The sequence below is a fragment of the Mariniphaga sediminis genome (genome assembly GCF_003573545.1).
GTDB lineage: Bacteria > Bacteroidota > Bacteroidia > Bacteroidales > Prolixibacteraceae > Mariniphaga > Mariniphaga sediminis.
On the sequence record NZ_QWET01000007.1, the window covers coordinates 57,672 to 115,342 of the forward strand.

Annotated in this window: 53 protein-coding genes and 1 riboswitch (2 of these 54 cut by a window edge); of the genes, 20 read left to right on the top strand and 33 right to left on the bottom strand. The window is 43.5% G+C overall.

Annotated features, from left to right (window positions below; genetic code table 11):
- The 14 genes from D1164_RS10605 to D1164_RS10670 all read right to left on the bottom strand — a co-directional run.
- On the bottom strand, positions 1-591 hold the 5' portion of the coding sequence (locus D1164_RS10605; RefSeq protein ID WP_119349957.1) for a glycosyltransferase family 4 protein. It extends 711 nt beyond the left edge of the window; 591 of the gene's 1,302 nt are visible here — the first part of the coding sequence; it begins with the start codon at positions 589-591; its stop codon lies off the left edge, out of view.
- Positions 592-648: 57 nt separating this feature from the next.
- Positions 649-1,812 (bottom strand): outer membrane protein assembly factor BamB family protein, encoded by a 1,164-nt coding sequence (locus D1164_RS10610; RefSeq protein WP_119349958.1) that lies wholly within the window; start codon positions 1,810-1,812, stop codon positions 649-651.
- A gap of 102 nt (positions 1,813-1,914) precedes the next feature.
- Positions 1,915-3,465 (bottom strand): FAD-dependent oxidoreductase, encoded by a 1,551-nt coding sequence (locus tag D1164_RS10615; RefSeq protein WP_119349959.1) that lies wholly within the window; start codon positions 3,463-3,465, stop codon positions 1,915-1,917.
- A gap of 87 nt (positions 3,466-3,552) precedes the next feature.
- Positions 3,553-4,629 carry an SGNH/GDSL hydrolase family protein gene (locus D1164_RS10620; RefSeq protein WP_119349960.1) on the bottom strand — a complete coding sequence of 359 codons (1,077 nt, stop codon included), beginning with the start codon at positions 4,627-4,629 and terminating at the stop codon, positions 3,553-3,555.
- 46 nt (positions 4,630-4,675) lie between these two features.
- Complete coding sequence (locus tag D1164_RS10625) at positions 4,676-7,018, bottom strand: NAD(P)H-dependent oxidoreductase subunit E (protein WP_119349961.1); 2,343 nt, start codon at positions 7,016-7,018, stop codon at positions 4,676-4,678.
- Positions 7,019-7,054: 36 nt separating this feature from the next.
- A complete protein-coding gene (locus D1164_RS10630) occupies positions 7,055-8,923 on the bottom strand; it encodes an outer membrane protein assembly factor BamB family protein (RefSeq protein ID WP_119349962.1) in 1,869 nt (622 codons plus the stop codon).
- 68 nt (positions 8,924-8,991) lie between these two features.
- Positions 8,992-10,254 (bottom strand): 4Fe-4S binding protein, encoded by a 1,263-nt coding sequence (locus D1164_RS10635; RefSeq protein ID WP_119349963.1) that lies wholly within the window; start codon positions 10,252-10,254, stop codon positions 8,992-8,994.
- Between the two features lie 6 nt (positions 10,255-10,260).
- Entirely contained in the window at positions 10,261-10,839 is a 579-nt protein-coding gene (locus D1164_RS10640; RefSeq protein ID WP_119349964.1) for a 4Fe-4S dicluster domain-containing protein, read from the bottom strand.
- A gap of 135 nt (positions 10,840-10,974) precedes the next feature.
- A complete protein-coding gene (locus D1164_RS10645) occupies positions 10,975-11,187 on the bottom strand; it encodes a hypothetical protein (RefSeq protein WP_119349965.1) in 213 nt (70 codons plus the stop codon).
- 97 nt (positions 11,188-11,284) lie between these two features.
- Entirely contained in the window at positions 11,285-12,259 is a 975-nt protein-coding gene (locus D1164_RS10650) for an NHL repeat-containing protein (RefSeq protein WP_119349966.1), read from the bottom strand.
- Positions 12,260-12,349: 90 nt separating this feature from the next.
- Positions 12,350-13,027: a hypothetical protein gene (locus D1164_RS10655; RefSeq protein ID WP_119349967.1), complete on the bottom strand. Its 678-nt coding sequence runs from the start codon at positions 13,025-13,027 to the stop codon at positions 12,350-12,352.
- A 13-nt stretch (positions 13,028-13,040) separates the two neighbouring features.
- On the bottom strand, positions 13,041-14,465 hold the full coding sequence (locus D1164_RS10660) for an outer membrane protein assembly factor BamB family protein (RefSeq protein WP_119349968.1): 1,425 nt from the start codon (positions 14,463-14,465) through the stop codon (positions 13,041-13,043).
- Between the two features lie 57 nt (positions 14,466-14,522).
- Positions 14,523-15,767 (bottom strand): PQQ-binding-like beta-propeller repeat protein, encoded by a 1,245-nt coding sequence (locus D1164_RS10665; protein ID WP_119349969.1) that lies wholly within the window; start codon positions 15,765-15,767, stop codon positions 14,523-14,525.
- Between the two features lie 62 nt (positions 15,768-15,829).
- On the bottom strand, positions 15,830-17,044 hold the full coding sequence (locus D1164_RS10670) for a PQQ-binding-like beta-propeller repeat protein (RefSeq protein WP_119349970.1): 1,215 nt from the start codon (positions 17,042-17,044) through the stop codon (positions 15,830-15,832).
- A 354-nt stretch (positions 17,045-17,398) separates the two neighbouring features.
- On the opposite strand from D1164_RS10670, the gene D1164_RS10675 reads away from it, so the two are divergent.
- The 6 genes from D1164_RS10675 to D1164_RS10700 all read left to right on the top strand — a co-directional run bounded on the left by D1164_RS10675 (position 17,399) and on the right by D1164_RS10700 (position 21,335).
- Positions 17,399-18,049: an STING domain-containing protein gene (locus tag D1164_RS10675; RefSeq protein WP_119349971.1), complete on the top strand. Its 651-nt coding sequence runs from the start codon at positions 17,399-17,401 to the stop codon at positions 18,047-18,049.
- 113 nt (positions 18,050-18,162) lie between these two features.
- Entirely contained in the window at positions 18,163-18,750 is a 588-nt protein-coding gene (locus D1164_RS10680) for a GNAT family N-acetyltransferase (protein WP_119349972.1), read from the top strand.
- A gap of 85 nt (positions 18,751-18,835) precedes the next feature.
- Positions 18,836-19,579, top strand: a complete 744-nt coding sequence (locus D1164_RS10685; protein WP_119349973.1) for a helix-turn-helix domain-containing protein — start codon at positions 18,836-18,838, stop codon at positions 19,577-19,579.
- 30 nt (positions 19,580-19,609) lie between these two features.
- The gene (locus tag D1164_RS10690; RefSeq protein ID WP_119349974.1) at positions 19,610-20,044 is read left to right on the top strand and encodes a VOC family protein; all 435 of its coding nucleotides are present in this window, start codon (positions 19,610-19,612) and stop codon (positions 20,042-20,044) included.
- A complete protein-coding gene (locus D1164_RS10695) occupies positions 20,034-20,387 on the top strand; it encodes an MmcQ/YjbR family DNA-binding protein (RefSeq protein WP_119349975.1) in 354 nt (117 codons plus the stop codon). The genes D1164_RS10690 and D1164_RS10695 overlap by 11 nt, the downstream gene beginning before the upstream one ends.
- Before the next feature lie 195 nt (positions 20,388-20,582).
- Positions 20,583-21,335, top strand: a complete 753-nt coding sequence (locus D1164_RS10700; protein WP_119349976.1) for a class I SAM-dependent methyltransferase — start codon at positions 20,583-20,585, stop codon at positions 21,333-21,335.
- A gap of 103 nt (positions 21,336-21,438) precedes the next feature.
- Here the strand turns inward: D1164_RS10700 and D1164_RS10705 are convergent, their stop codons facing one another.
- The 3 genes from D1164_RS10705 to D1164_RS10715 are packed head-to-tail and all read right to left on the bottom strand — an operon-like array spanning position 21,439 to position 23,942.
- Positions 21,439-21,570, bottom strand: coding sequence for a FeoB-associated Cys-rich membrane protein (locus tag D1164_RS10705; protein ID WP_119349977.1), 132 nt, complete (start codon positions 21,568-21,570; stop codon positions 21,439-21,441).
- A 20-nt stretch (positions 21,571-21,590) separates the two neighbouring features.
- Complete coding sequence (feoB, locus tag D1164_RS10710) at positions 21,591-23,693, bottom strand: ferrous iron transport protein B (RefSeq protein WP_119349978.1); 2,103 nt, start codon at positions 23,691-23,693, stop codon at positions 21,591-21,593.
- A gap of 3 nt (positions 23,694-23,696) precedes the next feature.
- Positions 23,697-23,942, bottom strand: a complete 246-nt coding sequence (locus tag D1164_RS10715) for a FeoA family protein (protein WP_206610984.1) — start codon at positions 23,940-23,942, stop codon at positions 23,697-23,699.
- A 188-nt stretch (positions 23,943-24,130) separates the two neighbouring features.
- On the opposite strand from D1164_RS10715, the gene D1164_RS10720 reads away from it, so the two are divergent.
- From D1164_RS10720 to D1164_RS10760, 9 genes are all read left to right on the top strand, one after another.
- Complete coding sequence (locus tag D1164_RS10720; protein ID WP_119349979.1) at positions 24,131-24,505, top strand: hypothetical protein; 375 nt, start codon at positions 24,131-24,133, stop codon at positions 24,503-24,505.
- A 364-nt stretch (positions 24,506-24,869) separates the two neighbouring features.
- Positions 24,870-25,679, top strand: a complete 810-nt coding sequence (locus D1164_RS10725) for a FixH family protein (protein ID WP_119349980.1) — start codon at positions 24,870-24,872, stop codon at positions 25,677-25,679.
- 46 nt (positions 25,680-25,725) lie between these two features.
- Positions 25,726-27,792, top strand: a complete 2,067-nt coding sequence (locus tag D1164_RS10730) for a TonB-dependent receptor (RefSeq protein ID WP_119349981.1) — start codon at positions 25,726-25,728, stop codon at positions 27,790-27,792.
- A 159-nt stretch (positions 27,793-27,951) separates the two neighbouring features.
- Positions 27,952-28,157: riboswitch (cobalamin riboswitch) on the top strand.
- Between the two features lie 125 nt (positions 28,158-28,282).
- Positions 28,283-29,269 (top strand): ribonucleotide-diphosphate reductase subunit beta, encoded by a 987-nt coding sequence (locus D1164_RS10735; RefSeq protein WP_119349982.1) that lies wholly within the window; start codon positions 28,283-28,285, stop codon positions 29,267-29,269.
- Between the two features lie 12 nt (positions 29,270-29,281).
- Positions 29,282-31,702 (top strand): ribonucleoside-diphosphate reductase subunit alpha, encoded by a 2,421-nt coding sequence (locus D1164_RS10740; RefSeq protein ID WP_119349983.1) that lies wholly within the window; start codon positions 29,282-29,284, stop codon positions 31,700-31,702.
- Positions 31,703-31,738: 36 nt separating this feature from the next.
- Positions 31,739-33,859 carry an anaerobic ribonucleoside-triphosphate reductase gene (gene nrdD, locus D1164_RS10745; protein ID WP_119349984.1) on the top strand — a complete coding sequence of 707 codons (2,121 nt, stop codon included), beginning with the start codon at positions 31,739-31,741 and terminating at the stop codon, positions 33,857-33,859.
- Positions 33,852-34,313 carry an anaerobic ribonucleoside-triphosphate reductase activating protein gene (nrdG, locus tag D1164_RS10750; RefSeq protein ID WP_119349985.1) on the top strand — a complete coding sequence of 154 codons (462 nt, stop codon included), beginning with the start codon at positions 33,852-33,854 and terminating at the stop codon, positions 34,311-34,313. The genes nrdD and nrdG overlap by 8 nt, the downstream gene beginning before the upstream one ends.
- Positions 34,314-34,356: 43 nt before the next feature.
- Complete coding sequence (locus D1164_RS10755) at positions 34,357-34,449, top strand: cob(I)yrinic acid a,c-diamide adenosyltransferase (RefSeq protein ID WP_119349986.1); 93 nt, start codon at positions 34,357-34,359, stop codon at positions 34,447-34,449.
- A 12-nt stretch (positions 34,450-34,461) separates the two neighbouring features.
- Positions 34,462-35,028, top strand: coding sequence for a PAS domain-containing protein (locus D1164_RS10760; RefSeq protein ID WP_119349987.1), 567 nt, complete (start codon positions 34,462-34,464; stop codon positions 35,026-35,028).
- 92 nt (positions 35,029-35,120) lie between these two features.
- Here D1164_RS10760 and D1164_RS10765 read toward each other — a convergent pair whose 3' ends face one another.
- On the bottom strand, positions 35,121-35,339 hold the full coding sequence (locus D1164_RS10765) for a hypothetical protein (protein ID WP_119349988.1): 219 nt from the start codon (positions 35,337-35,339) through the stop codon (positions 35,121-35,123).
- Here D1164_RS10765 and D1164_RS24210 point away from each other — a divergent pair.
- On the top strand, positions 35,248-35,481 hold the full coding sequence (locus D1164_RS24210; RefSeq protein ID WP_394340397.1) for a DUF5714 domain-containing protein: 234 nt from the start codon (positions 35,248-35,250) through the stop codon (positions 35,479-35,481). The two genes, D1164_RS10765 and D1164_RS24210, sit on opposite strands and share 92 nt — an antisense overlap.
- Positions 35,482-35,602: 121 nt before the next feature.
- On the opposite strand, the gene D1164_RS10770 is transcribed toward D1164_RS24210, so the two are convergent.
- From D1164_RS10770 to D1164_RS10785, 4 genes are all read right to left on the bottom strand, one after another.
- Positions 35,603-36,136, bottom strand: coding sequence for a macro domain-containing protein (locus D1164_RS10770; RefSeq protein ID WP_119349989.1), 534 nt, complete (start codon positions 36,134-36,136; stop codon positions 35,603-35,605).
- Between the two features lie 85 nt (positions 36,137-36,221).
- Positions 36,222-38,513, bottom strand: a complete 2,292-nt coding sequence (locus D1164_RS10775) for a patatin-like phospholipase family protein (RefSeq protein WP_172594427.1) — start codon at positions 38,511-38,513, stop codon at positions 36,222-36,224.
- A gap of 127 nt (positions 38,514-38,640) precedes the next feature.
- A complete protein-coding gene (locus D1164_RS10780; RefSeq protein WP_119349991.1) occupies positions 38,641-39,432 on the bottom strand; it encodes a YitT family protein in 792 nt (263 codons plus the stop codon).
- Between the two features lie 160 nt (positions 39,433-39,592).
- On the bottom strand, positions 39,593-41,884 hold the full coding sequence (locus D1164_RS10785; RefSeq protein WP_119349992.1) for a GH92 family glycosyl hydrolase: 2,292 nt from the start codon (positions 41,882-41,884) through the stop codon (positions 39,593-39,595).
- A gap of 224 nt (positions 41,885-42,108) precedes the next feature.
- Here D1164_RS10785 and D1164_RS10790 point away from each other — a divergent pair, with 224 nt between their 5' ends.
- The 3 genes from D1164_RS10790 to D1164_RS10800 all read left to right on the top strand — a co-directional run bounded on the left by D1164_RS10790 (position 42,109) and on the right by D1164_RS10800 (position 45,757).
- Positions 42,109-43,455 (top strand): MFS transporter, encoded by a 1,347-nt coding sequence (locus D1164_RS10790; protein ID WP_172594428.1) that lies wholly within the window; start codon positions 42,109-42,111, stop codon positions 43,453-43,455.
- Positions 43,456-43,518: 63 nt separating this feature from the next.
- On the top strand, positions 43,519-44,988 hold the full coding sequence (locus tag D1164_RS10795) for a DUF1080 domain-containing protein (protein WP_119349994.1): 1,470 nt from the start codon (positions 43,519-43,521) through the stop codon (positions 44,986-44,988).
- A gap of 4 nt (positions 44,989-44,992) precedes the next feature.
- The gene (locus D1164_RS10800; RefSeq protein ID WP_119349995.1) at positions 44,993-45,757 is read left to right on the top strand and encodes a uracil-DNA glycosylase; all 765 of its coding nucleotides are present in this window, start codon (positions 44,993-44,995) and stop codon (positions 45,755-45,757) included.
- Here the strand turns inward: D1164_RS10800 and D1164_RS10805 are convergent.
- Complete coding sequence (locus D1164_RS10805) at positions 45,754-46,473, bottom strand: cytidylate kinase-like family protein (RefSeq protein WP_119349996.1); 720 nt, start codon at positions 46,471-46,473, stop codon at positions 45,754-45,756. The two genes, D1164_RS10800 and D1164_RS10805, sit on opposite strands and share 4 nt — an antisense overlap.
- Positions 46,474-46,808: 335 nt before the next feature.
- Here D1164_RS10805 and folE point away from each other — a divergent pair, with 335 nt between their 5' ends.
- Positions 46,809-47,537: a GTP cyclohydrolase I FolE gene (gene folE / locus D1164_RS10810; RefSeq protein ID WP_119349997.1), complete on the top strand. Its 729-nt coding sequence runs from the start codon at positions 46,809-46,811 to the stop codon at positions 47,535-47,537.
- A 4-nt stretch (positions 47,538-47,541) separates the two neighbouring features.
- On the opposite strand, the gene D1164_RS10815 is transcribed toward folE, so the two are convergent.
- The 10 genes from D1164_RS10815 to D1164_RS10860 form a co-directional block, all read right to left on the bottom strand.
- Positions 47,542-48,348 (bottom strand): class I SAM-dependent methyltransferase, encoded by an 807-nt coding sequence (locus D1164_RS10815; protein WP_119349998.1) that lies wholly within the window; start codon positions 48,346-48,348, stop codon positions 47,542-47,544.
- A gap of 50 nt (positions 48,349-48,398) precedes the next feature.
- Positions 48,399-49,526 (bottom strand): Gfo/Idh/MocA family protein, encoded by a 1,128-nt coding sequence (locus tag D1164_RS10820; RefSeq protein WP_119349999.1) that lies wholly within the window; start codon positions 49,524-49,526, stop codon positions 48,399-48,401.
- A gap of 119 nt (positions 49,527-49,645) precedes the next feature.
- The gene (locus D1164_RS10825; protein WP_119350000.1) at positions 49,646-50,146 is read right to left on the bottom strand and encodes a hypothetical protein; all 501 of its coding nucleotides are present in this window, start codon (positions 50,144-50,146) and stop codon (positions 49,646-49,648) included.
- A 33-nt stretch (positions 50,147-50,179) separates the two neighbouring features.
- The gene (locus tag D1164_RS10830) at positions 50,180-50,845 is read right to left on the bottom strand and encodes a C40 family peptidase (RefSeq protein ID WP_119350001.1); all 666 of its coding nucleotides are present in this window, start codon (positions 50,843-50,845) and stop codon (positions 50,180-50,182) included.
- Positions 50,846-50,940: 95 nt separating this feature from the next.
- Positions 50,941-52,242, bottom strand: a complete 1,302-nt coding sequence (locus D1164_RS10835; protein ID WP_119350002.1) for a C2 family cysteine protease — start codon at positions 52,240-52,242, stop codon at positions 50,941-50,943.
- Positions 52,243-52,606: 364 nt separating this feature from the next.
- A complete protein-coding gene (hydF, locus tag D1164_RS10840; protein WP_119350003.1) occupies positions 52,607-53,830 on the bottom strand; it encodes a [FeFe] hydrogenase H-cluster maturation GTPase HydF in 1,224 nt (407 codons plus the stop codon).
- A 158-nt stretch (positions 53,831-53,988) separates the two neighbouring features.
- Positions 53,989-54,348, bottom strand: a complete 360-nt coding sequence (locus D1164_RS10845; RefSeq protein WP_147372153.1) for a hypothetical protein — start codon at positions 54,346-54,348, stop codon at positions 53,989-53,991.
- A 171-nt stretch (positions 54,349-54,519) separates the two neighbouring features.
- The gene (locus tag D1164_RS10850; protein WP_119350005.1) at positions 54,520-55,914 is read right to left on the bottom strand and encodes an aspartate ammonia-lyase; all 1,395 of its coding nucleotides are present in this window, start codon (positions 55,912-55,914) and stop codon (positions 54,520-54,522) included.
- A 106-nt stretch (positions 55,915-56,020) separates the two neighbouring features.
- Positions 56,021-57,421: a [FeFe] hydrogenase H-cluster radical SAM maturase HydG gene (hydG, locus tag D1164_RS10855; RefSeq protein WP_119350006.1), complete on the bottom strand. Its 1,401-nt coding sequence runs from the start codon at positions 57,419-57,421 to the stop codon at positions 56,021-56,023.
- 137 nt (positions 57,422-57,558) lie between these two features.
- Positions 57,559-57,671: the 3' portion of a TM1266 family iron-only hydrogenase system putative regulator gene (locus D1164_RS10860; protein ID WP_119350007.1), read on the bottom strand. The gene runs 160 nt beyond the window's last position; the window shows 113 of its 273 coding nt (coding positions 161-273); the start codon falls outside the window, past its right edge — the gene reads right to left on this strand; the stop codon is at positions 57,559-57,561.

Sequence of the window (57,671 nt, forward strand, 5' to 3'; positions counted from 1 at the left end):
CATATCTACATCTTCGGAACGTGTGTGCATCAGGTTCCAGATTTTCTCGCGGAAGGTGGGATGTACCGCGTCCACCCACACATCTTCGTCCTGCAATGAACAGACTACCGGAACACCGATTTTTTCCTTCAGCCGTTTGGCAAGTCCCAGCAGCAGTGCATTAGACAGGTGAATGATATCGGGTTTGCAATGTTCGGCAATCCAGGACACCATGTGTTCCAGTTCTTCCTTTTGTTTGCCTTGCTCTCCCAGTAACATGGAAATGGTCATATCTTCCAGTCCGCTGGCCCGTGTGGAGCCTGCCATGGACGCGGCGAGCTTCATCATGGGTTTGGAGTTGAGTAAATTGTCAAACCATTTTGGGGCTTTCCGAAAAACAGGGAAAACCTGTTTTAGATAAGTGCTGATGGCACCGTAAAAGATCGGAACATCAGAAATATCATGTTCATCGGCAAACAACGGGAGGTACATGGGAATTTTGGTCACCTGATGTCCTTCGGCGCGCAAGGCATTAAAATACTTGCTGTCGCGTAAGCAGTTGCCGCAGTAGAAACTACCTCCTGAACCCGGTATAATCTGGATGATATTCATTTTCTGTTTTTTTTAACCACCGCGACGCAAAAAATGTTGCGCCTTACGGTTAATGTTTCAGTTTCCAAAACAATACACCAAACCATCGTAAGCGCCTACATATATCCGATCGCCTGCAACGGCCGGGTTGCTGATAATCTGGCTGCCTATTTCATACGTCCACACAACTTTTCCGTCAAATAAACCGACCAGCACCAAATCGCCACGCATATTGGGCACAATCACTTTGTCTTTCGTTACTACCGGCGAGGCTTCCACCCGGCTTCCTGTATTGTATTCCCAAAGCTTCTCCCCGTTGTTTTTATTAAAACAGTACAAAAGTTTATTGTGGTTGGCGATGAAAATGCGGTCGCCCGAAATAGCCGGGGAGGCCAGAAAAGGCAGGTTTGTTTCAGTATCTTCCCACACCCAGGTAGTTTTTCCCTCTGCGATGTCCACCTCAAAAAAACGACCATCGTAATCACCGAGATACGCTTTTCCGCTTTCTACTGCCGGCGATCCGGGAACATAAGTAGCCACATCAATTTTTTTATCGGCTTTTCCGGTTTGCACGTCCACTACATGTAAAAAACCATCGCAGCCGCCGAAAAATATCTTTCCGTTCTGGCAGGCGGCTGCCCCGTTAATAAAATTGTCCGATTCATATTTCCACTTCGCCGTTCCGGTATTAGCATCCACACAATGCAGGTAGTAATCATAACTTCCCACAAAAATATAGGTGGTGCCCCCATCTTCCCACCAGTTTGCTGAACCGATAATCTGGTTGTCAGTTTTGTATTCCCATTTTTTTTCTCCGGAATTTAAATCGAGGGCAAACAGGCTTCCGTCCAGATTACCCGCATAAACCGTATTTTTGTGAATAAGCGCCGGGGCCTCAATTGCATTTCCGGTTTCAAACTTCCAAAGAAGTTTTCCTTCCAGGCTGAGGCAATAAATCAACCCGTCGGTGGAGCCAATCACTACCTTCCCCTGATCAATTACCGGTGCCGATTTGATGTTGTCGCCCGTTTGAAAAGTCCATAGAAGTTTGGGGTGATCCGGGATTTTGGCACCGGAAATCCCATTGAGCTGCTGATTCCCCCTGAATATTGCCCAGGAGCTGGATGACTGGGCAAAAGTGTGGTGTGCAAGCAGCAAAAATAAAAAGGTAAATAATGTATTTAATCGAATCATTTTCATCGGATTATTGAACCCCTCCGGGGTTCCTGTTTCTCTCTGCATGTGTTCCGCAGGTTGTACCTGCGGCTATTGTTGTTGAACCCTCCGGGTTCCGGTTTGTATTGTCATTCGACCAATTGCTTCTCCATAACACTTATTGTGTTTTCATTTTTGTTTCAGCTCAATGGCCCCTGTCGGACAGCCTTTGGCTACTTTCAGGGCAGTTTCCGTAAGCGCCTGTTTCAGCTCTTCATTGAATGGCACTCCGATTTCCACATCAAACCCGCGGCCAATGTATGTGAACCCGAATCGTTCCCCGTATTTTTCCGTAAGCCGGACACAAATGCCACATTTAATACATTTTTGTGGCTCGTAAATCAGGGAGGTGTGGGTATTCAGCTTTGTAATTTTACGGCGCTCACTGGTTTTAAAGCGGCGCTGATCGACCTGATAGCGATCGGAGTAAATCCGAAGCTTACAATCATCGATAGCCCGGCAGTCACAATGCAGGCAACGTTGAGCCTCGGCAATGGCTTCTTCGCGTGAAAATCCGTCCGTCCCCATATTTTCAGGAAACACTCTTTTTCTTTCAACCGATTCTTTCAGGTATTCCGAAAACTCTTCGTTCACCAGTTTGCCAAACCGTGAGTTAAAGATGCGCGGTTCGCCTTTTACGGGTTGGTTGTTCAGATATTGCCAAACAGAAAATGCCACTTCCTTTCCCTGACCCACCGAACGCACTGCTAGTCGGGATGTTCGCAGGGCATTGCCGATGGCAAATACATTTTCAGCCGAAGTCTGGTAGGTGTTTCTGTCAGCTTCAATTCCTTTCGGAGTGGTGTTTAATCCAAATACTTCTGCATTTTCAGAAACGGAGCCGGTGGCAATCACAAAAGCATCAAACTCATTCTGCATGATTCGAAACATTTCAGTATTGATTGTTTTTCCCCCGTGAAAATCGACTCCGGTTTTTAAGATGGTTTCAATCTCTTTATCGAGTACTTCCCGTGGCAGCTTTTCTTCACTGATTTCCGTCCGGATTTGGCCGCCAGCTTTTTCGGCTTTGTCAAATAGTGTAACCTGTATTCCTCTTAGCTGCAAATAATAGGCTGCTGACAAACCTGCGGGGCCGGCGCCAATTACAGCTACTTTCCAGTCTGTTTTTGGAGCAGGAATGATTTTCGGTTCCATCCCTTCATCACCCACATACCGTTTGAGCAGGCAGATAGAAACTGCTTCATCTACCGTTTTGCGGTGACAGGCACCTTCACAAGGAGCCGGACAAATGCGTCCTAAAACGGCCGGTAAGGCAATGTCACGTTTTACAACCTCCAGCGCGTCATCAAACTTTCCGGCGGCAATCAGCCTGTTCATTAGCGGAATGTTCATGTGGGCCGGACAGGCAATGTGGCAGGGCGCTTCACAGTCGCCTACATGTTCGCTGAGCAGCAGTTCCAGCGCCGTTTTTCGGGCTTCAACTACTTCATCATCGTCGGTAACCACATCCATATGCTCAGCAGCCTGAATGGAACAAGAAGGAAAAAGCTTGCCATTTCTGGTATCTTTCACGAGGCAAAGCATGCACGATGTAAAGTGCTCCAGCTCGTCATGCCAGCACAGGTTGGGAACTTCTATACCCACCTGCTGTGCGGCTTTCATCACCGAAGTGCCTTCTTCCACCCGAACTTCCTTGTTATTTATTTTTAGTGTAATCATGTTTTTGTTTACAAAGGCGCCGGAAACGTTCCCTTTATCTATTCCCGAAAACCCGGTGCTTTCGGTTTTAGAGGCAAAATCAAAAGCTTATCGTATTCGTTTTCGTATGGCCGGATAAAGATTTTCGGCGATTCTCAGAAAACCCATATCGGTTAAATGAACTCCATCTACTGTTGCTTCATTATCGTCTCCAATCAGTTTGTCTGCCTTTACGTAGTAAATATTTTTGTCTCCGTCTTTTTTCCTTTCCTGAAAGATTCGCTTCAGCGTTGCATTTTCTTCCTGTATTGCTTCAAATACTTTCTGATCAAAATGCATGTGCGGGTAAAAAATATTCTCAACAAGAATGATTGGTGTTTCAGGTTTCTTTTCCCGGATAATTTCCAGGAACCGGGAATAATTTTTATTCATTAGCGCTACATCCACATTAGGCAAACAATCAATTACAAAACAAGAGGCAGGGATAGAAGCCATTGCTTCGGCAATCTCAAGATCGAGCCTTCCATTTCCACTGAATCCCAGATTAATAATTTCCCGGTCAAGCATCCGCGATAAAATATTGGGATACGACATGCCGGCCCTGGAAGCACAGCCCCCCTGGGTGATACTGGTTCCGTAAAATACGACAGGACTTCCTGTTTGCGGAGAATTAACCATGGGAGGATTAATCTCCGAATCCATTGTTACTCCAATTTCCAGACTTTTTAATCCGTCGTAAAGCGGTAAGTAGAGCATGTATTCCATCTCCTCGCCAGGCATGTTTTTGATAATCACAGCCGTGGTGGATTTTTCTTTCGGCCGGGCAGAATTAACAAATTGCCACTTTCCGTTTTTCAGGCAGTACAAGTCCAGCCCTTTTATACCGGTCATTGTAAAGTGGTTCATGAACACATCCTTTGTAACTTCCCACTTTGCTGCAATTAATGGAGAGTTTGTGCGAAAGCGAATGGCTAAGCCACTCGGGTTTTTCGATAATCCCCAAACCGGGGGGCGGGTTATTTTTTCCAGGCTGGCCGGCAACCGTTCGTAACGCGTTTGGGTATCGTCAAATCCTTTTCCAATAACCGGCAGCGTGGCTGCATCTACATATTTTAAACTGTCGACAGAAGACGTTAATCCAATAATGGGTAAAAACAAAGCAATAATCACCAACAAATTTCTCATTCTATTCAATTTTTTATATCTGTACAAAATATAAATTTTTTAATTACTATTTCACATCTATGGCATCCTCCGGGCAAACCGCACGGCAGGAATCACATTTAATACATTGTTCTGTATCGATACTGTGCTTTTCGTGCGGGGTGAAAGGAATGGCCTCAACCGGGCATTTTTGTGCACACAATGTACAACCGATACAATTGTCGTTGACAGAGTAGGTAATCAGTTCGGTACATTTCCCGGTGGGGCAAACACCATTGATGTGGGCCTCGTACTCATCGCGAAAATACATCAAAGTACTGATTACCGGGTTTGGGGCTGTTTTTCCCAGGCCACACAAACTGCCTTTTTTTGTCCATTCAGCCAGCTTTTCCAGTTCTTCAATGTCGCCCGGTTTCCCTTTCCCGCTCGTAATATTTTCAAGAATGTCAAGCATCCGTTTGGTACCTACCCGACAGAAGGTACATTTCCCACACGATTCATCCTGCGTGAACGACAGAAAAAAGCGGGCCATGTCCACCATACAGTCGGTGTCATCAAGCACTACCAGTCCGCCGGATCCCATCATTGCTCCCATTTCGGAAAGCGACTCGTAATTAATGGGGGTGTCGGCATGTTCGGCCGGAATACATCCCCCGGAGGGGCCACCAATTTGTACGGCTTTAAATTTACGTCCGTTTGCAATGCCGCCGCCAATCTCTTCCACAACCTGCCGGATACTGACTCCCATAGGCACCTCAATCAATCCACCGCGTGCTACCTTCCCCGCCAGGGCAAAAACTTTTGTTCCGTAATTGCCATCGGTGCCAATCCCTTTAAATTTTTCAAAACCTTCGCGCAAAATATAGGAAATCTGCGCCATTGTTTCCGTGTTATTTACCAATGTTGGATTTCCCCATAATCCCTTCTGTGCCGGAAATGGAGGACGTATTCTGGGAAAACCACGGCTTCCTTCAATGGATGAAATCAGTGCTGTTTCCTCGCCGCAAACAAATGCGCCGGCTCCCTCATATATGATCAGGTCTAAATCGAAACCGGTGCCCATGATATTTTTCCCCAGAAAATTGTTTTCACGACAAATTTCCAATGCCTTTCTTATGCGTTTCACTGCCAAAGGATATTCAGCCCGAATATAAAAATAGCCCTGGTGGATCCCCGTAGCGTAGGCGGCAATTATCATCCCCTCAATGACCCGGTAGGGATAACTTTCAAGGAGCATCCGGTCCATAAATGCACCGGGATCGCCTTCGTCGCCATTGCAGATGAGGTATTTTGTTTCGCTTTTTTCTTTTCTTACCAGTTCCCATTTAATGCCAGTGGGGAATCCGGCGCCGCCCCGTCCGCGAATACCGCTGTTTTTTACTTCTTCGATTACTGCCTCCGGCGAAAGTGATTCAAACATTTTTTTTAACGCCGAAAATCCGCCCCTGCGTTGGTATTCATCAATATCGAGCGGATTGATAATTCCACGATATTCGGTAGCAATTGGTACCTGGTTTCCGAGGAATGATGCCACCGGCTTTTCGCGCATGCTGATTTCGTATCGCTCCACGCCATCCCAATTCCGGTCGGTTTGGATTTCTTCGGCAAAATGAAACAGCTTGTTTTTTATCCGGGAAAGAATATTGGGGGGATCAAAATGGGTTTCGATAATATTTTTTACATCTTCCGGTTTTACTTTGGCATAAAGGGTAGGTTCCCCTTCATTGGGAACGATTTCCACCAACGGAACCTGATGGCACATGCCTACGCAGCCTACATGTTTCAGCTTAACGCGCAGTCCGCTGTTGTTAACCACGCTCTCCACTTCCTTCTCAATTTCTCCGCTGCCGCTGGCCACACAACAGGAACCCAGTCCAATACGTATTTCTCCTTTTATTGCTGAACCATCAGCCTTTCTGACTTTTGGAGTTCCTTTTTCACCATGGCGGCTTTCAAAATCTTCAATCACCTTGTCCACCTGGTCCGGAGCAACATGGCCATAAGTAATATCGTCCACCTGAACCACCGGGGCTAAAGTACAGCACCCCAGGCAACTTACTTTTTCCAGGGTGTATTTACCTGATTTATCGGTATCTGTTCCTTTTGGCAGGTCAAAGTGCCTTCTGAAGGCGTCATGTACCAGGCCGGCACCCTTCACATGACATGCCGTGCCCACACAAATTTTTACGAGATGCTCTCCGGCGGGCTGCATCCTGAACTGTTTGTAAAAACTGGCTACCCCCACAATCTCAGACGGAGTGATGGACGTTTTTTCAGCCAGGTATTTCAAGGCCTCCTGCGGCAAATAATTGTATTCCTTTTGAATAGCCTGCAAAATAGGAATCAGGTTCTTTTTTTGCGAACCGTTTTCCCTGATTATTTGGTCGATATTTTGAAAATGGTTTGTCATATTTGGTTTCCTGCAAAGTAGCAGAGACGCAAAATTTTATTTTCCGATACAATATAAATTATTTTCTCCCCTGATATAAATCCGTCCGTCGGCAAATGCCGGTGTTGTTCCTGCAGTTTCTCCCAGTTCATTTTCAGCGATCAGTTTCATTTCTTTGGCGTATTCATAAATACGCATTACCCCGTCGTTGTCCATCATAAAAAGTTTCCCATCGGCAAATACCGGCGAAGAGTAGAGCGTTGTGCCTACATCGTGTTCCCAATACTGGTCTCCGGTTTTTGCATCGTAGCAAACCAGCACGCCATAGCTGGTTGCGATAAAAAGCAACCCGTCGTGTGCCAGCGGACTGGCCGCTTCGGGCAGGTACATGTCGTTTTCCCAGATAATATTTTGGGTATTCACATCAATGGCAACCAGGCGTGCATATTCGTTGGCCGCATAAACAATTCCGCTATGGAATGCAACCGACGGCCCTACTTCGCCCATCATACATTCCACCGACCAAAGTTCTTTTCCGGATTGTGCATCGTAACCTGCCACAATGGGGTCGGCAGTCAGGATTACCTGGTATTTACCGTCAACCTGAGCGATGACCGGACTGGCCCAGGAGATTTTGGCGTCGCGGACCGTTTCCCAAACTGTTTCGCCGGTGGAAGTATTCAGCGCCAATATCTTGCCGCCTTTATTGGTGTCGTATTGAACGAATAATTTATTATCCCAGGTAATCAGTGAAGAAGAATGCCCGTAATGATTGTCCGGAACGCCAAGGTTTTTCGCCCAAACCCGGTTGCCGTTCATGTCAAAAGCAACTACATCGCCGGTGGCAAAAATGGCATAAACCCGCTGTCCGTCGGTGGTAACTGTTGGCGCAGAAAGACCGGTGTCATCTGTTACGCGGGGCGATGTGGATGGCGAACCGGGAATATTACCGGCATTGCCTGTCCACAGCAGTTTTCCGTCGTTCCGGTTAAAGCAGTAAACTTCGCGGCTTTGTTCGTCGGCGCCGGCTACAAATACCTTTTCGCCCCAAATTACGGGCGAGTTGTAACCTTGTTTTGGCACGGGAGACTTCCAAAGAATATGGGTTCCGTCAGTACCGTTCCAGTTGGTGGGGATATTTTCATGATAAATTACCCCTTGTCCCAACGGGCCGCGGAAGGAGTTATGATTTTTTCTGACGATATCAATTGTCATTGACGGCACGGGTGTTTTGGTTGCGGCTTTTTCCGGTTCGGGAGCAGGTTTTTCAACTTCCCTGGTGGCCACTTCCTGAACCACTGGTTTTTCCGGTGTAAGAGCTTCTTGCTCTGCTTCGGGCGCTGTTTCTACTGGCTGTTCTGTAACTTCTCCCACATCTATTACTTCAATTTTATCTTCCACCGTTTCGTCGGACGGCTCGTTCAATGCTTCGCCTGATGTGGTTTCCCAGTTATATCTTTCGAGGTAATTGACCGTTGTAAATGAGGCTGCAATGGCCAGGGCAAATACAATTCCCCCAACAATAACGATTCCTTTTTGAGCCAGAATTCGACCAGCAATTTCATTCTCCAATACCTTTTCCGGCTCTTCAATCCGGGTTTTCTGTGAATAATAAACCCGTAATGCAAAAGCAAGCACAATAACACCGAACAGGAGCAAATAGGCACCGGTTTTTACCTGCCACTGACTGCTGAAGTATGCTTTCCGCGCCAGTAAATCGTAATGGCGGATTTCGGTTTTCAGCCCGTCGTTGTTCGGATCTTCCTGCAAGCGCTCAACGAGTGTTTCAAGTCCTTTACTTTCGATGGGATCGTTTTTGGAAAACTGCCAAAAGTTGAGGAGCAACAGCAAAGCCACTACCGAGCAAAAAATCCCGGAAATAACGGCAACATTTTGGGCTAGTTTCAATTTATCGTTGTTGGTCATTTTTATTATAATTTCAACTGTAAACCTTTTTTATTCTTTTATATGCGGTTGCAACCCTTGCAACCTGTTTATTTCTCTACCGGACAATAATCCATACACCTCCCGCAACTGAAACAGTTTCCTTTGTGGGGAACATAATCCTGACGTTTTCTGAAAACAACCGTATTCAGTAAAGTCATCCCGATAACCAGACCTAAAAAGCCGCCGGCAATCATACTTCCTATATAAAATTTTCCCCGGAGGATTTCAGCTTCCTGTACCAGCGTTTCCATGGTTTTTCCTGAAGCCAGGAAAGTTTGTACGTCGATATTGTCCGGGTCATTTTTTATTTCGGGATTGGAAATCAGTAATTCAGCCAGATAAACATCGGGATTCGCTTTCGATAACCAGGTGTGCGATTGTTTCCCTACAAGCACTCCGGCAGCAATCCAAAGGGGAATAAGCAATGCATAAACTAAAAATCGTTTGGGCCCCAGGCCCGATTTGAGCACTTCCTTTTCATTGGTAGGATAATCTATGGCATCGAATGGACATGAGTTGGTACATAATTTACACTGAATGCATGCTGCCGGTGTGATGGAAAGGTGCCATTTCGAAAAGCGTGACATCCAGTTCAGCAAAACACTGTACGGGCAAAAGAAACGGCAGTAAGGCCGGGCTACAAACATGCCCATCAGTAAAAAGCTGATCCCCAGCACCACCATATGAAATTTGGCATCCATTCGGAAAATACCCACAAACGGATCGTAGCGGCAGATGATAAAGTCGGTTCCGGTGGCAGCAAACAGTACGGCCAGCGAAAGGTAAATGTAGGGAATCAGGCCCAGGGTTTTGTTCAGCCACTTGGGTAAGCTAATCGGTTTAATAATTACCACATCCTGAATTGCCCCCAGCGGGCAGGCCCCGGCACAAAATGTCCTTCCGAAAAAAAGGGTAAATGCCAAAGGCAAAATAAAAAACAGCAGTGCCGTAAGAGAAATGGCATAAGTAGGATCAGCGAACGAAAGGGCAACATTCTGAATGGCCCCGATGGAGCAAATGCAGCCGTTCCGGTAAAAACCGAAGTAGATAAGCGTAAAAACCGAAAGCCACAAAATACCTTGGCGCGAACGTTTTTTAATGGCCAACCATGTAGCAAGCGAAAGCACTACCAATAAAACCAGTACATCGAAATACTCCAGAGACAACGCACGTGGTTCCGGTGTTTGGGTGGAAGGCTGTACGTAGCCTGATTCGAACTCGGGTTTTGGAAAGCGTTGCTGCTGCGCCAAAACAGGCAACGTAAAAGTCAGCAAGTAAAAAATAAAAAATATGTATTTCAGTTTTTTCATTGTTCGTCAGGATTCCGGGTTTTTTGAAAAGTCTCCTTTTATGTGGTATGCCTCACTGGCTTTTACCCTTTTAATGGCATCCGACGGGCAAACACGGGCAATGGAACATTCGTTGCAGTTCAGGCAAATATCATGGATTATTTGCAGGTGAAGCGAACCATTCCCAAAGGAGGTACATCCTTCCACGCATTTGGCGCAACCGATACAAAGGTCTTCATTTATAATGTATTCAAAATAAGGTTCTTCAATGAATTTACGTTCGATTGCGGCAGTGGGGCAGAGCTGGTTCTCGGCGGCTGTACTTAATGCATTGGCATCGGGTTTGAAATAGCCGCCACACAAATCGCAGTAGCCGCAAAGATCGTAGGCGTGAACACATTTAACGGCGGAAGGAGACATGATACAATCAGTGGCACAGCGTCCGCATTGGGTACATTCAAACGGATCGATTTGCCATACGTAATCATCTTTCACCACTTTGCTCAACGCCAGACCGCTGACACTGCCCAGTGCCAGCGCCAAGGACAACCGAACCCCGCTCTGTATGAATTCGCGTCTGTTTTTCGATTTACTTTTGTCTTCCATCTGATTCTATTCTCTAAATCTTAATCATCGTCTCCATATGCGGCGCATGGTTTGTTTGCTTTTCAAACGATCTGCCAGCTTGCGCCTTATTAAATCCGGACATCATTTTCCCCATGGGGAAACAAGATTAAACTCCTACGGAGTTTTTTCCTGTTGTTGTTCATTCTGTTTGGTCTCTGCAGCCTGTGGCAGTTCGCAACGGGCAAACTGACCGCATTTTTGGCAGGCCGGTGAAACCGAACAGGTAGTATCTACCTTTTTATGAACCACCAGGTATCCTGCGGTGGCAGCCATTGCCCCCAGGATTAAAATCCGGCCTCCGGTTTTTATAAATTCTTTTCGGTTCATTGCATTTTTAATCTTTTACTTTTTGGTGCCCTGCGCATCCGTATCTCAACCCATTCATGCGGATGCACTTTTTTACTCATTTTTTACCACCATCAGACTAAAGTCCGGTGCTGTTTTTTGGTTTGAATACCCGCACTACTTTTTTATCAAAATCGAGTGCATATATATTGTTTTGGTTGTCAGCGGCCACATCGGGCGCCTGACCTTCCTCTGTAAATTTTTCGGGTGCAGCAACCACTCCTTCAAACTCTCCGGAACGTTTATGGATTTTAATTCTTACCAATCCTTTTTCGCTGGTTACATAGCGCCCGTCGTTCAGAAACGTAAAATGCGACGGATTGCAGCATCCGCTAAACCCGTCCACAGTCATTCCTGTTTTTTTCCAGTGAGAGCGAAGATTCCCTTCAAAGGTGTAATTCTCAAAAGCATGAAGGCCGGGATTTACCACCCACAGTTCGTTTTCATCGTTTACATTCAAATCGAAACAAGGGCTGGGGATAATAAATCCATGAAGCGCATCCTCATCAGCCTTTCCCTCAAATTCTCCCCGCATTTCACCTTCTGCAGAAAAGCGAATCACACGCCTGTTGCCGGCATCGGCTACAAACACATTATTTTCAGTGGCGGCAATGGCTGTTATCAACGAATTTTCTTTCAGCGGTTGCCACTCATCCAACACGTTTCCCGCTTCATCATAAATCAGAATACGGTTGTCGATTGCCAAAAAAACTTTTCCGTCCCAAACTTCAATAGCCTGCACTTTCCCCGGCAGGTTAAATTCTGAGCTCAATACCCCTGATAAGTCAATAATTTTCAGGCTTCTGTCGCCGGCGACATAGATTTTTTTATTTTGAATGGCAAGGGCAGCAGGTTCTTGAAAACCAATCCTGAAATTTTTGGATTCTTTGTAATGAATCAAGTCCGGATTGACCGATTTAAATGCCTCCACATCGTATGCAAACGGATTGGGCCTGCTACGGTTGGGACGATCAGAAACATAATCGCCCACAATGACCACCACAATTATAACCGTCAGAATGAGGAGAAAAATGATGATTCCTTTGTTCTTCATTTTTTATCTTTTAGTAATAAAAAACACAATCAAAAAACCAGGACTGAAACATTTATTCATGTTGCAAAAACAAGTATTTCTAAATCTTTTTTAATTAATTTTTTCCAATTCTACAGCGTATTCCCTGATAACAACTGTATCGTTCAAACCAAAATTTAATATTGAGTTTTCATCAAATGTATTATTAAACCCGGTCCCCACAAAAGCTCCGTTTTCAATAGTATAGCCAGCAAAATCAATAAAAGGAATAATTAACTTTTCATTGTTTTCGACAGCATAATAACATTGCTTAAAATGGACTGATTTACGAAATCCGGTTGTCCAGGGAAGATTATATTCTACATAATAAATGGGAGAATATTTAAACAAACTGCTTTTAACAAATGATGAATTTAAGATTGGAAATTTTGTTGTATCCTGACTTTCCCAGTAGGTTACCCCGTTATATCTGTGAACAGTTCTTATTTTTTCTTCCGGTGTTTCATCAATCTGCAATTGTATCGTATCGGCAGAAATATAAGTTACTGTTATTCCTTTATATTCCGATGATTCTTTTTTTTCAGCCAAATAAGATTTAAATCTGTTAATTACTTCTTCATTCGAAGTAATTTCCCCGTTTTTTGCAAAAACTTTTACAACAGATTCTGTTTCATAACTGTAAACGTATTGAACCGGATATTCCGGTACTTTTTCTGTCTCGTCTTTTTTGCAGGATAATATTCCTGTTAACAACAATAGAATAATTAGTATGAGTTGATAATTTTTCATAGTTTCAAGAAGTTTATGATTTCAATTCAATACAAACCATCCTTTTCGAATCGCGCATAATTAAATACCCGTCTGCAATGGCAAACGGCGCCCAGGCATCGTGCCCGTCTTCAATCACTTTCACCTGATCAATCTGAATATACTTTTCGGTACTGGGCCTGGCAATAAAAAGCGTTCCATCATCATTCAGAATGAACAGTTTATCATCGGCAATAAAATAGGGCCCCAGTCCGAAACGGTTTTCTGTTCCACTGGTCCATACCATTTCCTTCGGATTGTCGGGATGAACACAAACCAACTGGTTTCTGTTAGGACCACCGTCTTTGGGCACAATGCCCAAAAGATGGCCGTTCCAGTATAGCGGTGTTTGCTGTTCGCAGGCAAGGCCTTCCCGGGGGGCATATTTCGACAGTACGTTGATAGAGAAATTTCCATTGTTTTCCGTTAGTTCGGCCATCATTCCCCCGGCACCATAACCGGCAGTCATAAAAATTTTGCCATCTGGCATACAAACCGGTGAAGGCGCTACTACCGAGTGATTCCATACCGTTGTTTGCCAAAGGATTTTGCCAGCATCGTTGCCATCGGCAGCCACACCCACCAAAGCGCCAATGGCGCTGTAAACATACATTTTCCGGTCACAAAAGGTAAAAGGCATTACCGAGGAGTGCGACATCTTCCAGCCTTCCGGATTGGGGGTTTCCCACAATTTCTCGCCGGTTTTCATGTCGATGGCTACCATCAGGGCATTGCCGCCAGTGGCAATAATGGCTTTCCCGTCATCGACAAGCGGGCACTGACCGGTGTACCACAGCGGTACTTCCGACTCATATTCCCTGGCTACGTCGAGACCCCACATAAAGTCACCGGTTTCGCGACTGAGGCACATCACGTGGCACAAGGGCCCCATGGTCAGGATATGATTTTCGGTAACTGCCGGAATGGTGCGCGACATACCGTGGTTACGCTTAATATTCAGGTTGTAGCCGCGCACCCACATTTCTTTTCCGTCAGCCAGTGAATAGCACCGCAATATGTCGGCACGTTCTTCTTCATCGTAATCGAGTACATAAACCAGTCCTTTGTAAATAGCGGCTCCGGAATGTCCTTCGCCCAACTCCTGCTTCCATAAAATTTTTGGTCCGTTGCTGTCAAATTTGTCGATAAGTTTTACCGGTGATTTGGAAATATTGTCAAAATCTTCTCCCCTGAAACGTGGCCAGGTTTCAGTCATTCCGGTATAACTTTCAGCAAACTGCTCAAAGTACTCTCCAATTTCCACAACCTGCGCTTCGGCGCCCTTGCCGCGGTTATCAGCGCCTTCCACGTTTATTTCGAAATCACGGGTAGGATCGGCCTGTAGCCACCATGCAATAAAACCAAGGGAAATAATCCCCAGGGAATAGGATAGAATTTTTATGATTCGCCTGCTGTCCATTGATTTTTTGTCCCAAACTTTCCAGGGGTTAAAACCTGGAAGGTTTGAAAAGCTGTTTTATTTTTCTTTTATATCGAAGGCGAAAAGTACCTCGCCATGCCGCATCAGTAGCTTCCCGTCGGCAATAAACGGATGCGCCCAGTGAGGGCCCGCACCTTCGGTAATACGGAATTCGCTGATGACTTCAAATCCATTGGGATCGGGTTTAATCAACCCAACATTTCCACGTTCGTTGTAGGCGTAAAGCAACCCGTCGGCTATTACAATGGGGCCTTTGGTATCCCAATCGGCCACGTATTTTATTTCGCCGGTTTCCCAGTCCATACAAACCCAACGGCCACGCCGGTTGTCGAACCAGTTTGAACCGTAAATGTATCCGTCGTGAAGCACTACTCCGCCAATGTGGTTGTCGAGTGTGTGATCGACAAATTTTTCAGTAACGGAAGTTCCGGTAGAGTCCATTGTCAGCATCACTGCCGGATAATTGTATCCCGTTGTAATAAAAATTTCATTGTTTTTTATGATCGGGGTGTTGGGCAAAATCAGGCCATTATCCTGGTATTTCCATTTTTCGGGCTGCCAGTACTGGTATGTCCAAACAACTTTTCCCGATTCCGGCTCCAACGATATCAGATGAGAGGCAGTGGCCGTCAGGATAAACCGTTGTCCGTTAAGTTCATAAGTGGTGGCTGAGATGTAGGAACGGGGACCGCCCACTGATTCACTTTTCCAGATTAATTCCCCTGTCAGTTTATTTAAAGCCACAACGCTTGTTTCCTTTCCTCCGGGGGTGCAAATTACCTTGTCGTCAATAACCAGCGGAGTTTCAGAATTTCCCCAGACATGGTATTCGCATTGATAATCCTTGTCTACCTCAACGGCCCAGGTTTCTTCCCCTGTTTCCCTGTTGATGCAGACCACACGGCCGGTTCCACTTTGTACATAAATTCTGTCGTCTTCAACAACTGGCGTACTTCGTGTGTCTGGAAATGACTGGTTCCAGGCCCGACCGTACGCAACCTGCCACTTCACGTTGCCATCCAGGTCAAGAGCTGTCAGGTAATCCAGGGTATCAATCATCCCCGATACGTAAATCATATTATCTGCAAGAATAGGTGAAGACCACCCCTTCCCGATATTTTCAGCTTTCACTATTAATTCCGGGCCACCTTCAGGCCACGATTTTAAAAGGCCGGTTCCGGGGAAATGTCCGTCGCGGTCAGGGCCGCGCCATTGTGCCGGTTGGGCATTAGATGAAGAAACAATTAGAAGCAGAATCAAACTCCTCCAAAAAACTTTCATGGTTTTATTTTCGTTGGTTTAACTGAACAACAAGCCGGATTTTTGTATTGAATGTCGTCTGATTACTTAATCCGGTAAGCAATCATAGTATTTCCGTGGCGCAGGTAAAGCCGTCCGTTATGAATTACCGGATGCGACCAGTGCTGCGCAGATCCCAGCTCCACACGGGTTTTGCTTACCAGGTTAAAGCCTTCGGGAGTAGCCCCGACAAGGGCTAGTTCACCCCGATCGCTGTAGCAGTATAGCATCCCGTCGGCAGAAATGGTAACGCCTTTCCCAATATCCGTAGCCTCATATTTTTCTTCGCCGGTTTTCCAATCAACACAGCGCCACTGGCGGTTGTTGTCGCCCGAGCCGTAAAGATAGCCGTCAACCAGTACCATCCCGCCAATGCGGTTGTCAAGGTTTTCGTTAAACCATGCTTTGGTAACACTGCTTCCATCCGCATTAAGGTCGAGTTTAACGCCTCCTTGTCCGTAACCGCTGAAACAGAAGAGACCGCCATCGTGATAAATGGGTGTGTTGGCATGAACCTGCCATTTGTTGGTTTGTGGATGCGACCATAGTGTTTTGCCGTCTTTTATGTCAATCCCTATAATGTGGTCAGCCGTCATTGTAACCAAAAGCTTTCGGGCCGGAAGTTCCACCAAAAGCGGGGTGCAGTACGCTGAAAGCTCCCCATTGCCTGGTGACGACCAGACCAGGTTTCCGTTAAACCGGTTGAGTGCAACCACATTGTTTTTCTTTCCGCCGGGAGTAATAAAAATTAAGTCTTCATTCACAACCGGTGTTTCAGTAACTCCCCACCTGATGTTTCTCCCGTCTAAATCTTTAAAAACATCTTTACGCCATTTTACTCCTCCGTTGTGTGCATCCATGCAGGTCAGCACTCCGTTCCCGGAGTAGATGTAAAGCAAATCGCCGGCAACAACAGGTGTAGAACGCGAACCGGGATAACTTTCGTGAAATTCTTCGCCGTAAGGAGCCTTCCATTCCAGATTGCCATCGTAATTTAAAACAAAAATGTGACCTGTCTGGTCAATCATTCCTGAAAGATAAATCAAACCGTTGGCAAATGCCGGTGAGGAATGCCCTTCTCCCAGTTCATCGAAATGCCAAATAATTTCCGGTCCGGAATCCGGCCATTTTTTTAACAGGCCAGTTTCATCGTAAACACCGCTGCCATTTGGCCCTCTCCAACGGGTGGGCGTTTGCGAAAACACCGTTAGTCCCGTGAATATTAGTGAAATAAATAGAAAACTTACCCTTTTGAACATTGATTTTCGGTTTTAAATTAATTGCCTAAAAATAAAACCAATAAGTGATATTTACAATGCACTGTTGTAATTTATTACATGTCTAAATAGTGATATATGTTTACACTTTGTTAAGAAGTCATTAACAAAAAAACGGGCGAGTTTTTGATTCAACGAAAAATTTGAAAGTTAGTTTCCTGACTTTAACTTAACCGAATATTAAGATAAGTTTGTGATGTTTAGTTCCAAACATAATTTTGCAGACTATCAATGGCCTGCTTAATTTAGATGTTATCATTAGTCTGTATTCCTGAATTTTGTAGTAAAATTGTAAGATAATACTATGGCCTGATAATAAGAAAATGAAAAAAGGATATGAAAAAATTAAAATTTTTCAATTTACAGGATTTGTTAATATCTGTAATTCCCGGTTTTTTGACGATTCTCACAACAATAAAAGATTTTGAGTTTTGGATTGCACTCATTTTGGGTATAGTGGTATTACTTCTGTTTATTGTATTAATAATCAGGAAAAATATTGGAGTCTATAAGAAGGAAATCGCTGACATTCTGGCTAATGGCTACTATATTAATTTTCTCGAAAACTTATCTTACAATTTATATGAATTTGAAAATGAGATAGAATTCGGGGATAAAAAAACAGAATTCTATGATTTGGATAAAATATCAATTGAGATAATTGTTCCCCGTTCGAATGAGAAATTATGCGAAGTTGCGGATAAACTGAATGATTCCAAAAAATTGGAGAGTATCAACCTGAAGAATCGAAAAAATAACTCCGGCTTTTGGGCCCGGGCTGAAAGAACAGGCGATTCTATTATTATAAAAGACTTCCCGAGGACTTTATTTTCATTGCCTAAATATCTTAAAAATGAATTGGGAGAAGAGTATGACGAGAAGAAGTCCATGAAATATCATAAAATTTTTACAGATAAAATAGAGAAACTTATTTCAGAAAACAGTCAAAACAGAGTATTGGCAAAGTTTAAAATAGTGGAAGAGTAGCCCCTGATCCTAATGGGACGGGGCTGAAATTGGCACCGGGAATTTGTCAGGAACGTTTAGGCGGTGAGAGAACTGACCCCGGTAGGGCATAAGGTTTTTAGTTAATTATTGACATGATAGATTTTACCAAAATGTTTGAGTCGCAGCAGGTTTTATTGAGACCTGTGAGGCGCGATGACTACAATGAGTTTATACCATTAACGCAGGATAAAGGTTTGTGGACATACTTTACCAACGATTTATCTGAAAAGGATGCACTCCTGGCGTGGGTTGAGGCGGGAATAAAGGAGTTAACCCTTAAAAAACGGCTTGCGCTTTCCATTGTGGACAAAAAAACGAATTCTGTTGCAGGCTCCACAAGCATTGGAAATATTTCGGAACGCGACAAAAGGGTAGAGATAGGATGGACATGGTTAGGCCGGAAATATCAGGGGAAAGGAATAAATGACCAGGCCAAATACCTGCTCCTTAAATATTGTTTTGAGGAACTTGAATGTGAGCGTGTTGAATTTAAAACCGATGTTTTGAATGAGCCGGCGAGAAATGCCCTGAAGCGCATTGGAGCCGTTGAAGAGGGAGTTTTAAGGAGCCATACCCTAATGACTCATAACCGAAGACGAGACACCATTTATTATAGTATTTTAAAAGGGGAATGGAAAAACATCAACGCAAAAACAACCGGCCTAAAAAGCTGGTTATAATGAGGGTGATGCGGTTTGTAACCGCATTGATTCCGATTGAAAATCGCCGTTTCCAGAATATAGAGGCCGACTTTACGACACTACAATGAGATACAGAGAAATTAAACCGGTTGGATTTTTAACCCATTTTGTTCAGTGTTTTTGGGAATATGAAAATACTGAAACGGATATTGAACATACTATTTTGCCTGACGGTTATTTTGATTTAATTGCAGAATTTAAAAATGGAATATTTAAAAGCCTGAAAATTACCGGTGTGTGGACAAAGCCAACAAATGTAATTATTCCAAAATCGACTAAAATGTTTGCTGTCCGGTTTAAACTCCTGGCGACTGAATACCTTTTTCAACAAGAAATAAAATCCATTCTGGACACCACGAAACCGTTGCCTGCTGATTTTTGGAATATCAATAAATACCAAAGTAATGAGTTTGAATCCTTTGTTTCAGACATAACATACAGGCTGGATAATTCGATAAAACACCTCAGAGAAATCGACAACAGAAAATTACAGCTTTTTAAGTTTGTTTATCAGGATAAACCAAATTCGGTAAAAGAACTTTCACAACGCGTATTTTGGAGTAGCCGGCAAATCAATCGTTATTTCAACAACCAGTTTGGCTTTTCATTAAAAGAATTTTTAAAAATTACACGCTTTAAATCCTCTTTTAAACAAATTTCAAACGGTGATTTGTACCCTAAAAATGATTTTTTTGATCAGGCCCATTTTATCAGGGAAGTAAGAAAATATGCGGGAGCAACGCCAAAAGAATTGTATAAAAACAAAAACGACCGATTTATACAATTATCAAAGCCAAAGCAAGGGTAGTTTTGTCGTATAATTTTAAAAAATAGAAAAATGAAAGCAGGCAAACTTACCCCAAACTTAGAAGTAGCGGATATTAAACAAACCGTTGATTTTTATGCAGAAAATCTTGGATTTAAATTGATTATGGCTGTTCCGGAAAGTCAGGACAGTGTCGATCAGAACTTGGCAGATGACCGGCAATATGTTTATGCATTGATGCAAAAAGACGGTGTGGAACTCATGTTTCAACGTTCGGATTCTTTTAAGAATGATGTGGTGCTTTCAAAAGGATTATCTATTGGAGCAAGCGTTTCATTTTATATGGAAATTGAAGGCATGGAAGAGTTCTACAAAATCTTGAAAGAGAAAGAGCTTTCGGTTACGGAACTTAAAACTTCCTGGTATGGCATGCAGGAATTTTACCTGAAGGACATAAATGGTTACATTCTGTGTTTTGCTCAAAAATCTGAAGGAGATGAATATTGAAGAATTAAGAGATTATTGTTTGTCGATGAAAGGGGCAGAAGAAAAAATGCCCTTTGACAACAAAACATTAGTGTTTTCTGTTAAAGGGAAGATGTTCTGTGCTACCGATGTGGAGGATTATGAGCTGATTAATCTTAAATGTAATCCCGAGGAGGCCATTTTGTTGCGTGAAAAATATGAGGACGTAATTCCCGGTTATTATATGAATAAGAAACATTGGAATAGTATAAAAACAAACGGTAGTATTTCAGATACATTACTGGAAGAATGGATTAGAAACTCCTATAACCTGGTTGTTGCCGCTCTTCCAAAAAAAGTACAAAAAGAACTGGCAGAAGAATAGAAAGAGCGCAACAGAAAGGTCTGATTCAAACAGACAATAAAAGATATAGATATGAAACGAACATGAATTTTAATTCTTTAAATTCACAAACCTGCCTACCGGCAGACAGGCAAGAAGAATTAAAATTGACTTAGGTCGAACTTCGTTTCATCGGGAGTTACATCGAATACAAACGAAATAAACAATTTTAATGAGATGAAGTGGAATACGAATCTGTATGACCAAAAACATGATTTTGTTTCGGGCTATGGGAAAGATGTAATTAAGTTACTGGCGCCTGAAAAGGGAGAAGATATTTTGGATTTGGGGTGTGGAACCGGCGATTTAGCTGAAATCATCAGTCAAACTGGCGCCAATGTATTGGGGATCGACAGTTCTGAGGAAATGATAAAAAGGGCCCGGGAGAAATATCCTCACATTGAATTTATGGTAGCCTCTGCTGACAACTTTAGCTTCGGAAAAAAAATGGATGCGGTTTTCTCTAATGCAACGCTGCACTGGGTGCTGGAAAAAGAAAAAGCCGTAGACTGTATTTATAACAGCTTGAAAAAGGGAGGGAGATTTGTTGCCGAGTTTGGGGGAAAAGGAAATGTTGGAAACATCGTTTCAGCCCTGAGAAGTACCTTGGAAAAACACGGATACGTTGATCTTGCCCAAAAGCAATTGTGGTATTTTCCCTCACTTTCTGAATATGCTTTCTTGCTGGAAACAAAGGGATTTAGGGTAGAATGGGCTTCTCATTTCGACAGGGACACACCGCTGAAAGACAATGATGGAATGAAGAATTGGATTTATATGTTTGGCAAATCTTTCCTGGAAACATTAGATGATTCCATTACAGAACAAATTTTATCGGAAGTGGAAGAGAAAGTGAGACCCACAAACTTTAAGGACAATCAATGGTATGCAGACTATGTGAGATTGAGAGTGGTGGCCGTAAAGCAATAACCGCCAGCCACTTTCCCGATTGATTGACAGGATTTCCTGTGCTACGTTCATTGGGCATCAGTCGGAACCCAAAGCCCCGACAGCCTTTGTATTTTTAAATAACTTAATGGCAACCGCAATTTGTGTCACATCCTGAATGGGAGTTTCGTTTCTTTTTCAGGAAGAATTTTTTAACCAGGTAAGCCAGCGCTGCCAATACAATCAGGTAAACCAGTATGTTTTGTAATTCCCACATCTTACTCAATTTTTTAGTGTCTATTTTATAAACTGGTATGCCAGCAAAGCCGTAACATAAGCAAAGCCGGTCATGAAAAAAAGTTGGATCAGGGGCCACTTCCAACTGTACGTTTCCCGTTTTACGACGGCCAGTGTGCTCATACACTGCATGGCAAAGGCGTAAAAGAGGAGAAGGGAAATGCCTGTTGGAAAGTTAAATGTTTTTTCTCCTGTCCATTCGTTTATTTCACCGGAAAGCCGTGTTTTTATCGTTTCTTTTTCTTCGGTTCCCACACTGTATATGGTGGCGAGAGAACCTACAAATACTTCGCGGGCGGCAAATGAAGTAACCAGTGCAATCCCAATTTTCCAGTCGTAACCCAGTGGACGGATGACGGGTTCAATGACATGCCCGATGATGCCAATGTATGAATGGCGTAGCTTGTACGATGCGATAGCTGTATTCCGCTCTTCTTCGCTAAGTTGTGTGTTTCCGGGTTGCGCCATGACGATTTCTTCTGCATTCTTAAATTGTTCGGAAGGCCCGTGCGAGGCCAGAAACCAGAGTACAATGGAAATGGCCAGAATTATTTTCCCTGCATTAACCACAAAGTCTTTGGTTTTCTCCACCACCGTGTAGGTCACGTTTTTTACCATCGGCATTCTGTAGCCGGGCATTTCGGCCACAAAAAATGAACGGCTTTTTATTTTCAGTATTTTGTTTAAAATGAAGGCTGAAAAAATGGCCATAATAAGACCGAGAAGGTACAGCACCATCAGCGTGAGCCCCTGCAGGTTGAGCCCCATAAAATTTTGGTCGGGAATTACCAGCGCCACAATAATAAGATATACCGGCAAACGGGCTGAACAGGTTATGAATGGCGTTACAAGAATGGTAATCAGGCGCTCTTTCCAGTTTTCGATGGTCCGTGTGGCCATGATGGCCGGAATGGCGCAGGCAGTGCCCGATATGAGCGGAACCACACTCTTCCCGCTTAGCCCGAAACGGCGCATAAAACGATCCATTATAAAAACTACCCGGCTCATGTAACCACTTTCTTCGAGGATGGAAATGAACAGGAAAAGAAAGGCAATCTGCGGCATAAAAATCACGATTCCCCCAATGCCCGGAATAACACCTTCGGCAAGAAGTTCGGTGAAAGAGCCGGAAGGAAGGGTGTTACTTACCCATTCGGCCATGGATGCAAACAACCCGTCAATGAAATCCATGGGATAGCTGCTCCAGTTGTAAATTGACTGGAATACGAGCAGCATAATCAGGAAAAAAATGACATAACCCAATACCCGGTGGGTTAAAATACGATCTATCCTGCTGCGGAGGTCGGTTGCGGCGGCCAGGTCCTTTTTGTACCCTTCTTTCAGCAGCTTATTAATAAACAGATAGCGCAAAATGGTTTCCTTTTGCTGCATTTTTTTGCGTTCCGTCTGGCTTCGTTCGGGAAAACCATTGGTATCGTGCAACCGGTGTTCACTATTTTTATGATCGAGAAAATCTGACTCCCGGGTGTGAGTCAGCCAGAGTTTATACAAATCCTCACCGGGGAAAGCTTTTTGCAGTTCTGCAAAGTACACCGGATCAATATCGGTAACTTTTATACAGGAACTGACTGACAGTTCCCGGAATTGTAAAATGAGTTTTTTTAACTCGTCAATGCCGGTTCCTTTCCGGGCGCTCACCAGTGCAATTTTGGTGTGCAGTTGTTTTTCAAATAAGGCGATGTCCAGCGAAATCCCTTTTCGCGGCATTATGTCGGCCATGTTAACAACCAGGATGACCGGAATTTTAAGATCTTTTATCTGTGTGAACAGGAAGAGGTTTCGCTTTAAATTTTCCACATCGGCCACCATAACCACCAGGTCGGGACGACTCTCCGGCTCACTGTCAAGCAACAGTTGCACCACAATTTGTTCATCGGCAGATGTTACATTAAGGCTGTAAGTTCCCGGCAAGTCAGTAATCCGGGCTTTGGAGCCGTCCGGCAATTTGCAGGTACCTACCTTCTTTTCAACCGTAATACCGGGGTAGTTCCCTACTTTCTGGTTTAACCCGGTAAGCTGGTTAAATACAGAGGTCTTCCCTGTATTCGGGTTTCCGATAAGCGCCACATTGAGTTCTGCCATGTTTCATTCTGCTTTCGCAATTTCTATTAATGCGGCGGTCTCCCTGCGTATGGCAAAATAACTACCGCTGATGTTTAAATACAAGAGATCGTTAAAAGGAGAAAGCTGAATGAGTTGTACTTCATTCCCGGGCAAACACCCCATCTCCTGCAATTTTACAGGGATGGCATCGGTTGAATATTCCCCGATAATCCCTTTTTCCCCCTTTTTCAAATGGGCAATTGTGTTTTTTATCACTTTATTTAACATCAGGCAGCAATTTATGTTCTCGTTTACAATTTTTCTGAATATCTGACTCTGTTTTAAGAGGGCAATAATATTGTATTTCCTGAAACGGATCAATCCCAACAAATAGGGATTTTAAAGTATTTTATTTTGCCCGCGTATTTTAAGTTATTTCTGATTGAACAATCATTTTTTAGTTGTGTTTCCTAGGTGTGTCAATAAAATATCCGGTCATATCAGTTGTCTTGTCGGCCATATTGGTTTTGCACTCCGTGTTGCCATTTGTAGAATATTATGCTTTTAAGGAGTATATTATTGAAAATTTATGTATTGAACGGGATAACCCAAAATCCTGTTGCCAGGGAAAGTGTTACCTGGAAAAAAGAATCAGGGAAACCAATACAGACACCCCGCAAGATGAACAAGCTCCTGCTGTTTCGAAAACAGAACGCGTAGAATACAATTTACCTGCGGGGTACAGTATTTCGGTTTGTGTTTTCGAACATCCTGCCGAATTCGGTTACATTATTCCCGGATACGATTTTAATTTTTACGAGGCTGTTTTTCATCCGCCTCAAAAAGTATAATTCCTTTTAGAGATTGTTTTGATTTTATTCGTTGGAATTATTCCGATGTGCTTTTTGTTTGGATAAAACGGATTTTATGCGAACCATTTCCGTTGTTTACGAAAAATTCAATGCCACTGAAACGAAATAGTCGCAGCATAAAATAAACGGATAAATTCAACGCAGTCTCCCGTTCAACCTTTCTTTTTACGCCATTTAACCGCTTCCCTGATGGGGAACGAGGGTGTTTATGGTATCTCCGGAGCAGCTTAATTGTTCTGAAGATACACAGTTCCTGTTTCTATTTTATACAATGTAATGGGAGAGAAGAGAGGAAAATTACCATGTTTTATATGTATTTAGTTTTAAGATTTTTAATTGAAAGATGAATAACAGAAATTTTTTGATCGTGCTTTTTCTTGCTCTTGTTTTTGTAGCCTGTGAGAAAGACGATGAATATATTCAGGATATAGAAGAGACGATGGTATCCATCGCAAAAGCTGACTCCGAATCCGGTTATTTTAGTGTAGAATTATTAGCAAAAGATACGTTGTTTGAAGGGTATAATAGCCTGTTCCTCGATATTACAAAAAAATCGGATTTGGAACCGGTATCCCAGGCATCTGTCGCATTTTTTCCGCTGATGAATATGGTCGCAATGAAACATGCCGCACCCGTCGAAAATCCGGAGACGTTTCCAAACGAAGAGGGTTATTTTGAAGGCGCCGTAGTTTTTATTATGCCTGATAATCCCGATGAAAGCTGGAGCCTGGCCGTGGCAATAGATGCTGACGGTGTAAAAGATACCGTCAATTTTATGATACCGGTGGTCAAAAGTCTTGAGGAAGCGCGTAAAATAAGTATCATGTCTGAAATTGACGGGAAAATCTATTTCATATCGCTGCTGGAACCGTCAGAACCAAAAGTAGGAATGAACGATATTGAGTTCACGGTTCACTACCGCCAAAACATGATGAGTTTTCCGCCTGACGAAGACATTTCAATAACCATAGAGCCCGAAATGCCTTCCATGGGACACGGTTCACCCAATAATGAAAATCCCGTGCATGTTGGAAACGGGCACTACAAAGGAAAGGTTAATTTTACCATGACTGGTTGGTGGCGTATAAACCTGGAGCTTACCAAAAACGGGGCAACGGTTGCCAACGACTTATCGTTTGATGTAACTTTTTAATGGGGTAAAGAGCATCCTTTCTCTTTCCTTTTTTACCGGAATAACAATGAAGACTTCATTATTTTTGTTGTGCCCGCTGATTGCCTTTAGCAATTATTTGTGGGCACAACAATCCGGCAGCGACATGCCGAAAGATACTGTTCAGATTGAAGAAATAACGGTGACGCAGAATTTTATTCTGAACGATGAAAACATGGTAAAATATTACCAGTCGTCTCACAGTTCGGGGATCGATAAAATGAATGCCCGCCTGGGAGGTGTTTCCCTTATCAGCAGGGGGGCGTATGCCCGGGAACCTGTTTTAAACGGTTTTTCCGGCGGGCAGATTAATGTGACCATTGGCGGAATGAAAATGTTTGGCGCCTGCACCGACAAAATGGATCCCATCACCTCCTATATTGAGCCAATTAATCTGAAAAGTGTCCGGTTAAACCAGGGAACAACTGGCAACAAAAGCGGCAGCACAGTCGGGGGGGCTTTTGATATGGAATTGCAACAGCCCGAGAAATCGGCTTTCAATCTGGAAACAGGTGCCAGGTATGAAACCGTTTCCACCGGAAAAACCGGGTTTCTTCTTTTGAATTATGGTCAGGAACAATGGGCTTACCGGGTAAGTGGTGTTTACAAACATTTTTTACCCTATGCCGGAGGAGACGGAAAAACAGTGCCATTCACGCAATATGGAAAAATAAATCTCCTCCAATCGTTTCTGTACAGTCCGGCTTCCAGGCATCGTTTTATTTTCGACTGGCTGATTGATGATGCTTTCGATATCGGGTATCCGGCCTTGCCCATGGATGTAAGCAGGGCAAAAGGGCGAATGTACAGTTTGGAATTTGCTTCAGGTAAGCGAATGTTGAATATCAGTAACTTAAAAGCGAAAGTGTATTGCAATTCGGTTTTTCACCTCATGGACGACTCGCAACGGGATAGCTTATATTTTGTGAAAAGCTCAAAGACGGGTAAGTTGGATAGTGTTTACATGAAAATGGATATGCCCGGATGGACGCGCACCAGCGGCGCCTTTGCAGAAGGGGATATCCGCTGGTCAGAGAAAAACCTGTTTTCGTTTAAACTGGAAAGTTATTCCAACTGGTCGAAAGCCGAAATGACCATGTTTATGAATAACCTTTCAAATCCCGGAGAGCCGCCTATGTTTGCAGAAACCTGGCCCGAAAACCGGCGGTGGGTATCGGGTGTTTTTATTAAAAACGATTACGTGTTAAGCCCGAAAACAATGGTTAGCGCCGACTTTCGCGCGGATTACAGCTCCTCCGTAATTTTATCGGAACAGGGGAGGCAGCAGTTTAATTCGTTGGGATACCCGGTTGACCGAAATTTTCAAAAAATAGTCAAATCGGGAAATCTGATGGTAGCCCATTCCCTTCAGCGGTTCTGGCAACTCAAAGCCGGAGTAGGGTGGGGCGAGCGACTTCCCACACTCTCGGAGCAATTTGGTTTTTACCTGTTCAACGCCCTCGACGGGTACGATTATCTGGGTAATCCCCATATAAAACCAGAGCAATCATACAGTTTTTTTGTCCACCTGAATTATTCGCAGGCCCGTTTTAAATTTTCGGCAGAAGCCCGGTACAATCATATCAACAATTATATTCTGGGACTTAACGACCCGGGGTTTGAGGCATTGAATTTATACGCTTCAGGCATCAAAAAATATGAAAATATCGATTTTGCCAGGCTGTTTTCAGCCAACGTGCAATTTTTGTGGGAACCGTTTCAATGGCTTGAGTTTTTTAATGTGATGAAATATAATTGGGGAGAGACCTTTGCAAACCGCCCGTTGCCTTTAATCCCTCCACTCAAAAATTTGTTTTCAGTTCATGTGGAAGGGAAAAATTTTAATGTTCAGGCCGAAACCGAATACTCCGCCCCGCAAAACCGGATAAACAAAAATTTTGGAGAGACAGAAACCCCCGGGTTTTTTTTACTGCATTTTAAGACGGGGTATAAAATAAAAGCAGGCCCGTCGGTTATTCATTTGAATGCAGGCATCGAAAATATTCTGGATAAGGTTTATTCTGAGCATCTTGACTGGGGGAACTATAACCGCCCGGGGAGAAATTTTTACCTGTCGGTGAGTTATAAACATTAAGCCGGAACCTTCGTTTGAGGAAAGGAAAATGAGCAACATAAAACAGTGGATTTTCGGATTTATCAACATCGAATAAATCCCATTTTATAAGGCGAATATTGACCAAAAATTTGCAACCTGTTTATAACTCTTTCCATTAAAATCAATTCAAAAACCTTAAAATTGCATCACGGTTATAGGTTTATCTCAAAATAAATCTTTTTGATGATAAAAAAAGGGAATCCCGTGTAAATCGGGAGCTGTACCCGCAGCTGTAAGTCCGTTAAAAGTTTTTGAACTTCATAGCCACTGTCCGGTAGCCGCCGGATGGGAAGGCAATCAAAAACAGGACAAGCCAGAAGACCTGCCATAATCGTTTTTTAATTAGGCTTTCGGGAGTTAGAGCCTGGTTCGGGATTGAATATTTCTGTTAGATACAACGTTTTCGATATTCCGTCTTTGGGCCTTTCTGCTTCCGGGAGAATTTGGTGAATAACTAAAAAAACGAAGTATGAAGGCAAAATTAATCGGACGTACCTCGGTGCGCGACAACATTAGACTTAGCGAGAATCCCTCGTACCCTGTTTTCAGGGAACTGTATGAAAAACAAAAAAAAGCAGTCTGGTTTCCCGAAGAGCTGAATATCCAGCAGGACGCGCTGGATTACCACCACCTTTTGCCCGACGAAAAAGATCTGTTTGACACGGCAGTCGGTTACTTTTCTTCTTCCGAATTGCTGGTGCAAAATGTGCTGGTTAACGCCTTTTTTCCGTTACTGACTGACCCTCATGCCAAAATGAGTTTCAGCGCCCAGCTTTTTATGGAAAACATTCACAGCGATTTTTTTGAAAGCGTGCTGCAGTCGTTTGGGATGGATCATAAAGCCATGTACGAAGTAGCATTTTCTAATCCGTTTTTGCGGAAGAAACAGTCGCTGATTGTGGAAGAGATCGACAAAATCAGTTACGGGCAGATTAACCCTGATACGTTACAGGGCCAAAAGCAGATACTACGCGCTATTTTGCTGAATAACATCGTACTGGAAGGTATCTTCTTTTATTCGAGCTTCGCCCATTTTTTTGCCTTGAAGGAAATGGGTAAAATGAAAAATGTTGCTTCCGGAGTGGAACTGGTTTTGATTGACGAATCGCTGCACCTGCAAAACGGTATCGAAGCCATCCTGATTATGCTGGAAGAAAGCCCCGAAATTGTAGATGATGAGGAATTTGTGGAAGAGATTCGCGCTGTTGTCCTGAAAGGATTGCAACTGGAACTGGACTACATTCGCTCGAAATTTGGTCAGCGAAGCCTGTTGGGGATGTCGTATCCCGAGTTGGAAAAATACCTGAAGTATATTACCGACAGGCGTCTTACCGAGTTGGGGTTCGAAGCAGAATTTAATATCAGTGAAAATCCGCTCCGGTTTCTTCAAAAAGAAGATGTGAAAAAGCTCATTAACTTTTTTGAAGTGTCGTCAACAGAATACACAAACTATTAAAGCGAACGTGAAATGCAACGGACAGTTATAAAAAGAGACGGAAAAAAGGAACGTTTCCGTACACAGAAAATCATCAATACCATTTTCGAAATTATAAAAGGCATGGATGTGGAGGATGATTATGAATTGGTTTTCCGGATTATAAAAGAGCTCGATTTAAAAGTGCCTGAAAAGGTTACCACCGAGGAACTTGATTTGCTGGTGCTGAAAGCTATAGAGCACCTTATCCCGAAACATCCGGTGTACGATACACTCGCTACCCTTCAGTTGCTGAAACTGATTAACAAACGGGTAGACAGGCGGTTTAAGAGTTTTCAGGCTTATTTGAAATACAGTGTTGGCGCCGGGTTTTTGAAAGAAGACCTCCTCCGGTTCAACCTTTCTGAACTGGAAGAAGCCATCGATTATAAAAACGATCAACTACTCGATTATTTTGGGTTAACCACTTTGCGCGACCGGTACCTCTCGAAAGATCAGGAACAGGAAGTTATTGAAAAACCGCAGTGGTTTTTTATGCGGGTGGCCATGGGAATCGGGAACAACGAGCAGGAGATAAAAGCAGTTTACGAAAAAATGTCGCGGCTTGAATATCTGCACTCAACGCCTACTTTGTTTAATTCGGGTACTACCGTTTCGCAATATTCCTCCTGCTATGTTAATGTGGTGGATGATTCGCTGGAAGGGATTACCAACAAACTGACGGAGACAGCTTTCCTTGCCAAATATGCCGGTGGCGTGGGCACCGATGTTAGCCGGGTACGTGCCACCGGATCGCACATCCATTCGCTGAATGCCAGGTCGTCGGGAGTCATTCCTTTTCTGAAAGTGTTCGACACAATGGTCAACTCCATTCAGCAGGGCGGCCGGCGCCGCAGCTCACAGGTGATCTCCATTCAACCCTGGCATTACGACATTGAAGCATTTCTTGAGTTACGCGAAACCACCGGGAATGCCTATTTCCGCACACCATCGCTCAACACCAAGCTCTGGATGCCTGACGAAATAATGCGACGCATCGAAAACGATGAACCGGTTTACCTGTTTGATCCGGGAGAATGCCCGGAACTGGTGACTGCCACAGGGGAAGATTTTTCAGAAAAATACAATGCCCGTATTCAACAGGCCGAAGCAGGAAAAATGAAGCTTTACAAAAAAATAGGCGGGCGCGATTTTTTCAGTAAATACCTGTTTAAGCTGGCCAAAACCGGTCACCCCTGGCTTACCTTTAAAGACAGGCACAACCGCCATAATCCATGTCCGCAGTACAGCATAATCAACAGTTCGAACCTTTGCACTGAAATTTCCATTCCCAACACACCGGAATCGACAGCCGTTTGTACGCTGGCTTCCATCAACCTCGAAAGGCATATTAACAGTGAGCGTACCGGTTTCGATTGGGAGAAGCTTGCCGAAACCGTCCAAATTATGGTGCGGGCGCTCGACAATATTCTGGATAAGAATTTTTATCCCTCAGAAGCTGCCCGGAAAAATACAATGGATTTGCGCCCGCTTGGCATCGGAATCATGGGATTTGCTGCTGCGTTGATCGAATTGGGTGTTGCTTACGATTCGGATAAAGCTGTGGAAACAGCCCGTAGTTTAGGGGCTTTTTTAAAGGAACAGGCATACAAAACTTCTGAAAAACTGGCTGATGAGCGCGGCGCTTTCCGGCATTACGATGAAATGAAAAAGGCCGGAAATGGGTATGATTATCCGCCCCGACGAAATGCTGTGCTGATGGCCATCGCACCCACGGCCACTATCTCCATCATTGCGGGCACTACCTCTTCCGTCGACAGTTATTTCAGTAACCTTTACTCCCGCGACACGCTTTCGGGAAAATACATTGTCATCAACAAACAGTTGATCCGGGCGCTGGAATTGAAAGGACATTGGAATGACGAGATGGCCGATCGGATAAAAAGAAACAACGGGTCGGTGCAAAACCTCGAAGGCTTGAAAGAACTCATTGATATGGACTGGTTCAAAACAGCTTACGAAGTTCATCCCAACAGGCAAATTGATATTGCCGCCGCTTTTCAGGAATCGGTGGATCAGGCGGTTTCCAAATCAATTTATATTGACGAACAACTGAGACCTGAAATGGAAAAGATTTATTTGTATGCCTGGAAAAAACAGTTGAAATCAACCTATTACTGTTTTATCGATAAAGTGATAAAAGGAGAAAAATATACTTCGCAGGTAAACAAACGGGGTAGCAGAAAGGGGTTTGGCCAACGAAAGGAAAAAGCGCCGGACGAATCCGCTGCCAATAGGAAAGAAGTTTATGGTACCCGCACTGTACAAGAAATCCTGGAATTGGAAGCGCGGGAAAAATATGGTAACCAGGTAGTAGATGAAGTGATGAATAGCAAGGGAGAAAGCTGCCCCACCGATCCACTGCTGGCGAAGTTATGCCCAAGTTGCGAATAAAACAGATAACCAAAATCAAATAATAAAAGAAAAATTATGAGTGGCGCTGAAATGATTATTGTTAAAAGAGATGGAAAAAAAGCTTCCTTCTCTATCGATAAAATTAAAAATGCAATTCGAAAAGCATTTCTCTCTGTTGGAAGTTTTGCAAGTGAAGATGACCTTACCAATATTTTGCACCGGCTAAAAATCCGGAACGAAATGAATGTGGAAGATATCCAAAACCAGGTAGAGCGCTCGTTAATGGCCGAAAACTATTTTGCCGCAGCGAAATCATACATGCTTTATCGCCAGAAACATTCAGAAGACCGGGAAACAAGAGACCGCATAAAATTTTTAATTGATTACTGTTCGGCCGGGAATGCTGCTTCAGGAAGCAAGTTTGATGCCAATGCCAATGTAGATAAGAAAAACATTGCAACGCTTATCGGCGAACTTCCCAAGGGAAATTTTATCCGTTTAAATCGCCGCTTATTAACCGACAGGCTGACTGATATGTTTGGGAAAGAACTGTCGGACAAATACCTCAGCTATTTAAACCACCACTTCATTTATAAGAACGATGAAACAAGTCTTGCTCCCTATTGCGCCAGTATAACCATGTATCCGTGGCTATTGGAAGGAACATCTAAAATTGGAGGAAACTCAACGGCACCAACCAATTTAAAATCGTTTTGCGGGGGATTTATTAACATGGTTTTCATCGTTTCCAGTATGTTGAGCGGCGCATGTGCTACGCCTGAATTTTTAATGTATATGAACTATTTTGTTGGTAAAGAATACGGAAATGATTACTACAAACGCAGCAATGAAATTGTAGACTTATCAAAAAGAAAACGTTCAATTGATAAAGTCATTACCGATTGTTTCGAGCAAATTGTCTATTCGTTGAACCAGCCAACCGGGGCGCGTAATTTTCAGGCTGTTTTTTGGAATATATCGTACTACGATAAATACTATTTTGAAAGCTTGTTTGGCGAATTTGTATTCCCCGATGGCAGTAAACCTGAATGGGAGTCGTTAAACTGGTTGCAGAAACGGTTTATGCTTTGGTTTAACAAAGAAAGGACAAGAACTGTTTTGACTTTCCCGGTGGAAACCATGGCTTTGCTTGCCGCTGAAGGAGATGTAAAAGACAAAGAATACGGCGATTTTTCAGCAAAAATGTATGCCGAAGGACATTCGTTTTTTACGTATTTAAGTGATAATGCAGATAGTTTAAGTTCCTGCTGCCGTTTGCGAAACGAAATACAGGATAACGGATTTAGCTACACACTGGGCGCAGGTGGGGTTTCCACCGGCTCTAAAAGTGTTTTGACCATTAACTTGAATCGTTGCATTCAACAGGCAAAAAAGGAACAGATTCCCTATATTCATTTTTTGGAAGATGTTGTTGACCTGGTACATAAAGTGCAACTCGGATACAATGAGAATTTAAAAGAATTACAGGAAAAGGGAATGCTTCCGTTATTCGATGCAGGATACATTAATTTGAGCCGTCAGTATCTTACCATTGGTATAAACGGCCTGGTAGAAGCGGCTGAATTCCTGGGGATCGAAATAAATGATAATCCTGATTATGTGGCATTCACGCAGGAAATCCTGGGGTTAATCGAACAGTATAATAAAAACTATCGATCAAAAGACGTATTGTTTAACTGCGAAATGATTCCGGCGGAAAACGTGGGAGTTAAACATGCCAAATGGGACAAAGAGGATGGATATTTTGTCCCGCGCGACTGCTACAACAGCTATTTCTATATAGTAGAAAATGAGTCTCTGAATGTGATTGATAAATTCAGGATTCACGGAAAAAAATACATTGAACATTTAACCGGAGGTTCGGCATTGCACATGAACCTGGAAGAACATTTAAGCGCTGCGCAATATCGACAGTTGCTCCGGGTTGCGGCTCAGGAAGGGTGCAATTATTTTACCTTTAATATTCCAAATACCATTTGTAATGATTGTGGACACATCGACAAGCGTTATTTAAATGAATGCCCGGGGTGTAAAAGTAAAAATATTGACTACCTAACCCGTATCATCGGATATATGAAAAGAATCAGCAGTTTCTCTGATGCACGCCAGAAAGAAGCAGCCCAAAGATATTATGCAAAAGAAAAAGCAGAACGGAAAGTAGAAGAATATGCTTAAATATTATAACTACGACGTTGTTTTTCAGGAAATACCAAATGAGGTTACGCTGGCAATTAATATAACCAATTGTCCGAACCGTTGCAAAGGGTGCCACAGCCCGCATTTGCAAAAAGATATTGGCGAAAATCTGAACGAAGAACGAATCATTTCATTGATGGCTAAGTACGCCTCAGCCATCACCTGTTTTTGTTTTATGGGCGGCGATGGAGACCCTCAACGGGTTGTTGAGTTAGCCAACTTTATACGCCTTCATTACGCTGGAATAAAAGTGGCCTGGTACTCCGGTTGTGCCAGGTTACCTGAAGGATTTGATAACAGCGTTTTTCAATATATAAAATTGGGTGGTTATATAGAAGAATTAGGAGCATTGAAAAGTGAAACCAGCAATCAGCATTTGTTTGAAATACAACAGGATGGTAATATGAAAGATGTGAGCCACCTGTTTAAATAGCAGGGCAACAAGATGAAAGGGGACATACAAGTTTACACCGGAAATGGTAGATATTGCCGACCTCGTTACCGAAATGAAAGAAGTTAAACACTGTTACCAGAAAGGAATAGAAGCACGCAAAGGGATTGAATTTTAAAATGACAATAAAATGAAGAATAATCTCTCCGATATGATGGGGGTGGATATGTATCTTGCAGGTCTTTCAAAATCTGAGTTTAAAAAGATTCAGAAGTATTTAAAGCCATCGAACAGGACTGTGCCTCCACTATTGTGTTGGGATATCTGTTTCCCTTATTATCAGGAAATGTTGAACAAGGCTAAAATAAATACTGAACTTCAGGTTCTTTATAAATATTCAAGAAGATACAACTGGAATATTGATCTGGATAAAACACTGAATGCTTTTCCTTACGAAGCCCTGGTGTTAACGGACGAAACTAAAAATATTTTATGGGTGAACAATGGTTTTTCAGAAATGACAGGGTACCCTAAATCACATGCTATAAACAGAAGTCCTGGTTTTTTGCAAGGCGAAAAAACTTCTGAAGCGGTAAAATCCGGAATCCGGAAAAAAATTCAGCTAAAAAAACCTTTTAAGGAAGTGATCGTAAATTACCGCAAAAACGGGTCAACCTACAATTGTGAGGTTCGGATTTTTCCACTTGCAGGAGACAATTCATTACACTTTTTAGCGCTTGAAAGAGAGGTTTCGTAACCTTCGTTGCCGCCGATCCTGCGGGTGATGCGAATTCCGATTCGCGTCAACTTCAGGAGAACCGGGTGATGCGATTTCCAAATCGCGTCCTGTCAATCCGGCGAATCTGAATTCGCCGATCCCGAACGGAGCAGCGATTTAATCGTTTCCTTTTTCTCCTGGTGGATCAGAATCCGTCGATCCCGGAGTCCGGGGCACCGGTTTCTTTCCTTGGGCGATATGGCCGCCAACCAGTGGTCGGGAAAAGTACCGGGAGCTTTTTGTGGATCCCATGGAAGTTGCGGGGCAGCGATCGGAACAGGAATGTTCATTAGCACCATTATCAAACCTTACGTTTATGAAGTGGATCCGGCAACAGCTACATCAACTCTGGGGCAACTGATCGGAAATCAGTTTCAGGGCCTCTATGCTGATTGGAGTGTCCAAATGCTTTGTAATGAAGAGATTTTTTAAAAGATAGATATAATGGAACATTTCAAAACCGTTGATAGCTGTATCTATTGACTTTCAATCGCTCAACAATCAACAAACAAAATATTTCATCGACCTTAAATCCGAATGTATTTATTGGGATTTAACCTTTAATCCTCCTGAGTCGTTCCACGTATACCTCAAAGTCGAAGTCTCCGAAAAGTACAAACCGAATGTGCTTCACGTTTTCCAGACCGGGAATGGTTTCGAGAACCGTTTGAAGGGCAATGTCTGTTGCTGCTTCAAGCGGATAGCCAAAAGCGCCTGTGGAGATGGCCGGAAAGGCTACTGAATCGATTTTTTTCTCTTCGGCCAGGAGGAGCACATTCCGGTAACAATCGGAAAGGATCAGGTTCTCTGGTTTGTCCATACCGTAGACCGGGCCAAGGCAATGGATGACATATTGATTGGGAAGATTGTGTGCCCCGGAAATAACTGCTTCTCCGGGTCGGATGGGCGCCATGGGGCGGCACTCTTCTGCCAGACCGGGACCGGCAGTACGATGAATGGCGCCTGCCACACCGCCACCTGTCATTAACTGTGCATTTGCGGCATTTACGATGGCCGTCATTTCGGGTTGATTGGCTATATCTCCCTGAACGGCCTCCAACTGGATATTTCCTACTAGCTTTTTCATGGCCTTCAATTTTAGTTAAAAACCAATCAATGATTTCCCTTCAAAGATAAAAAACTACCGTGGATTGTTCAAATGAAACAGTCTTTTAATACCCTCTCTTATTAAACAGAATATACCCAAAATTAAGGGTTAGATAAAGGTTGGTGTTGGGTTTCTCGTAGTAGTTGAGCGAGAGACTTACAGGGCCTATTCCCGTGTGGTAAACCAGGGCTGCCATTCCCTGCAGGTAATAGTTTGTGAAGTAATCGTCTTTTTTATAGGCTGTTAAATCTTCATTCTGAAGTTCTTCCCGCACCGGCACAAAACCGTGACCCTCCAGGCGCAGGTGCAGGGACGGGTTAAAATGCACCAACGCTTTTAATCCGCCTGCCAGGTAATTGTTCGAATGAAAATTTTCGATAAAAAGTGAACGGCTGTGCGGGGTTGGATAATATCCGGGCGCTGAAAGCAACGAGGAACGGTAATTTTTTAAAAACTTTTTGTTGCTGTAAACGGCTTCCAACTGGGTTCCAAGCGTAAACCTTTTCCCGATATTGAAATACCTTGTTAATTGGGCTTCTGCCAATAAATAGTCGTGGTGCCTGCTGGTTTTTACCGTGGCAGAGGAGGTAGTTCCCGGTTTATTCACTTCTTTCCCTGCAATGTATTTTACGGAGAACAATCTGAAGGCACCTTCAGTGGCATATTGTTTATAATTGAGGGAATTGCTTTCAAGTCCTATTTGTCCAACAAAGGCATTGAAGGTGGTTTGGTCCGGTACATCCTGTTTCCTGAAAATGTCGGTCTGGTAATATTCGTCGGTAGAGTTGGCAAAAGCAGTTCCTGCAAAAAGTTTGGAGTGGAGCCCCAGTGGTACTCCCGCCTCAAGGCGCATGTTGTACTCGTCCTGAATAATGTAAGGTGGACGCACATCTTCAAAAAACAGCTCGGTGCTGGTCGAGAAAAAATCCCATCTGTTTAGGGTGGAGTAACCGGCAAGGTAAAAGGGCAGGGAGGTGGGAAAGTCGATTCGGCCGCCAGCTTTAAACGAACTGTAAAACCGCCCGAAATAGATATTTGAGCTCAGGGTGTAAGCCCTTCCCTGGTAGGTGCGGTAATCAAAGCTGGCAAACCCCTGGTTGATGGGCTTTGTGGAGATGTTACCCCCGATATTGATTCGCATTTTTTTCTCCGGTTCCACTTTCAGGTGCAGGTCGTAGTACCCGGTTTCGTGATTGTAGTATGCCACCGGCCTGATAGATTTCAGGTGTTCGTCGGCAATGAGCTTAAAGTAATCCTTTTTGAGTTCGTTCAGAGATACGATATTGTAATGGTGCTTGATCGACTGGATAATAAATTTCCGCTGCATAGGATCTTCTACACCTTCCACCTGTACATTTTGAAAATAAAGTTCAGGTTTCTTTGCGCTGAATTCTTCCCTTTTCCTTTCTACATTTTCCAGCTCTGCTTTCCGCTGGACCCGCATTTTTATACTGTCGATATATTGATTTATTGTTTGACGGCCTTGCTCTGCAATTAAATCATATTTTTGAAAATCGAGCAGGCCCACATTTTCAAATTTGGTTTCCATTAAAATTCCTTTGTCGGAAGGAATGTCGTAGTTGGTAGGTCGCATTACCATATTGGTGATCTGATCGATCACATTATCGGTTTCGGGAATTTTTGAGTCGTCTGCAACCTTATGTCCTATAATAAAGTCCGGATTATGGATTTCTTCCATAATATCCTGCGGAAAATTATTTACAATACCACCGTCGAAAAGCAGGTTCCCATCAATTTGAATGGCTTTAAAATATAAGGGAAAAGTCATGGACGCGCGGATGGCTTCGCCTAAATCCCCCTCGCGCAATATTACCGGTTGGTTGCTGTGTACGTTAGTAGCAACACAAAAGAAGGGAACCATCAGGCTGTCGAAGTTATTTTTGCAGGCCGCATTCGTGGAAGCCAGCAGCTCCATAAAGGCAAAGTCCATTTGCTCTTCAGGAATAATATTAGTGGGAGGTAACAGGGTGAATTTATCTTCTTTGCGGGCAATCCTTAATTCAATCCAAGCCGGATCGGGTTCGGGTTTTGTAAAATAGTAACGGTATTCTTTCTGTATCCGCCCGGTTGACCAAAAATAAAAATCGTCGGATCGGAACAGTTTCTCCATCTCGTCGGGTGAATATCCGGCAGCATACAATCCGCCAACAATGGCACCAATGGAAGTTCCCGCAATGTAATCAATGGGAATATTGTTTTCTTCCAGTGCGCGAATGACTTCGATGTGGGCTATGCCCTTTGCTCCACCACCGCTAAGTACCAACCCGACCGACTGGGCATAACTACCGGGAGACAGAAGCAATACGGCAAAAAAACTAAATAATATTTTTCTCATGGCTAATTTCGATGCTTTCCGAACGGTACCAAATTTACAAAAAACGGATGGTTGCATATTCCTATTTTGGAGTAAACCCGAATTTTTTCGGTGAAAAGTCGAAAAAACGACATGAATGAAGATGGCTTTATCTGTCCTCCACCTTTTTCCTGAGACTTTGAAAACCTTCGCCCAGTATTTCACGTGCATCCATCACCGTAATGAAAGCTCCAGGGTCGATGTTGCTAATGTACTCTTCAAGAACGGCCACTTCCCGGCGACTTACAACGGTGTAAATAATTTGTTTTTCTTCTCCGGTAAACATTCCTTCTCCCTTCAGGTAAGTTCCGCCACGGTCCAGGTCATTGAGGATTTTATTTTTAATATCGACATGTTTTTTGGAAATAATCAGCAATGCCTTATTATAGTCAGCCCCTTCCAAAATCATGTCAATGGAGCGACCTGTAATGTAAATAACCACCCATGAATAAAGCGGGACGTGCCAGTCTTTGAAGGCGATGAGTCCCGTTAATACAATAACTGAATCCACATAAATCATTAGTTTGCCAAGTTGCAAGCGGGTATATTTGGCAATAATCATGGCAATGATATCGGAACCTCCGGAAGTGGCCCTTGATTTAAAAATGAACCCTAATCCCGCACCAGCCAGCACTCCGCCGAAAACACATGAAAGCAATACGTCGTTTACCAGGGGAGCGTCGCTCACAGGGCGCAACCAGGCCAAACCATCAATAAAAAATGAGGCAAGCACAAAGCCCACTACTGTTTTCACCCCAAACCGCGGGCCCAGTATTTTGATGCCGGCCATGGTAAGCGGGATATTTACGATTAGCCCGAAAAGCCCGATGGGAATACCGTCGGGCCAAATGGCAAACATGTCACGTGTGAGGTAATGCACCACAATGGCAATCCCGTACACACCTCCGGGAAAATTTTATGTGGTGTAATAAAATATACAAATGCGCAAGCCAGCAGAATAGAACCAAAAAGGATAAAAAGATAATCTTTAAACCACTGTTTGCTGAAGGTTTTTTGTTTCGTGAGAAAGGCCATTGATTGATGATTTTTATTTTATGAAATTAATTTGTTTTAGGCGAAACAGAGGAAGGGAAACTTTCCGTTGAATTCCAGAGCTTCTTATTGGGGGTGTTGCCCATTTCAAAACGAATGTGACCACCACCCAGCAACTCGTTGTGGGCAAAGTAAGACTTACCCCATATTTTACCATTCCATGTCGTTTTTTGAATGTATTCCGAGTCAGTGGCTTCCGGCGCTTCCAAAATGAGCGTTTTCCCGTTGGGAAGTTCCATCTGTACTTTTTCGAATAAGGGCGAACCTATTATATATTCAGGAGTCCCGGGGCAAACCGGGTAAAAACCAAGCGAAGAAAACACGTACCATGCCGAAGTCTGTCCATTGTCTTCATCCCCGCAATAACCGTCAGGTTCCGGTTGGTAGAGCTTGGTAAGTATTTCCCGAATCCATTTTTGGGTTTTCCAGGGTTGCCCTGCGTAATTGTACAGGTAAATCATGTGCTGAATGGGCTGGTTGCCATGGGCGTAGTTTCCGGTATTTGCAATCTGCATTTCCCTGATTTCATGAATGGTAAATCCATAGTACGAGTCGTCGAAAACCGGAGGAACAATAAAAATGGAATCAAGCATCGCTGCAAAATTTTTATACCCGCCCATGAGTTGGGCCAAACCTTCTGCATCGTGAAATACGCTCCAGGTATAATGCCAGCTATTTCCTTCTGTAAACGCATCTCCCCATTTGTATGGATTGAAGGGGGATTGAAATTCACCGTTTTCATTTTTGCCTCTCATAAGTTTGGTTTCCGGGTCGAAAACATTCCGGTAATTCTGTGCGCGTTTTTCAAAAAGCTGAATTTCTTCTGTTGGCTTGTCCAGTGCTTTCCCCAGCTCTGCAATACAAAAATCAGCATAAGCGTATTCCAGCGTTCGGGCGGTGTTTTCACGAATGCCCACATCATAAGGAATGTACCCCTGCTTATTGTAATATTCAGCGCCGTACCTTCCCACCGAAGGTACGGGGCCATGTCCTTCTGTATTTTTCAGAATAGCTTCATACAATGTTTCGATGTCGTATCCGCGTATTCCTTTCAGGTAAGAATCGGCAATAAGTGAGGCCGAGTTGGAGCCAATCATACAATCGCGATGGCCCGGGCTGGCCCACTCGGGCAACCAGCCGCTTTCTTTGTAGGTGTTTACCAGGCCTTGCATAATCTGGCTGTTCAGTTCAGGATACATTAGCGTGAAAAAGGGGAAAACGGCACGGAAAGTATCCCAGAAACCGTTATCGGTAAACATATAGCCGGGCAGCACCTCGCCGTTGTACGGACTGTAATGCATTATTTCTCCTGCTGCATTTATTTCGTAAAATTTACGCGGGAAGAGCAGAATGCGGTAAAGGGTGCTGTAAAAAGTCCGGGCATTATCGATATTAGAAGTTTGAATTTTAATTTTCTCCAGTTCGCTGTTCCATTGGTCTTTCCCTTCTGCAACCAGTTGGTCAAATGTTTTGTCCTCTATTTCCTGTTTCAGGTTTAGCTCGGCTTGTTCGGGACTGATAAACGATGAGGCAATTTTGAGCGAAATTTTTTCTTTGCTTTTGGTTTTAAACTGAATAACCGCGCCGGTATGCAGATCCTGTAATTCGGTTTTATTTTTAAAGAGGGTTTCATTGTCGGTGGTATAAAATGTTTCGAAGGGTTTGTCGAACTGCACAACAAACCAGTTTTTAAAATTTCCGGGAACACCGCCACTGTTTTTGGTGGTGTAGCCAATCACCTTATTTTCTTCGGGAAGAATTTTGATGTACGAGCCGCCGTCAAATGCATCAATGATAATATTTGAGCTGTCGTTTTCCGGAAATGTAAGTTCAAAAAAGGCTGCACGCTCTGTGGCGGTGAATGCCGTTTCCACATCGTAATCGGCCAGGTATACCTTGTATAAATAAGGCCTGACTGTTTCTGCCTTGTGCGAAAACCAACTTGCCCTTTCTTCTTCATTAAAGACCGGTTTTCCGGTGGTGGCAAAAACCGAAAACTGTCCGTAATCGTTTATCCAGGGACTGGGCTGGTGTGTTTGTTTAAAACCGCGTAATTTATTGGCGTCGTATTGGTACATCCATCCGTTTCCCATTGTGTTGGTTTGCGGGGCCCAAAAGTTCATGCCCCACGGGCGTGCAATGGCCGGATAGGTGTTGCCGTTACTCAGGCTAAATTCCGAATCGGTACCCATCAGCGGGTTGACCCAATCAACCGGGTTGGTTATAAAATTGCTTTTTTCGGTTTTTGTGCAAGCTGAAAATAAAAAAATGAAAGCTGTCAGGAAATAGGTAAGTCTCATTTTCAATCGTTTTTAAATTTAGGTAAACGCAATTGTTTCGCGCCAAAAATAATACATTCTATTGTGAAAAATATTGAGGGTTTTCATGAAACGCAAATCATTGAATAAAATCGTTTTTTGTGGTGAATCTTTCCTAAAGATTAATCTTTCCCATTCCAGCGGTTTTCATTCTCTTTAATAAAACAATCCGCAGTTCAAACCGTATGTTTGTGAAAAATTCAGTTATGTCCTTAAAAGAACGGTGGAATAATTTTCCTTTTAAACCGGAGAAAATACCCTTTTTTTACGGCTGGGTTATTTTATTTGCTTCAACAGTTGGCGTGTTGGCAAGCGCTCCGGGTCAAACGATGGGGGTTTCTACATTTACAGATTACCTGATCGAGCATATTCATATTAGCCGGAACCAGATTAGCAGCGCCTACATGTTTGGAACCATTGGAAGTTCGTTTTTGCTGACGTGGGCCGGGAAACAATACGACAAATATGGCGCCCGCTGGATAGTTTTGGCGGCTTCTTCCATGTTGGCTATTGTGCTGTTAATGTTGAGCCAGTCCGACCGAATTATCAGGCTGTTTGTAAAAGAGACGGAATCATCGGTTTACGTTGGCGTTGCCATGGTTATCATGATATTCCTTTTCTTCATGCTGCGGTTTTCGGGGCAGGGAGTGCTAACCATGGTTTCACGTAACATGCTTATGAAATGGTTTATTGCCCGGCGTGGTTTCGTAAACGGCATTTCATCGGTATTGATTTCTCTTGGCTTTTCCATCGCACCGCTCACTTTCGATGAGCTGATCCAGGGAACCAGTTGGAGGTATGCATGGATTCTTATGGCTTTTGGCATCGGAATTATTTTTATACTCTTTGCTTTTCTGTTCTTTCGTGATAACCCGGAGGATTTGGGAATGATTCCCGATGGAGAAAAACACGGGCACCGAGAACGCAATGTTACCATCAAACCGTTTAAACAATTTTCACTGAGTGAAGCGCGTAAAACATTGCCCTTTTGGCTTTTTTCTCTGCCACTCGCCCTTTTTGCGCTATACATTACAGGGTTTACTTTTCACCTGATTTCTATTTTCGAGGATGCCGGATTGGACCGGGACAAAGCGCTGGCCATTTTTATTCCCATTTCATTTATGTCGGTCGGAATATCATTCCTCGGTGGTTGGATAAGCGACCGTATTCATTTAAAGTACCTTTTATATTTTTTCCTTGTCGGGGAATTGATTGCGGTGCTTTCTCTTGCCAACCTTGACGGCGGATTTTACTACTATGGTTTTATTGTGGGGCACGGGATGGGCAATGGTTTGTATAGTGTCCTGATGACGGTAACCTGGCCCCGTTTTTACGGACGTCAAAACCTGGGAAGGATCTCCGGGTTTGTTATGGCGCTTATCGTTTTTGCCAGCGCACTGGGGCCGGTTCTTTTCAGTTTCTCTTTCACTAAATTTGGGGGCTACCATATTGCAAACTTCGGGCTGGCTTTCATTATTGTTGTCTTGCTAATTTTTAGCTACAAGGGAAATAATCCGCAGGATAAATTCGAATTTGAAGAATCAAATGATTAGTTTTGGGCATCAACAATCTGAACGAACATCACAGTTCGGTTCATTAACCTAATATGAAAGAGAATGAAAAATTCAGCATGGCTTTACATCGCGGTTATTGCCCTTTTTCTGACAGCCTGTAAGTCACAGGCTCCAACAGATACATGGATTTCTATTTTTGACGGTGAAACACTCAACGGTTGGAAAAAATCAACCGAAAATCCGGAAAGCCTGACCGTGGAAGACGGTGCTATCAAATGCTCCGGACCACGCGCTCATCTTTTTTACGAAGGGAAGTTTAAAAATTTTGAGTTTGAAGCTGAGGTAAAAACACAGGAAAAATCCAATTCGGGTATTTTTATCCATACTACTTATCAGAAAGAAGGATGGCCAATGCAGGGCTATGAAGTCCAGGTAAATAATTCGTACCGCGGTTCTGAAAAGAATCCGGAACGACGCAAAACAGGAAGTGTTTACAATATTCGTAATATTTATTATCCGTTGGCGGAAGATGGGGAATGGTTTAAAATGCGGATAAAAGTGGTAGAGAACCAAATCGAGGTTTTTGTGAACGACGTAAAGGTGAATGAATACATTGAGCCTGAAAATCCCTGGAGGCCTGATGGAAGTGAAGGGTTGAAGCTTGGAGAAGGAACCTTTGCCCTGCAGGCACACGACCCCGGGAGTACCACCTTTTACCGCAACCTTCGTGTGAAAGCATTGCCTGAAGGTGAACGGAAGCCCCTGGAAGCAGATGAAGAATGGGATGCATTGATTACTAAGTTGATGCGGGCTGGTTTTCCGGTGGTCGATTACCATGTACACCTGAAAGGAGGGCTTACGATAGAAGAGGTAGTGGATAATTCACAACGTCTCGGAGTTAATTACGGAGTGGCTCCCAACTGTGGGTTGCACTTTCCTGTTACCGACGATGCATCGCTGTTTGAATACATTAAATCGGTGAAAGGAAGCCCCACATTTAAAGGGATGCAGGCTGAAGGCAGGGAATGGATTACCCTCTTTTCGCCCGAAGCGGTAGCACAATTCGATTATGTTTTTACCGATGCGATGACCTTTACCGATTATAAAGGTCGCCGTAACCGGATTTGGATTCCGGAAGAGGTGTGGGTGGACGACAAGCAGCAGTTTATGGATCAGCTGGTGGAAAAGATTGAAGCCATTTTTTCACAGGAACCGGTAGATATTTATGTGAATCCTACGGTTTTGCCTGATGAACTCAAACCGGAATACAGTTCGTTATGGACAAAGGAACGGATGGAACGCGTGGTGAAAGTATTGGCAGAAAATAATATTGCACTCGAAATAAATGCACGGTATAAAGTTCCGGGTGCAGAAATGATTAAAATGGCGAAAGCAGCGGGGGTGAAATTCACTTTTGGAACAAACAATACTGGCCGCGATTTAGGACAGTTGGAGTATTGCATTCAAATGATTGAAGAGTGTAAACTCACTCCCAACGATATGTTCGAAATAAAACCAGACCATTTAAAACCGGTGAATGTAAAAGGTTTCCCGGAAAAGATTACCGGTTAAATTTATGGGTAATACGCTCTTTTTAGAAAAACTAAATGTACACCGCGACTGGAATGCATTTCTTTCGGAGGGAAACCGGGAACGTATAGCAAAAATCGAAAAAGAGGTGGAAAGGGGCGGATATACTCCGCCGGCAGCAAAGGTGCTGCGTTTTTTTGAGTTTCCCCTATCTTTTGCGAAAGTTGTCATTTTGGGGCAAGATCCGTATCCACAGCCGGGAGCAGCTACCGGGCGTGCCTTTGAAGTAGGAAGTTTACGGTCGTGGAACCAGCCGTTTAAAAACATTTCACTGAAAAATATTTTACGTGCTCTTTATAAAGCTTACTCCGGGCAAGTGATAAAATTCAGCCAGTTAAAAGAAAAGCTGGACAATGAATTTCCGGTCCTTTCCCCGGATCAACTGTTTCAACACTGGGAAAAACAGGGAGTGTTGCTGTTGAATACATCCTTTACCTGTGAACCAGGGAATCCCGGAAGTCACCGGAGAATATGGGAAGAATTCACTTCTGAGTTACTTGTTTTTATCCGGGACAATGCCACAAACGCAACCTGGTTTCTGTGGGGAAATCATGCCATTGAAGCTACCCGAGACCTCAGCCTTTCCAATAGCATTGTAACCATGCATCCTATGATGTGTTACGATACGCCCGGAAGAGACAGTGATTTTTTGTACGGAACGAGGAATTGCTTTGAGCCTTTTATTGGTGAAATCGACTGGACAGGTCACGAATTGAGTAAGGAGTTCAAAACAACGCAGGCGCTTTTTTAATAGAAGTCTATATGACGACCGTAATCTTTAAAAATATTTTTCTTTTCGGCAGCCTGTTCGATAAGATAAATCGTCTCTTCATCCTGAAATGAAGCCCGGTTAAGACATATGTCGAATATTTCATTTTCGGGAGCTTCTTTTCTAATAGCCTTCCGGAAGGCTTTCCTTTCCTTTTCTACCCGGTTAATAAATTCGATCGCTTCCTCCCGGTTCAGGTGGTTGTTGTGCATGATGGTTTTTATCCGGTATTCGCAAGGCGCTATTAAACGGACATGGAGCGCATTTTTGATGTCACGGGCAATGATATGTGCCGCCCGGCCTACGATAATACAAAAGCCTTCTTCGGCAAATGTGTGGATTACCTCATTCACCGTTTTTATCACTTTCCGCTCACTTTTAAATTTCTTGTTGCCAAAAGCATTTAATATATCATTGAAAGTGTAATTGTCAGAATATTTGAAAAACCGTCTTACCTTTTCGGGCTCCATGTCAAGTTCCTTGGCACTATGGAAAAAAACTTCCTTACTCAACACTTTCCAATTGGGCCCCAGACGCTTCTGATTCAAACTGGCTGCCATTTTGTGCGCCAGTTTTACACCGCTGCATCCAACTTCCCTTGATATGGTAATCAGAGGTCCCGGGATATTGTTTCCGGTATCAGAAACATCTTTTTTTCCCAGGCGGTTGTTTAGATATTCAAGCAAAGCGTTGCTCATGTTTTTACTTTTTGTCTAAGTTACATGAATTTTATGAAACTCTTTATGTTGTATAAAAGAAAAGATTGTTTACTTATTTTTCGGTAAAATTTAAACAAAATACATTTTTGTCTGTTTTCTTATATTCATGAAAAAGCTTAAATGCGACTGAAATATAGTAAAAAATAATTTCGAATTGAACCATGTCAAATAGTTTAAACATGCAGGAAAAGAATGATTATGATAGCTGTAGGAGTGGCAGGTTACGTCGGAATAAACGTTTGGATTCTATCGAATAATATGAAGATGATGAATCGAATGAGAGGAATAGGTTGGAAATTAACAATTGGAATGAAATGAAAGATGATTTAATTCTTAGAAGCGTCAATGGGAACGGTAAAACAAAACTGAATGGTAACGGGCACACCAAAGAAGAGGTAAACGGATTTGAAATCCATGGCGATAATCATGTTGGAACTTCTGCTGAAACACCCATTCGCCCTGATGCATTTGAAAAATCTGAAGAAGAAAAAATTGCTGTTATCGAAGATAAATTTCGCGATATAATGGAAACAATCGGTCTCGACCTGACCGACGACAGTCTCAGGGGAACGCCCCACAGGGTCGCAAAAATGTTTGTGCAGGAAATTTTTTACGGGCTTAATCCTGCCAACAAACCGAAGATATCTGTATTTGACAATAAGTTCAAATACAATGAAATGCTGGTGGAAAAAAGCATCAATCTAAACTCTTTTTGTGAGCATCATTTTCTTCCAATTTATGGGAAAGCCCATGTGGCTTACATTTCCAGTGGCGAGGTGATTGGGCTGAGTAAAATTAACCGGATTGTGGATTATTTTGCCCGTCGTCCGCAGGTGCAGGAAAGGCTGACTGTACAAATTGCAAATGAACTGAAAAAGGTGTTAAAAACGGATGATGTGGCTGTTCTTATCGATGCCAAACACATGTGCGTTTCGTGCCGTGGTGTTGGCGATGAAAGCAGTACTACGGTCACTTCCGAATACGGCGGCAGGTTTAAAGACAAAGCAGTGCGTGAAGAGTTTTTAAAGTATATCGGGTTATAAAATCTCAGACCTTTTTGGCAATAAGAAATAGTTCCTGATCGCCTCTCCATAAGGATAAATTTTTTCTGAAAAACCGGTTTAGAAAAAACTCTGGTGTATCGTGTTTCTTTAGAAAAAGAGGATAATTCTGTTGTATTACTTCGAAATTAGTATGAGCGAGTACCTTCGATATGGATTTGTAGTTGAAGTATACAAAATGTTCTTTCCCAACTCCTTGTAAGCTGTAGAAACGATGTTTCCCCCTTTTTTTATGAGCCCTCCTGTAATCTGAGTTTGGCACCAGGATTAGGATTAGTCCATTTTTTTTGAGTAGTTGATGGCACAATGATAACGTTTCAAACGGGTTTGGAAAATGCTCAAGAACGTGTTGCATAAAAATGAGGTCAAAACAATTTCCATTATTTAGCACCTGCTCCATGGTTTGTTTTTCAGCATTCAGCCCGTTTTCTTTGCAATAATTTACGGCAAAATCACTCACGTCGATTCCTAAGTGGTGAATGTTCAGGTTTTTGGCGGCTTGCAATGTATTGCCAATGGAACTTCCCACTTCAAATAAAGATTCTATGTTGGGATGATGGTGTTGTGCAATCCGAATAAGCCATTCAGATTTTTTTATTTTATGTTCTTTGTTTTTCGTATAGTTTTTTGATGTGAAATAACTTTGATCATATTCTTTTTGAAGGTCCATTGAATCAGGCGATCGCCAAATAAGACCGCAATCATTGCACTTTATAAATTTAAGGTTTTGATCTGTTGAATAGATCGTTTGATGATCGGGATTACATTTCAGGTAATGGGTACAGTGAAACATATATTAGAAATTAGAGTTCGAATTTAATTATTTTTGAACAGGTACTTTTATCAACCGATTAACCGGCCATCCATATCTTTGCTGTTTTCAGGCTGTAGAGGGAATTTTACGGGCTGGTTGTCGCGGGTAGAGCGGTAGATTGCTGTAAACAGCTCAACAGTACGCCGTCCGTCTTCGCCGGAGACGAGTGGTTTTTTTCCGGTTTCCAATGCTTTCAAAAAATCTTCAATCTGACGTTCTATGTAAAAAACGGTTGGATTGATGGAATGGAACATTTCCGAATCTTCTTTCATCCATTTTTCCAGCATTTTCTCTTCACCCGGAACGGTCCATAAATCATTTACAGGAGGCTCCAAAACGGTTGACATACCGGCCACAAACATGGCCCCGCCATCAGTTTGCACACCTACGGAGGCGCCATTTTCCCCGTGAACATGCACTTTCCCGTAAATCCCGGGTTTTTGCGAATTGCTGACGATGATATTGCCAATCCCACCATTTTTGAACTTTACAATGGCCACAGCAGTGTCTTCCGCTTCAATATAAGGATGATTCAGGTTTTTCCATATTCCGTACACTTCGTCGATTTCCCCCATGTACCACAGAAAAATATCGAGTTGATGCGGTGCCTGGTTTACGAGTACACCGCCGCCTTCCATTTTCCAGGTTCCCCGCCAGGCATCTGCATCGTAATAGTTTTTATCGCGCCAGCCCAGCATGTTAATCGTTCCGAAAACCGGTTTCCCTATTTTACCGGCATCAATGGCTTTTTTTACGCGCATTACGGGAGCATACCAGCGCCGCTGGCTGATAACACCTAACCGGACTCCGTTGGTTTGGCAGGCAGTGATAATCGCATCACTATCTTCCAGCGTTGATGCCAGGGGTTTTTCTACCAGGACGTGAGCCCCGGCATGTGCCGCTTGAATGGCTGGTTCGCGATGGAAAGGGTGGGGGGTGCAAATAATGGCCAGATCAATTCCGGCTTCACGAATCATTTGAGTAATATCTTCGAAGGCTTTTGTGTCGTAGTTCCCGGCAAAATCCTGTGCTGTTTTTTTTGTGCGGCTCCACACCGCCGCCAGTCTGGCTTGTGGTAGATTTTGAATAGCTTCTGCATGGAGGTGCGCCACTTTCCCGCAACCGAGAATGGCAATATTAAAAGTCGGTCTGTCCATTATTTTTCAAATTGATTTTATCAAACGGGCGAGGTCAAAAGTACCCATGCCTTTTCTTCAAAAATAACCAAATTTGAAAAACAGGAAAACAATTATTTTTATTATTTGCAGCGAGGTGTCTAATCCTCTACCATCTTTTCGATCTCGTCGTCTGAATCGGGTACCGACATAGAATCGGAAGCAGCGCGTACTTTGTCAAAATCGAGTTTTTTTCGTGCGGCTTTTACCACCATGCCAATGACAAACCGGATAACAAATTTCTCAACAGCTTCAGGAAGAAAAGGGATGTCAATTTTATCGTTGGCCAATTTGGTCAGCCGCCTTACCAGTCGTTTGGCTTCCCGTTCGTCAATCCCCTTGTCGGTGCTGCGTACCAGGTCATAGAATTCGTTGGGAAGGCTGTCGTAAAGAAAGTTGTCAATTTTTAGAATGATTTTAATAAGGATTTTTTCTTCGCCGGTTTCCTTTACAAGCGGAATATTGATTTTGCGGTTCAGCCTTTCTGCGAGGTCTTTCAGTTCCTCCTGCGTCATTTTACTACGCTTTTGAGGTTCGGCATAAAAATCTTTTAATAAATCTTCGAATTCTGCTACTTCAATGTCTGCAATTTTTTTTGCCATAACATTCAATCTTAATAGTTATTTTGTTATAAATCAAGCCTGGAATAAAGATTCCAGTAAATCACGGGTTGTTTCGTTATAAACTCCATCAATGGTCAGGTTGGGCATACGTGTTTGCAGTTCCTTTACGCCGGTTTCTGTTTTAGGGCCAAAGGCACCGTCGGACGTGCCCACATCGATGTTTAACAGTTTTAAGGCATCCTGTAAAGCTACAACCGCTTTTCCCCGGCTTCCTGTTTGCAATGTTGGTTCAGGAATAACCAGTTTTTCTGCCGGTGCCAGACGCTGGTAAGCCAATACTGTGTTAAGCCGGTAAGCTGAAACCGACACACGGTTTCCCTGATTTCCTCCGAGGCAGTACACTCTTTTTCTGTCGGGCGATATTCCGAGGAAAAACCCCACATGTCCTTTCCACGATTGCTGGCTTTCACGCCAAAATACCACTACATCGCCGGGCTCTGGCGAGGCAACCCGTGTCCCAATATTGAGCCAGGAGCGTGCATTGGCCTTGCCGGAAAATTGCAGGCCTGCTTTCCATGCCACCCAGTTTATAAAAGTACTGCACCACGGGATTTCATCACTTGAGATACCTGTAATTCCAGGTTCCTTGGCATATTTAAGTATTTCCGGGTTGTGTTGGGTACCGGAAATTTCTTCGGTTCCTAATTCATTAAATGCGATTTTTAAAAGTGCTTCCATTGCTGCGATTGAATTTTGTTTCTACATTAAAAAAAGGGAGTGCCCCGAATAAGCCTGTTCGGTTTTTCGGATACACCCCCTTTAAAGTGCTTGTGTTACTTGGCAACTCCAAGTCCGGCAAATAGGTTTTGGAATGAATTGGCTTCGATAGCAAAAACGCCGTCGTTGCCTATCGTATTTATTGGCCGCCAAAAACTTTTGTCAAAGAATGACAAAACTCCCTGGTAGGTATTCCATCCTGCCGGTTCGGTAACACCCCAGGGATTCCGTAGAACAATATACTTTTTATTGTTTCGGTACGCCCATCCTAAGACAGTGTATGCATGGTTTCCAACTACGCTGGTTCCGGTGTAATCTTTACTTGAACCGTAAGTCCAGGCAGTCATCGGATGAATGGTTTTGTAACTCATTGAGTTACCTCTGACAATCGAATAAAGCTCGTTTCCGGTCCGGCTGCTGGTGTTGTAATAATAAGCCTTTTTATTATTCAACTGGGCAGTGGCTTTTACCGGGTCACCAAAAGCTGTTTTGGTAATGTCCGGTTTGTCCGAATTGGTTTTCAAAATCCATTTGGCGAAAGCTTTTTCATACAGAGCCGGATAAATTTCACCCACATCGCTGGAGCGGCAATAAATAGGTTGGTTGTTCGACGTACGAACAATGGTTTTGTCAGAAACTTCCACCAGCTTCGACGGGGCATCTTTACCTCCCCCTTTGGAATAAAACTGGATGGCATTGACCCTGTTGGTTTCTCCGGTTCCGGTGGCCCGGTTCCGGTGTACAATCCGGTAAGGATCAGCCCAGGCAATGGCCGACAGCGCCGCAATAAAATAGCAGTTGCCAATGGCCCCCTGAACAGGATCGGAGAACTCGGTTACATCTTTAAAGAAGTCGCCTATATCTTTCCAAACTCCGTTCTCCGGGGTCCAGTCACCTGCCGAGCCCTGGTTCATTACGATAGAGGCAAGCGGTTTGCTTAACCGTGTTTTGGAAATAGTTTTATCCAGTTCCGGAACTTCCAGTTTCAGGTTCAACAAACCGCGGGTAAGCACTCCGGAACGAATTTTGGTGGTATTGATGCTTTTTATTCCCACCTTTTTTAGTTCGCTCAGGTTCGTTAAGCCAGATACATCCGGTGTTTCCGGATCGTTGTCACCTCTGATGGTAATCTCAGAAGCAGCTACAGGTTCTGCCATGTTTTGGGCGTTCAGTTTTAATCCGGCATAAATAGGCGAATTAAACTTCATGTCAAACAGTTCATTGTAATCTGTTTCCAATGCATCTTCCATTATCTCAATGGATTCCTTTTTTGTCCAATCGATTTTTCTGCCCACTAAAGCTTCGGTAAGGGCATACGGGTTGATGGCACCCACATTCAAATTTGTTACTTTGTCCATTGTTTTTTTGATTTTAACGGTTGTTTATAAAATTGAGTTATAAAATCGCTTCCGGACAGCAACTGCCAGCCGGAATAGTTTATTTATGGAGTGAAATCCGGAACGGTGGAATTAAACAACTTAGTGGAAAATATAGCGTCACATCTAAATGCAACATTCAATTTACGACTATTTGCCCAATAAAATGCCGTGACAGTAGTAAAATTTTTCTTCATAATTTTTGTAAAATAGTTAAGCAATTTAAGGTATTTTTATCTTAAAATCAAATAATAATATATATTATAATCTATTTTCTTTTTTTATCCTTAAACAGAATGTATCATAATGTATTTTGAAAGGGAGTCATTCCTGAGAATCAATATGTTTAATTCTCTGATTTGAAAACTTCCAATGCGGCGGGAAATGGTTGTAAGGCCCGTTCAAAAATACCCAGCGAGTAGGCTATTGTGAGACCGTAATTGGTAAGCGGAACTTTGGCCTGCCGTGCTTTCATAATCCGGCTGAGCATGGTGCGGCGGTTCCACATGCAGGCTCCGCAGTGAATGATTAGTTTGTATTCTGAAATGTTTTCGGGAAAATCGTGTCCCCTGATGTTGTCAATTTCCAGTTTTCCTCCTACATATTGTGTCAGCCAGCGTGGAATTTTAACGGTTCCGATATCTTCACCGATAGGGTGGTGGGAGCAGGCTTCGGCAATGAGCACTTTATCGCCTGTTTTTAAAGTATCAATGGCCATGGCGCCACGAACCATTTCGGACAGATCGCCCTGGAACCTTGCAAAAAGTATGGAGAATGAGGTAAGAGGGATTTCCGGGGGAGTGTCGGCAGTAACTTTCAGAAAAGCCTGGGAGTCAGTCACGATTAGTTTGGGTGGTTTGTTGAAACGCGACAAAGCTTCGCGCAACTCGCGTTCTTTTACCACCACGCAGAAAGAATCATTGTCGAGTAAATCGCGGATGCTTTGTACCTGCGGCAAAATCAGCCGGCCTTTGGGGGCTTCCTTATCGATGGGAACCACCAGAATAGCTGCTTCCCCGGGACCAACCAGATCTGCGAGTATACTGGGGCGATTTATAAAATCGGAAGGAGCCGTATTCAATAACAGCTGTCGTAAATCTGAAATTCCCATTTCCACCGTTGCCGAGGTAGAAACATGTTTCACTTTTATGCTGTCCAATTGGGAAGTAATTTCAATGTTTTCAGGGAAGACGTCCGCTTTGTTAAATACAATGATAAAAGGAATTTCCCGTTCTTTAAATGTTTCCATCAATTGCAGTTCGTATTCTCCCCAATCGCTGAAGTTGGTAACAATTACCCCCAAATCGGTTCGGTCGAAAACTGCCAGTGTTTTGGCTACCCGCTTACCGCCCAAATTGCCTATGTCGTCTATGCCAGCCGTGTCAATAAATAACACGGGACCCAACGGGAGGAGTTCCATGGGCTTTTCTACCGGGTCGGTGGTAGTGCCGGCAATTTCAGAAACAATAGAAACATTTTGTTGTGTCAATGCATTCAGGATGCTTGATTTTCCGACATTTCTCCGTCCAAAAATTCCAATATGCAAGCGAAAAGTTTTTGGCGCCCTCATGTTTCTGTTTATTAGGTTGGAAAAGTACAAATTCCGGGAGTAACTACCAATAAAGTAAAGCAGAAATGAGGATCATCGGGTAGTGGAAAATAAAAAGGTCGTCCGTTTGATGTGGACGACCTTTTTGTTATGGAAATACTTTGTAATGTTCTTTTTCACTACATGTTGCTGGCAGTTTTAGCCTTGCTGGCGCAGCAGCCACTTGATTTTGCCGCTGTTTTTTTTGCATCTGAGCAACCTTCAGCTTTTGCTTCAGAACAGCCTTTTGCTTTTGCCTCTGAGCAACCTTCAGCCTTTGCCTCAGAACAGCCTTTTGCTTTTGCTTCTGAGCAACCTTCGGCCTTTGCCTCAGAACAACCTTCAGCTTTTGCTTCCGAAGCTTTTTCTGTTTTGTTGTCGTCAGATTCAGCGACTACTGTAACTTTTGCTTTTTTATTGTCTTCAACTTTTACACTTGCAGTTGAAACAGACAATCCATATGCCATAACCAATGCCAGTACGAACAATAACTTCTTCATTTTCTTCATTTTTGAGTTATACAATTTATTAATAGTTATCTCTGTAATTAAGACAATTATAATAACAAAGAGTGTTTCCGCCAAATAAATATTAATATTTTTTTATCTTTTTATGTTTTTATTATGTAGTTTGTTGATTCTCAGTGGTCGGGTAGATTGGTTTTGGGATGGTTAGTGACCTAACCTGCAAACTGCTTCAGGAGCAATCAGATCTTCGAATTCTTTAGCCGAAACCAGATTTAATTTTGCAGCAGCTTCTTTTACCGAAATATTTTCATGCCGGGCAGTTTTTACAACACGCGAGGCACTTTCGTAACCAATTTTGGGAATGAGTGCGGTTACCGTGGCAGTAGAGTTTTCAACATGCTTCCGGCAAATATTTTCGTTGGCTGTTATCCCTGAAATGCAATGTTTGTTAAATATCCGAATGGAGTTATTCAGCATAGTGAGGTTTTCCAAAAGTGTACAGGCAATGAGGGGGAAAAACTGGTTCAATTCCAGGTTTCCGGCACTGCATGCGTGGGTAATAATCTCATCATTGCCCATTACAAGCAAAGCGGCTTGGGCTGCGGCTTCCGGAATAACCGGATTTACTTTGCCCGGCATGATGGAGGACCCGGCCTGTCTGGCAGGAAGGTTGATCTCACCCAGTCCGGCATGGGGGCCGCTTGCCAGCAAACGCAAATCATTACTTATTTTGAAGAGGTTGGACCCACACGCTTTTAGTATTCCGGAAACTTCCACAAAAACATCGGTGTTTTGTGTGCCGTCGATGAGGTTTTCACTCCGGGCGAGTCCAATATTGGTGTTTTCCCGCAACCGATCGACCACCCGGAAGATAAATTGTTTGGGTGCGCCAAGTCCGGTTCCGATTGCCGTGCCTCCGAGGTTCACTACCCGTAACCGTTCTTCGCATTTGTAAATTCGCCAGCGATCGCGGTTAAAGGCCTCTGCATAAGCGCCCATTTCCCGGCCAAGTGTTGTGAGAACAGCATCTTGTAATTGGGTGCGCCCGATTTTTACAATTTGAGCAAACTCTTTTTCTTTTTGCTGAAAAGCTTCCTGTAATTCCACAACATTTTGTTCCAATGTGCGCAGCAACCGGATGGCAGCAATTTTCAGAGAAGTAGGGTAGGTGTCATTCGTTGACTGGTGAAGATTGACATCGTCCAAAGGTGAAATGAGTTTATAGTTTCCCGGTTTTACTCCCAGGATTTGCAGCGCCCTGTTGGCAATTACTTCATTCACATTCATATTGGTGGAGGTACCGGCACCTCCCTGCAGTGCATCTACCAGAATATGCTGATTTAACAAGCCCTGGCTCATTTCAAAACATGCTTTTTCAATGGCATCTGCTTTTGAGGAATTTTCTTTCCAGAAACCAAGCCGGATGTTTGTTTGGGCGCAAGCCAGTTTCACCTCACCGTATGCCTTTATCAATTCCGGGTGAACGGTCTGGCCGGAAATTGGAAAGTTTTCCTTTGCCCGGGCAGTGTGTATTCCCCACAATGCCTGGGCAGGGATTTGCTTTTGGCCGATAAGATCAGTTTCAGTACGGTAATGCATGATTTAAGAAATTCGTCCCTTTTTCAAATTTTTAATTGGCTGAAAACAAAACTCCAGGTTACTTTATATTTTTTGATACAGTCAAAACTAAGCAACCTTTTGAAAATTAACAATACACATCATCCCGTCCAGCTTCCACTCTTTTTACCAGTTTCTGGGCACGCTGTTTGGCCAGTCCATCCATTTCAGCAATGGTTTCCTTAATGAGCCGGTTTCCCACTTCTGCTGTTTCCGGTGAGGCATAGTTTTGCAGGTATTCTTTGAACGACGATAAAGCATTGGGGGCACAGTGCAGCTTGATGTCACCGGGTTTGGCCAAATCCATAAAATCCTGACCCGTGCGCCCCAGCCGGTAACAGGCCGTACAAAACGAGGGGATATAGCCCATCTTGGCCACGTCGCGGATTACCTCATCGAGTGGGCGATGGTCTCCCAAACTGAATTGTCCGGAAGGGTCGTCTTGATTTTCTTCGTGTTCGTAACCTCCCGGGTTGGTGCGGCTACCTGCCGAAATCTGGCTTACACCCAGGGCAAAAGTTTCCCGGCGCATTTGCGCCGTTTCCCGGGTCGACATGATGATTCCGGTATAAGGTACGGCCAAACGCAAAATGGCTACAATTTTCCGAAAGTCAATATCTGAAACCGGAAACGGCGGATGGGTAGCCAAATCACTCCCGGTGGCAGGTTCCAGTCGGGGTACGCTGATAGTATGTGGTCCTACCCCAAATTGATTTTCCAGCTCCCTTATGTGCTGCATCATCGCCAAAATCTCGAAGCGGTAATCGAACAATCCGAATAACACGCCAATTCCCACATCGTCAATGCCTGCTTCCATCGCCCGGTGCAGCGACCATACCCGCCAGTTGTAATCGCGCTTTTTGCCTCCTAAATGCACTTTTTGATACGTTTCGCGGTGGTATGTTTCCTGGAAAATCTGATAGGTACCAATTCCCTCCGCTTTTAGCATCTTGAATTCTTCAGTTGTAAGGGGCGCTACATTTACGTTTACCCGGCGGATTTCACCGTGGTCAGATTTTACACTGTAAATGGTGCGCACAGAGTCAAGCACATATTGAAAGCCTTGCTGGGGATATGCTTCGCCGGCTACCAGCAAAATACGCTTATGCCCTTTGTTGATAAGAATTTCAACTTCACGGGTAATCTGCTTTTGGGTAAGGGCATTCCGGACAATCTCTTTGTTGGTGGCCCTGAATGCGCAGTACAGGCACTCGTTGGAGCAAAGGTTGGAAATATAAAGGGGAGCAAACAACACCAGGCGTTTCCCGTAAATCGTTTCTTTTACCTGGTTTGCTGTATGAAACAGTTCGCCCAGCAGTTCCGGATCGCTGATGCCGGTGAGCACGGCAACTTCATCCATTTCCAGGCCTTTCATTTCAGCAGACTTGGCCAAAACTTCCCTTACCTGCACCCTGTCAGCTGTTTTATGGGTGTTCAGAATATCCCATATTTGTTGTTCGTTTATAAAATTGGCTGGTACGTTGTACATACTATTTTTAGTTTAAAGTTTCGAACTCTCACGTTTAGACGCTTTCTATAAAAGTTTACATTTCAGGAACCGGATTTTGTTTCTTTACTTATCTCAGAACTCTAAAGTCTCGAGACAAATTACAATGATGGCAACAGTCAGCTACGACTACCTGTTTGTTTGGCTAATCCCGATTTTACTGAAATTCCTGCAATACGCCCCAGCTTTCCGGTTAAAACTCCCAGCTCGTCAGTAGTGGCATCAATTACCA

Bases quoted from the DNA above. Each gene is read 5' to 3' on its own strand.
- D1164_RS10610 (WP_119349958.1), bottom strand. From the start codon at position 1,812: ATGCAGAGAGAAACAGGAACCCCGGAGGGGTTCAATAATCCGATGAAA.
- D1164_RS10615 (WP_119349959.1), bottom strand. From the start codon at position 3,465: ATGATTACACTAAAAATAAATAACAAGGAAGTTCGGGTGGAAGAAGGC.
- D1164_RS10620 (WP_119349960.1), bottom strand. From the start codon at position 4,629: ATGAGAAATTTGTTGGTGATTATTGCTTTGTTTTTACCCATTATTGGA.
- D1164_RS10625 (WP_119349961.1), bottom strand. From the start codon at position 7,018: ATGACAAACCATTTTCAAAATATCGACCAAATAATCAGGGAAAACGGT.
- D1164_RS10630 (WP_119349962.1), bottom strand. From the start codon at position 8,923: ATGACCAACAACGATAAATTGAAACTAGCCCAAAATGTTGCCGTTATT.
- D1164_RS10635 (WP_119349963.1), bottom strand. From the start codon at position 10,254: ATGAAAAAACTGAAATACATATTTTTTATTTTTTACTTGCTGACTTTT.
- D1164_RS10640 (WP_119349964.1), bottom strand. From the start codon at position 10,839: ATGGAAGACAAAAGTAAATCGAAAAACAGACGCGAATTCATACAGAGC.
- D1164_RS10645 (WP_119349965.1), bottom strand. From the start codon at position 11,187: ATGAACCGAAAAGAATTTATAAAAACCGGAGGCCGGATTTTAATCCTG.
- D1164_RS10650 (WP_119349966.1), bottom strand. From the start codon at position 12,259: ATGAAGAACAAAGGAATCATCATTTTTCTCCTCATTCTGACGGTTATA.
- D1164_RS10655 (WP_119349967.1), bottom strand. From the start codon at position 13,027: ATGAAAAATTATCAACTCATACTAATTATTCTATTGTTGTTAACAGGA.
- D1164_RS10660 (WP_119349968.1), bottom strand. From the start codon at position 14,465: ATGGACAGCAGGCGAATCATAAAAATTCTATCCTATTCCCTGGGGATT.
- D1164_RS10665 (WP_119349969.1), bottom strand. From the start codon at position 15,767: ATGAAAGTTTTTTGGAGGAGTTTGATTCTGCTTCTAATTGTTTCTTCA.
- D1164_RS10670 (WP_119349970.1), bottom strand. From the start codon at position 17,044: ATGTTCAAAAGGGTAAGTTTTCTATTTATTTCACTAATATTCACGGGA.
- D1164_RS10675 (WP_119349971.1), top strand. From the start codon at position 17,399: ATGAAAAAATTAAAATTTTTCAATTTACAGGATTTGTTAATATCTGTA.
- D1164_RS10680 (WP_119349972.1), top strand. From the start codon at position 18,163: ATGATAGATTTTACCAAAATGTTTGAGTCGCAGCAGGTTTTATTGAGA.
- D1164_RS10685 (WP_119349973.1), top strand. From the start codon at position 18,836: ATGAGATACAGAGAAATTAAACCGGTTGGATTTTTAACCCATTTTGTT.
- D1164_RS10690 (WP_119349974.1), top strand. From the start codon at position 19,610: ATGAAAGCAGGCAAACTTACCCCAAACTTAGAAGTAGCGGATATTAAA.
- D1164_RS10695 (WP_119349975.1), top strand. From the start codon at position 20,034: ATGAATATTGAAGAATTAAGAGATTATTGTTTGTCGATGAAAGGGGCA.
- D1164_RS10700 (WP_119349976.1), top strand. From the start codon at position 20,583: ATGAAGTGGAATACGAATCTGTATGACCAAAAACATGATTTTGTTTCG.
- D1164_RS10705 (WP_119349977.1), bottom strand. From the start codon at position 21,570: ATGTGGGAATTACAAAACATACTGGTTTACCTGATTGTATTGGCAGCG.
- feoB (WP_119349978.1), bottom strand. From the start codon at position 23,693: ATGGCAGAACTCAATGTGGCGCTTATCGGAAACCCGAATACAGGGAAG.
- D1164_RS10715 (WP_206610984.1), bottom strand. From the start codon at position 23,942: ATGTTAAATAAAGTGATAAAAAACACAATTGCCCATTTGAAAAAGGGG.
- D1164_RS10725 (WP_119349980.1), top strand. From the start codon at position 24,870: ATGAATAACAGAAATTTTTTGATCGTGCTTTTTCTTGCTCTTGTTTTT.
- D1164_RS10730 (WP_119349981.1), top strand. From the start codon at position 25,726: ATGAAGACTTCATTATTTTTGTTGTGCCCGCTGATTGCCTTTAGCAAT.
- D1164_RS10735 (WP_119349982.1), top strand. From the start codon at position 28,283: ATGAAGGCAAAATTAATCGGACGTACCTCGGTGCGCGACAACATTAGA.
- D1164_RS10740 (WP_119349983.1), top strand. From the start codon at position 29,282: ATGCAACGGACAGTTATAAAAAGAGACGGAAAAAAGGAACGTTTCCGT.
- nrdD (WP_119349984.1), top strand. From the start codon at position 31,739: ATGAGTGGCGCTGAAATGATTATTGTTAAAAGAGATGGAAAAAAAGCT.
- nrdG (WP_119349985.1), top strand. From the start codon at position 33,852: ATGCTTAAATATTATAACTACGACGTTGTTTTTCAGGAAATACCAAAT.
- D1164_RS10755 (WP_119349986.1), top strand. From the start codon at position 34,357: ATGGTAGATATTGCCGACCTCGTTACCGAAATGAAAGAAGTTAAACAC.
- D1164_RS10760 (WP_119349987.1), top strand. From the start codon at position 34,462: ATGAAGAATAATCTCTCCGATATGATGGGGGTGGATATGTATCTTGCA.
- D1164_RS24210 (WP_394340397.1), top strand. From the start codon at position 35,248: ATGGCCGCCAACCAGTGGTCGGGAAAAGTACCGGGAGCTTTTTGTGGA.
- D1164_RS10765 (WP_119349988.1), bottom strand. From the start codon at position 35,339: ATGAACATTCCTGTTCCGATCGCTGCCCCGCAACTTCCATGGGATCCA.
- D1164_RS10770 (WP_119349989.1), bottom strand. From the start codon at position 36,136: ATGAAAAAGCTAGTAGGAAATATCCAGTTGGAGGCCGTTCAGGGAGAT.
- D1164_RS10775 (WP_172594427.1), bottom strand. From the start codon at position 38,513: ATGAGAAAAATATTATTTAGTTTTTTTGCCGTATTGCTTCTGTCTCCC.
- D1164_RS10785 (WP_119349992.1), bottom strand. From the start codon at position 41,884: ATGAGACTTACCTATTTCCTGACAGCTTTCATTTTTTTATTTTCAGCT.
- D1164_RS10790 (WP_172594428.1), top strand. From the start codon at position 42,109: ATGTCCTTAAAAGAACGGTGGAATAATTTTCCTTTTAAACCGGAGAAA.
- D1164_RS10795 (WP_119349994.1), top strand. From the start codon at position 43,519: ATGAAAAATTCAGCATGGCTTTACATCGCGGTTATTGCCCTTTTTCTG.
- D1164_RS10800 (WP_119349995.1), top strand. From the start codon at position 44,993: ATGGGTAATACGCTCTTTTTAGAAAAACTAAATGTACACCGCGACTGG.
- D1164_RS10805 (WP_119349996.1), bottom strand. From the start codon at position 46,473: ATGAGCAACGCTTTGCTTGAATATCTAAACAACCGCCTGGGAAAAAAA.
- folE (WP_119349997.1), top strand. From the start codon at position 46,809: ATGAAAGATGATTTAATTCTTAGAAGCGTCAATGGGAACGGTAAAACA.
- D1164_RS10815 (WP_119349998.1), bottom strand. From the start codon at position 48,348: ATGTTTCACTGTACCCATTACCTGAAATGTAATCCCGATCATCAAACG.
- D1164_RS10820 (WP_119349999.1), bottom strand. From the start codon at position 49,526: ATGGACAGACCGACTTTTAATATTGCCATTCTCGGTTGCGGGAAAGTG.
- D1164_RS10825 (WP_119350000.1), bottom strand. From the start codon at position 50,146: ATGGCAAAAAAAATTGCAGACATTGAAGTAGCAGAATTCGAAGATTTA.
- D1164_RS10830 (WP_119350001.1), bottom strand. From the start codon at position 50,845: ATGGAAGCACTTTTAAAAATCGCATTTAATGAATTAGGAACCGAAGAA.
- D1164_RS10835 (WP_119350002.1), bottom strand. From the start codon at position 52,242: ATGGACAAAGTAACAAATTTGAATGTGGGTGCCATCAACCCGTATGCC.
- hydF (WP_119350003.1), bottom strand. From the start codon at position 53,830: ATGAGGGCGCCAAAAACTTTTCGCTTGCATATTGGAATTTTTGGACGG.
- D1164_RS10845 (WP_147372153.1), bottom strand. From the start codon at position 54,348: ATGAAGAAGTTATTGTTCGTACTGGCATTGGTTATGGCATATGGATTG.
- D1164_RS10850 (WP_119350005.1), bottom strand. From the start codon at position 55,914: ATGCATTACCGTACTGAAACTGATCTTATCGGCCAAAAGCAAATCCCT.
- hydG (WP_119350006.1), bottom strand. From the start codon at position 57,421: ATGTACAACGTACCAGCCAATTTTATAAACGAACAACAAATATGGGAT.